Genomic DNA, 46,623 nt, shown 5'->3' with positions numbered 1-46,623 from the left:
CCCTAACTGAGATTTGATGTCTTCAGTATAGGGGGTTAGCCATATGATTAATAGACGTGTCGTTATTCACCGCTTACATCAAAAAAATTGGTACTGCTAGGATTTTACTCCTATCAGTACCAAATATTGTAGACCCCTTAATATTCATTTAATTCCAAAAAAGACCCTCTTAGGTCCGGCGCCTAAAGAGAGTCTTTTCGTTAATTGGGATTAGTTGTTGGTATTAACAACTTGTTCACCATCGTAGTAACCACATGATGGACAAACCATGTGTGACTTACGAAGTTCACCGCAGTTTGGACATGGTGCCAAACCAGGAACAGTCAACTTAATGTGACCCCGACGGTTGCGCTTCCGCGTCTTAGACGTCTTCCGTGCTGGTACAGCCATGTTTTACACCTCCTCAGTTTATTATATTTATCCACAATTGGTTTTTAACCGTTCGCTAATCTTCTTTGTCCTGATCAGGAAATAATTCTTTTAACTTAGCGAGCCGTGGATCAACAGAATTTGTCTCCTCCTGATCGGTGGACCCTTCTTCTTTTACGTCCCAATCTTTTCCATTAGGCATTGAGGCCCCAGCCTTTTCTTCAGGAGTTAATACCCGACTTGGAATTTGTTCAATGATGTTCTCCATCACTGCTTCGTCAAACTTGATTGGTGTTTGGCCATCTGCAAGAACAAAAACTAAATCGTTCTCAGTATCATACCGGTCAAGATGGGCTGGATCACTAGTGTATGATTCAGTGAACGAGAAATCTAATCCTAACTCAACCGGTAATAAGGATCGTGTTGAAGGAACCGTTACCGTTGCCTTTATTTGCATAGCAACTGTTGCATCTCCACGATCATAAGTTACGAACCCATCAACTTGAACTGGACTAATTGCCAGGATCTGTTGTGGAAATCGCTTTTTCATTGCATTCTTTAAATCAAGGGTTCGTTGAAGATGCATTGGTTCATCTTCAAAACGACGAAGTTCACTTAATGTCCATTCCATCTTTTTCCTCCTAATGCAACGCGTTTAATTATACCCGGCGTTGCAATCCATGTCAATGTTTTTTGCTTGACAGGTCAATTAGTGGAGCGTGTTTCACATCTTGTTCAACGGCGGTAAAATTTTGATATAATTTTCCAGCTCGGTAATCCAAGGCTAGCAAATGGTCTTTCATCTCGGCATCGACCTTTGTAATCAAAGGATATTGCAGTTGTTTTTTTACTTGATGAAGATATTCTCGGCCCCGATCATTAAAAGCTAAAACATGGTGATATGGTTGATTATTTGTCATTTGTTCCGTGGTAATTTCCAAAGTCGTGTACAGACATAGACGGAGTAAACGGGCAAAAGTATAGCGCTTCGTCTTCGCTGCATGTAAAAATGATTGAAAATCCAATTCACGTTGAGCAGCTTCCTTTAAACGATACTCTAATCCTTCTGTCATTTGATAAATATTTTGTAATTCACCTACTGGTGACTGAATTAAATGATTCCGCAAAATCGGATAAAGGACTTGCCAACTCGGGATGATCGTTAGCTTAGCAAGAGCTTGAGCTGTAACTTTAGGAACAACATTTTTAATCGACCGACCAGTTTTGATGGCCGTCCGAATTCCACTTGCACTGGCCAAATAAAGACCTAAGGTTTGATCATGGTATCCTTTTCCTTGTCGTTTGATGGGAATCAAATTAATCGCCCAGTCATGTTCCTGGCAGGCTTTAAAATACGAGTAGGCTAAAATATCGTTTGGATCCGTTAAACTGATTCCGGTTTTTTCAACTAATGCTTCGTTAAACTGGGTGGCAAACGTCTCCCGATAGTCAGTAAAATCATCATGACGAAATTTTTTTTCAAAGGATCCTAATTTTTTAAAATTCCATTCCGGATGTTCAGCCCCAAAAACAACCTGTTTAACTTTGAGATCATTAAGTAACCGTAGAGCTCCCGTTGCAAATCGTTGTCCAGGTTGAACGGCATCAAAGACTGGTAATTCAACGACTAAATCGACCCCGTTTTCTAAGGCTAACTTGGCGCGCGTCCACTTATCGAGGATTGCCGGTTCACCACGTTGCGTAAAATTTCCACTCATTACCGCAACCACTACTTGGGCATTTGTTAGTTGCTGAGCGATTCGCAAATGATATTGATGGCCATTATGAAATGGATTATATTCAGTAATTAAACCAACTGCATCCAAACTTTGCTCCTCCTAGTTAGTGACAAACCAAAACCATCGCGTTGTATTAGGCTGAACTTTTTTATGGCCAAAATCAGCCTTAACTTTAATTAAATCATCCTTAAATCCGGCATTTACCAAGGCCTGTTTTAGGGTTTCTAATTCATAGGTACGTTCAAAATGAGTTTCACCCACCCGATTATAAGTTTGATCCGCATTTTGAATAAAAAAAGCCAAATCATGAATTACTCCATGCGGAACTTCTTCATCTGCATAAGTAGTCCATAAAAAGGCCTTCGAATGATCTTCCGCTTCAAAATTATAGGTGTACCCAGGATAAATTTCGTCAGTTTGATATGGAGTGATTACATCAAAGAGAAATTTTCCGCCGGGCATAAGATGAGCCTTGACAGCACGAAAAGTAGCTTCAACTGCTTCTAAATTAGGTAGATAGCATAAAGAATCCGCAAAACAAGTTACCGCATCATACACCGGTAACCCCTCTAATTTACGCATGTCTGTTTCAATAAGCTTGATATCAACACCTGCTTCTTGGCGATGTTGATCAGCTAAAGTCAACATTTCAGGTGAAAAGTCAGCATCCGTTACTTGATAACCTTGTTGCGCAAGTAATACCGCAAGTCGCCCTGCTCCCCCAGCAAGATCAAGAATCTGGCTTCCTTCGGGGACTTCAGTTTCTACCAATCGCCGCCAATTATCATACATCTCAGGGTCAAATAACTCATCGTATAATTGAGCAAAAGTTTGATAAATCATTAGTCAGTTAACCAATCATTCAAATTAACTAGTGGCGCCTCTGACCATAGTTTTTCGAGATTGTAGAAGTGTCGGGTTTCTTCACGGAAAATGTGCACAACAACATCTCCCATATCAATCAAAATCCATTGGGCAGCATCTTTTCCTTCAACACTTCCAATTTCGATTTTATTTTCATGAGCCATTTCAATAATTGCATTTGAAATAGCTTGTACTTGACGATTAGAACCACCAGTCATCATAACAAAGTAATCCGCCATCGGGGTCAATTGGTCTACTTGCATAGCAACAATATCTTCTGCCCGCCGCCCATCAGCTGCTCTAACAACTTTTTCAAGTAATGCTTTGCTATCCATTATTTTTAAGTTCCTTTCTATATTTCGGTACCCAGGCATTATAGGTTTCTAGTGTTTTGGGATAAATTGGCTTGCCGTTTTCCGCCAAATAAGTTAACGTTGCTTGAGTTTGAAAAGCTACTCCTAATCCAAGGTTAGTTTCTGTAAACTGCCGTGCCTTTTCAAGACCGGGAAAATCCCGACCTGGTTCAATATAATCTGCCATATATAAGACTTGAGCTAATGGGGTCATATAAGCTGCCCCCGTGGTATGTTCGCGAATAGCATCCAAAATTTCTTCATTCTGAACGCCAAGCTCATCTTTTACTAACTCAGCTCCAACAACACCATGCCAAATTGCATTACCATAGTCTAAAAGTTCCTTCGATAACTTTTTAGCCTTAATTACCGCAATAAAATCTTCATCTGGTCGTTGTTTTGCATAATCATGACACAAGCCAGCCACACTTGCTGCTTCAAGATCAACGTCATACTTCTTAGCTAACTTGATGGCAGTTTGCTCAACTCGGAGAACATGATTAAACCGCGCTGGTTTAAGTGCTTCTTTTAACCGATTAATTAGTTCTATTCTGGTTAATGGTAAATAATGTTTTTGATACTTAATTTCTTTAGCCATGATATAAGTGATGCTCCTCAATATAATTTGCAACTGCGTCGGGAACCATATAACGAATTGAAGTTCCCATCTTTATCCGCTGGCGAATATCATTCGAAGAAAATTGAACCTCAGGAACATCAACCCAGATTACAGGATAATCACTCTCGTTTTTAGCCCCAGGACGGCGAACAGCAACAAAATTTACCATCTTGATTAGTTCGTTAATTCGGTGCCATTTAGGAAGATAATCAACCATGTCGCCACCAATAATAAAGTAGTAATCATTTTCTGGATGAGCTTCTTTTAGCTGCTTAATGGTATCATAGGTATAACTAACACCACCCCGTTGAATCTCCGCTAATTCGAGGCCAAATAATGAATTACCTTGAATCGCCAAACGGAGCATTGCCACTCGATCTTTAGCATCAATGGCTGCTTTTTTATCAACGTGCGGTGGAATGGCATCGGGCATAAAATCAACCCGATTTAACCGTAAGGCGTGGCCAACTTGATCAGCAACCATTAAATGGGCATTATGAACGGGATTGAAAGTACCACCATATAGACCAATTCTCCGGCGCGAGTGAGTTTGAATCGGTTCAACTTGAACCTTGGGAATTGTTTCAAGCGTTACCTGACTCATACTAAAGCCTCCTAAATCTTGGCAACTTGAACTGATATATCTTGAAATTCTGGTTTTTCTGCCGGTTTAAAGAGCACTAAAACTCGCCCAATCGTTTGTACAACTTGAATATCACTATGCTCTTCAATATATTCTTTAACATCAGCTACATCCACAGCCGTATTTTGTAACAAACTGACCTTAATTAATTCTCGCCGGTCCAAAGCACCATTTAGTTGTGCAACCCAAGTTGGAGTTAAACCATTTTTACCAACTGAGAACAGTGGTTGTAAATGATTTGCCTGTGCTCTTAGAAATCGTTTTTGCTTCCCACGTAATTCCATTTTCTTCCTCACTTTTTAAATCATTGCTTTCCGTAGTAAAACCGCAACTCCTTTGGGAGCCCATCCAGCGACCGTTACGTTTGCTGGAACGGTAATCCAACCAAGTCCTTCAAAGACCAGATCACTCTTTTGTCGCGTTTTAAATTCATACCGGACTAGTGGCGGAATTTGACTCTCATTTCCTGGATGCGGCGGCACTAAAAGATCACCTAAATGCCGTTGATAAAATTGATCAGCATTTTGATACTTGGTCCGGTGTAAGACCAAATTATTTTCAAAGTAAGCTACTACCCCGACTTTGGGTCCCTTTAAGTAATCAAACCGTCCAATTCCACCTAAGAAAATTGTTTGTTCATCACTTAGTTGATAAGTGTGGGGTTTAATTTCTTTTTGGGGTGCCACCAACCGTAAATCCTCAGGTGGTAATACATAGGCCATTTGTTCTTGGTGAATGATTCCGGGCGTATCAACCAATTGATGCCCATCGTCCAACGGAATTTCAATCTTATCTAACGTTGTTCCTGGGAAGCGCGAAGTTGTGATTAAATCTTGCACCCCAGTCCGTTGCTTTATAATTTGGTTAATTAACGTCGACTTTCCAACATTAGTAACTCCAACAACATAGACGTCCCGATCACCCCGAAGAGTTTCGATTTCATCTAACAGATTATCAATTTGATGATTTTTCTTTGCTGAAACTAAAATGGTCTTCAATGGTCGAATTCCGGCTTCATTAGCTTGTTGCCGTAACCAATCCGTTAACTTCCGTCGACGAAGTGACCTTGGTAATAAATCCTCTTTGTTACCAACCAATAAAACGGGATTATCTCCAACAAACCGATGCAAACCAGGAATCAAACTACCATTAAAATCAAAAATATCAACAACATAAACAATTAAGGCATTCGCATCCCGAATCTGGTTTAAAAGGGCAAGAAAATCATCATCAGTTAGTGAAACCGGCGCAATTTCGTTGTAGTGTCGTAAGCGAAAACAACGTTGACAATATAAGTCACCACTTTTTAGTCCCCGCTCTAGTGCTGATTTTGGTGTATATCCCAGACCGTTTTTATTTATCGTTTGAATTACACTACCACAGCCAATACAACGTAATTCTTCTTGGTCAGTCATCTAAATCCTCCTGCCAATCCATCGTTGGATATTTTTTCTTTAAGCTCCGTTTAACAAATGTTTCTAAAAAGCGGTTAAACTTAGTATTCCACTTATCACTACTGATTAATGGTTTCACCAAAATACACCTTACCCCTGCTTGATGCGAAGCTAAGACGTCGGTTAAGTATTGATCGCCAACCATTACTACATCATCCGGAGTTAAGTTCAACTGCTTGCAAGCCCGCTTAATCCCCGTTCCAAACGGTTTAAGTGCTCGTGAAACAAACGGCAATCCCAACGGAGCAACTGCCTTTTTAACCCGTTGGTAGCTATTGTTCGAAACTACCATCAGCGGAATCCCGGCTGCTTCAAGCTCTTCCATCCACTTTCTCAATTGTGGCGTTCCATTGGGATTATTCCAGGCAATCAAAGTGTTGTCTAAATCACTTAACACGGCCTTAATCCCAGCACGCTTCAACTCCGTTGGAGACACTTGATAAATTGTTTTTACCATCCAAGTCGGTTTGAATTTTTCTAACACAATTATTTCCTCACACAAAATTAACTAAACTTCATTATAACGGTCTACTTGTTCTGGTTCAAATTTTAACCTTGTAATTATCCTATTTAACTTTATTGTTAAAAAAAAGATTAGGGCAAGTTAGATAACCGTCCTAATCCAATTCATTTAATTTAAAGTTTAGTTTAAAGCCTTCTTAGCCTCTTCAACCAAAGCCTTAAAAGCATCGGCATCGTTAACTGCGAGATCGGCTAACATCTTCCGGTTGATATCAATGTTAGCTAACTTCAAACCATGCATCAACTTGGAGTAGCTAAGTCCGTTCATACGGGCACCAGCGTTAATCCGGGCAATCCATAATTCACGGAACTTACGCTTGTTAACCTTCCGGTCACGGAATGCGTAAGTGTACCCCTTCATAACTTGGTCCTTAGCAGTCTTAAAAAGACGGTGCTTTGAACCAGTGTAACCCTTAGCCAACTTCATAATGCGCTTCCGACGAGCGCGCGTAACTGTTCCACCCTTAACTCGCATAGTGGTAACCTCCTAAAATACTAGTTTTATTTTAATCGTGTAGGCTCGCTACTAATCTTACTTAGCAGGAAGCATCTTCTTGAAACGCTTTACGTTAGACTTATCCATCATGGATAAACCACGTAATTGACGACGTTGCTTCTTAGTCTTACCGTGGAAACGGTGGCTAGTAAATGAGTTACCACTCTTGAAACCACCCTTAGCAGTCCGCTTAAAACGCTTTGCAGCAGCGCGATTAGTCTTCATCTTTGGCATAATGAATTCCTACCTTCTTTGTTATTTTTTTGCCTTTTCGTTAAGGGGAGCAAGTGTTAAGAACATACTCCGCCCTTCCATCTTTGGCCGTTGCACAACCGTGGCGATGTCTTTAGTTTCATCAGCCATCTTCTCAATCATGTCACGACCGATATCCTTATGCGTAATTGCACGACCTCGGAAGCGAAGCGAGACCCGAACTTTGTCACCCTTTTCGATGAACTTCCGAACCCGCCCTAACTTCACGTTAAAATCATTCGTATCAATTGTGGGACTTAAGCGGATTTCCTTAACTGCAACAGTCTTTTGGTTCTTCCGCGCTTCCCGTTCTTTCTTTTGCATTTCAAAACGGTACTTCCCGTAGTCCATAATCCGAGCAACGGCTGGACGCGCTTTGGGAGCAACTAAAACTAAGTCAAGATCAGCAGCTTCTGCCATCCGCAAAGCTTCTTCTTTTGACTTAACTCCGAGTTGTTCACCATCTTGGTCAATTAACCGAACTTCCTTGGCCCGAATACCGTTATTGACAATCATTCCCTGAGCTATGGCAACACACCTCCGATATTTTTAGTGGAAAGAGCAAGCAAAAAAGCGGAGTGCATACCACCCCGCCGTAAAATGGTAATATTCCAACCATCATACTTCAACTCATCAGCCCGGCAACCTGTTTATTACCAAGGCGAGAAGCGGGTGCTTCTGCTTTTTTCTTTCAACACTCCATATATTATAAAAATTACCACTACAAGTCAAGAACTTTTTATATTTTTCCTAACTTCTGTCGTAAATTGTCACCACCAACCGTAACTTCCCGGGATAAAAAGCGAATTCGTTCCATAATCCGTTTTGCCTTTAGTGGTTCTTGATCCCCTTTTACATCAACTGCCAAGTGTTTCTCAAGCTCAACCATTGTAAAATTAGAAGAGAAAAAGGTTGGTAATTCCATCTGCATCCGATATTCCAATATCACACCCAAAACTTCATCCCGGACCCAAGCGGACATCGCATCTGCACCAATATCATCGATCATTAAGATTGGGGCCTGTTTAATCCGATCCCGTTCCAAGTCAGTTGTATTTTTTCCAATTGAGCTCTTCATGCTAACCGCAAAAGTAGGAAAGTGAATTAGAATTGATTGAATTCCGCGTTCCCTTGCGAGCCCATTGGCAATCGCACCAAGTAAAAAGGTTTTGCCGACCCCAAACTCACCGGTTAGATACATTCCTGGCATAAAGCTACTTGGTGAATAATCATGGACAAATCGCATGCCACGTTGAAAGGCAACGTTTCGATATTCAGAAGCATTTTCACCTTCTAGAAAAGCATTTTCAAAGGTCGCATTAGCAATAAACTTAGGCATGGCCAAAGTTTCAACTAAAGATCGTTGCTTTGCTGCTGCCCTTTGAGCGCGGAGTTGTTCAGTTGGAACATAAACAACATCAATTTGTCCAGCCGATATCGCTAACCGCGGAACATATCCCGGGGCGACGCTTGCCTTACCTTGTTTAACCAAGTCCCGATCATGAACAAATTCGTATAACTTAGAGCTCCCTCGGTTAATGCTTTCTTGGTCAAGTTCATCTTGATGATTCCGAAGGAAGGATTGGACTTCCGGATCGGCAAAGACCGCTTTCATAATTTTACGATATGCCTCATCCCCACCTTGAGGATTAATGATCCCATCCATCGTTTGATTAACTGATTCCATTTAAATCCCTCCCTTTAGTTGTTTTTATGATGTTTCTTCATATCAGCGAGCATTTTTTTCATTTCGGCAACCCGTTTAGGATCAACTTCGCCCCCTTTTTTTCCTTTGGTCGGATGGTCAGACTTTTTCGCCCATTCTGGTAGCTCTTCTTTGATCCGCGGTCGTTTATTACTGTAATTAGATGAATGGCGATTCTGTCGTTGCTCAAAACGTTCTCGTTGTTTTTTCTGATGACTTTGTGCTTGCCGTAAAGCCTGAGCAGCTGAATTAATTCCTTTGGATTGCCAAGACGAAGCAATTGAAATTGCTAGGTTAGCAACCAGATTATCCATTCCTTGATCAACTAACAAATACCAAGTTAAAACATTCAATACGCTTCCTGGTAAGTTACTATTACGCCCAATTTCCATTAAAACTCGTTGCTCAGCCGGGGTGACAAACCCCCCTTTTTGCTCTTTAATTTGCTTAAGGAATGGAACCGGAGCCAATCGATCAGCTAGTTGAACCAGTTCGCGCATTGGTTGAGAAAAACCGGTTACGTCCTCATTATCACTGACAACTTGGAGTTTGGTTTGAACTGGCTGACTAGCACGCTGGACCTCATTTTTAAAAGTTAATTGCCTAAAAGTATTAGTTGCAAGATCCGTTGCCCGGGCAGCCAAGTTAGCCAACTGAAGCTCATCAAAACCATATAACCGGTGCTCTGTCAAAATTAACTTTTGCGCTTCCCGTAATTGATCCTCTGGAACACCCAGACTGTCCGCTTGACGAAGGAAAAAATTAAAATCAAAATTCTCAGTTGGCACCGATAAAGAAGGCGTCTGATCAGTCGGCAATGATTGTCGCGCCTCAGTTATTGCCTGGTCATCTTTAGCTTGCGTACTTGGATCCGGTTTAAAAACAGTAAAGAAACTTTTCGTAACTTGTTTTAGTTGGCTAGGATCAAAAAAATTCTCCTTTGCCCGTTGAACCAAGTGATTAAATTCATTTGCCCCGACTTGTTGCAATAATAGAACAGATAACAAATCATCGTTAATTAATTCAACTGGGGTTAGTGGTGGTTGAACCTCAAAAACGAGAGTTACTCCTAATTCATCGCTTAATTGGTAAGTTTTTATCAACCCCAAACCTTCTAAGCGGTCAAGAGCCCGCGAAAAAGCAGGTAAACCAATATTTAAACGAACTAGCAAAGTACTAACCAGTTGTCGCTTTGCTAAGACCGGGTTTGGTTTAACTAAGTCACTTAAAGCTAAAAAAAGCCCTAATGCATCAGCACCAAGCAGGGGCTGATAGAAGGGCAAAAAAGATGTTTGAAAAAGCCCAACAAACTTCGAATTGGCACTAACTAAGTATCCCGTTTTAGGAGTTATCGGGGCACGCTCAATCATCATTGTTCTCCGTTTGATGATGTTGTTTATCCATGACCGATTTAAGTTCATTCATGAAGGTATCAACATCTTTAAATTGCCGATAAACGCTAGCAAAACGAATATAAGCGATCTGATCAACCTCTTGTAACTCATTCATCACAAATTCGCCAATCACTTGGCTTGAAACCTCATTTTCTCCAAGCCGCCGGACCCGGGATTCAACATTTGAAGCAATATCAGTTAACTTTTCCATACTAACGGGTCGCTTTTCTGCTGAACGTACTAAGCCATTCAAAACTTTTTGCCGGCTAAATTCTTGGCGGGTTCCATCCTTTTTAATTACCAAAAGTGGGGTCTCTTCATATCGTTCAAAGGTAGTAAAGCGAAAGCCGCAATTCATGCATTCGCGGCGCCGCCGGATAAAAGTCCCATCTTCGCTCGGACGACTGTCAACAACTCGCGAGCCGTTATGATGACAATGTGGACAAATCATCACTAACCTCCTAATTATTCCTTAACTCAATAGATTCATTTTATTATAGCATTATTAAAGCCACTTAAACAGCCAATTATCAACTTGCAAGTAGGTATTCATTATCGATCCTTCATTATCGATCACCACATTCGCTAGCTCTTGTTTCTGCTCGAGCGGCCATTGGGCATTAATCCGAGCTTGTGCCGTTGCCTTATTATAATGATTGCGCGCCATTAATCGTTTTAATTGAGTGGCCGGCTTAACAGCAACAACCATTACGGCATCACACATGGTCTCGTATCCCCCTTCGAATAAGAGTGGAATATCTAAAACCACTAATTTCACTTGATTGGCCCTGGCCTTTTTTAAATCCACACAAAACTCTTGGTGAATAATTGGCCCTAAAGCTTGATTTAACTTTGTTTCTGCTCGCACATCGCCAAAGACCATTTCCCCCAATTTGGCTCGTAGCAAAGTCCCATCCGAAGCTAAAATTTGGGAACCAAAAGCCGCTACCAACCGCTTTAGGCCCAGTTGATGGGGTTCCACTACCCGGCGGGCAATTAAGTCACCATCAATAATTACCGCTCCTTTTTGAGCAAGATATTTTGACACCGTTGATTTACCGGTTGCAATCCCCCCAGTTAAGCCTAAAACCTTAGTCATCGGCTTTTACCAATGGTTGACAACGGGGACAGAAAGTCGTTCCCCGTTGGGCAACCTTAATCTTAACGAGCTTAGTTCCACACCGATGGCATTTTTCACCGCCTCGGCCATAAACGTCCAATTCATTTTGGAATTTTCCAGCATCCCCAAAAGCATTCTTAAAAGAGTGGACTGTTGTTCCATGATGTTCGGTTGCCCGGGCTAATTCATGAATGATGTTTTCACGTAGCTTAGCAATTTTCGCCTCTGATACTTGGTTTGTGGGTTCTTCGGGATTGATCTGAGTTTCCCACAGGACTTCATCTGCATAAATATTTCCGAGACCGGCTACATGGGCTTGATTGAGTAAGAAAGGTTTAATCTTACTATGGGACTTTTTCATAATCTTTACTAAATAATCAAGTTTAAGATCTTCTTCAGTTGGTTCGGGACCAATCTTTGCCAAGCCGCCATACTGCATTTCTGTTCCGGTTTTAACCAAATGCATCCGTCCAAACTTACGGGTATCCCGATAGCCTAAATCAGTACCATCAGTAAAATGAAATAATACGTGAACATGCTTATCAATTGCAGTACCCGTTTTTTGGTTAAAATAACTTCCTTCCATCCGCAAGTGCGAGATCATTGTTAAGTCATTTGAAAAACGAAAAAGTAAGTACTTTCCGCGCCGATCAATTCGTTCAATTGTTTGTCCAATCAAAGCTTCTTTAAAATTTTCAACTGAATTTTCAATCATTTTTGGATAATATATATCAATCCCATTAATTTGCCGTCCCGCAGCGATCCGCATTAACCCCCGCCGAACAGTTTCAACTTCTGGTAATTCTGGCACAATCTCCGCCTACCTTTTGATTAATTTATATTTATTATAGTTAAAATTAGTCTTAGTTCTCAAGTATCTGGGCTGAAACTAAAAAGAAGATGGAAAAGTCCACCATACAAGGCTATAACTTCCCATCCTCTAAACTTTTATTCACTAATCTAACTTTTTAAGATCATACCAGGTATCGCCCACCTTTTTCTCAACTTTCAAAGGTACTGCGAGCTCCATTGCTGAATCCATTACCTTTGGAACCAATTCAGCCAAGACTGGAATTTCTTCTTCTGGGGCTTCAAAGACCAATTCGTCGTGAATTTGTAGCAACATCTTAGCTTTAAGATGTTGTTTTGCTAACTCTTTTGGCATCTTAATCATAGCGATTTTAATAATATCAGCAGCACTACCCTGAATCGGCGTATTCATCGCCGTCCTTTCAGCAAAAGAACGTATATTAAAGCTCTTGGCATTAATATCTGGTAAATAACGCCGCCGGTGAGTAATTGTTTCAACATAGCCTTGTTTACGCGCAACTTCAACAATTTCCTTAACATATTTTGCTACGCCCGGAAATTCTTCAAAGTAAGCTTCAATAAAATCATGGGCTTGCTTCCGAGAAACGTGGATGTTTTGGGCTAATCCAAAATCAGAGATTCCGTAGACAATTCCAAAATTAACCGCCTTAGCTTGGCGCCGCATATTTGGGTCAACTTTTTCTCCTGGCAATAGGTGGAAGATCCGTCGAGCCGTGGCCGCATGAATATCTTCCCCATTAATAAAATCTTGTTGTAGGTTATGATCACCTGTTACATGGGCTAAGACCCGTAATTCCACTTGCGAGTAATCGGCAGAGAAAATCTTCCATCCTGGTTGACTAGGAACAAAAGCTTTTCGAATGCGCTTACCTTCTTCAAGGCGTACTGGAATATTTTGGAGGTTTGGATCAACTGAAGAAAGTCGCCCAGTTGCCGTTAATGTTTGTAAATACCGGGTATGAATCTTACTGTCGGGATGAATAACCTTCAAAAGCCCAGCAATATAAGTTGACTGAAGTTTTGCGATTTGCCGATATTCCAGAATTTTTTCAATGATGGGGTGTTTACCTATTAATTTCTCTAAGACCGCTACCGAGGTCGAATAACCCGTCTTGGTTTTTTTGATTGGCCGGAGTTTTAATTCATCAAATAAAATTACTCCTAGTTGTTTCGTCGAATTAATATTGAATTCTTGGCCTGCATCTTGATAAATTTCACTTTCAAGTTCGTTAAGACGCTCAACAAGTTTACTTCCCATTTCCTCAAGGGTCTTTGCATTAACCTTAATTCCTTGCATTTCCATGGATGCCAAAACGCGACTTAACGGCCGTTCAATTTCTTCATATAGTGGCCATTGCTCATTTGCTTGAAGTTGATCAATTAACGGCTGACGAAGATTTTCAACTGCTTGAACTTTGGCGACTAAGTGCCGTAAGAATACTTGTTCATCTTCTGGAAGTTGCCGTTTTACCCCTTTACCATACAAGTCTTCATCAGTGAGAATTTCCTGATAATCATGAGTGTGGGCAAGCTCTCCAACGTCATTAGCATTTAAAGTTGGATTCAATAGATAAGAAGCAAGTAATAAGTCAAAATCAATCCCACTTAGCTCAATTTTTTGCCGATGTAACATTACAATTTGAGCTTTAGCATTAAACAGATCTTTTTTAACATGGTTATTTTCCAATAGGTGTTTAATTGGTCCCGTTGTTAATAAACTAGCATCCCGACTTGCGTACCATTGATCCCCATTACCAATCGCAAACCCTTTAATGGTTGCTAAATGATAGTTAGCTTCGGATTGTTCGATATGAATTGCCACCCGATCACCTAACTTAGCTAATGCCGATAGGTTTTCCTTCGTTAAAACTTGAAATTTAACCTCGTCTTCTCCAGTTTGGGTAGGTAATTCTTCATCCCCAGTCCCCATTTTAGCCAAAAAGGATTTGAAATTTAGTTCTTGATATAAAGCAACTAAGGCATCGGTTTGTGGACCTTGATAAATTACATCAGCTAGTGAAATTGCGATTGGCGCATCTCGGCGAATCCGAGCTAGATCTTGACATTGGTAAGCAATTGCTTTTTCATTAATCAGATTTTCTTTCCGCTTACTCTTCTTCATTTCATCTACATGTGCGTAAAGGTTATCTAACGAACCGTATTCTTTAATCAAATTAATAGCTGTTTTTTCACCAATTTTCGTTACCCCAGGATAATTATCTGAAGTATCCCCCATTAAGGCTTTGACATCGATGAACTGAGTCGGAGTAACTCCTAACTTTTTAAGCATATAAGCTGGGGTAAAGTGTTCAGTTTGAGTAACTCCCTTTTTCGTAACTGCAACCGTGGTATGATCAGTTGCCAATTGGGTTAAGTCCCGGTCCCCAGACACAATTAAAGTTTCGTACCCAGCTTCATCCCCTTGCTTGGCCAAAGTTCCAATAATATCATCAGCTTCATAGTCCTTTAATTCATAAGAATGCATCCCACAGGCTTCTACCAATTTCCGGACATAGGGGAATTGCTCACTCAATTCGCTAGGAGTCTTATCCCGGCCTCCCTTATAATCTTCAAACTTTTTCGTCCGAAAAGTTGTTTTCCCGGCATCAAAGGCCACTAAGGCCGCATCCGGTTCAAAATTTGCCAAGATATGGTCCAACATTAATTTGAAACCATAAATAGCTGCCGTATGCAGGCCTTCTTGGTTAGTAAAGCGTTCCATTTGCGTATGCATCGCAAAAAAGGCCCGAAAAACAACACTATTTCCGTCAATTAAGAGTAATTTCTTTGGCATGTTAATAATCCTTTCCCGTTTTACTACTGCTTATTATTTTAACAGACCTGGTTTTCAAAATAAAAAAAGTGGGAAAAATTTTTCTTTCCCACCCTCTTACAATTCTGAATTGTACACAGAAACTAAAACCGCAAATTAATCCCGGTTTGACATTCCAAAAATTTGAAGTAATTGAATAAAGAGGTTGATGAAATCAAGATAAAGTTGTAAAGCACCAACCACTGCTAAACCGCTCACTGAAGTTTGATTACCATATTGTAAGTACAAGTTCTTCATTTTTTGAGCATCCCATGCTGTAAGAACAACAAAGATAATCACGGCAATAAAGGAGAAGATATAAGTGATCGCTGGACTTTGTAAGAACATATTAATAATCCAAGCAATTATTAAAGCAATTAAAGCTGCACTTGCTTGACTCCCGGCTCTTGAAAGGTCACGTTTAGTAACCGTTCCATAGATTGCCAAGTAAACAAAGATTGCGGCACTAGATAGAAAGGCAGCTGCAATATTGGCTCCTGTATAAGCTCCAGCAATTAAGGAAAATACAAAACCATAAATTACCGCTGTTACCATTAACATGATAAAGCTACCGACTGGATTTCGTTGGGCACTTGCACTAATCCCAAAAGTTAAGGCAATTGGGAGTAATAGCATTAACCAAACCATCCCTGCATGCGCGGCAAAAAAGTTAACGACAACCACCTTAAAGGTTGTCATTGATAAATAAGCTGTAAGGGCCGATACTAACACTGCAAGGGCCATATTCCCGTACATCCGCGTTAAAAAACGGTTCAGCCCAACAGCATCAGCGTTTACTTCACGTCGTTGCGGTTCTTGCGAGAAAAGATTATTCAATTTTGTTCCTCCAATCAAGTTTGACTAACTTTGACGTTTACTATAGAAAATCTTAGCAAATCATTGATTCAAGTGCAAGAATCTTAAGCAATCCTTATCAAACTGAGGCTTTCCTCCCGCCACTAAAGTAACGGGTATCCAGCTTAATAATTATTAATGAATAATCTTGGTGTTTGGAAGTTCACCTATTTTTCTAGTAAAGCTTTAAATTGATCTTCATACTTTTCGATATCACCAGCTCCCATGAAAACAAAGACTGCATTTTCATGGTTAAGAAGCTTTGTCATTGAATTAAGGTCAATTCCTTCACTGTTTGGCACAAGCTTTTCAAGGTCAGCACTTGAAATGTTACCAGCGTTTTCTCGAATTGAGCCAAAGATTGGGGTAACGTAAAGCTTGTCAGCAAGCGTCAGACTCTTCCCGAAATCAGTCAAATAAGCTTGAAGGCGTGAATAAGTATGTGGTTGGAAAATTGCCACTACTTCCCGTTCGGGATACTTTTGTCGGGCCGCATCCAAAGTCGCCTTAATTTCAGATGGGTGGTGAGCATAATCATCGATGATAATTTGACCATTAACATTACTTTCACTAAAGCGCCGCTTAACACCCGTAAAAGTAGCCAATTCCCGTTGAATTTCTTGCAAGTCAACCTTTTCAAAGTAAGCAACCGCAATCACCGCTAAGGCATTCAGCACACTGTGTTCCCCATATAAGTGAATTGTAAAGTCGCCTAACTTTTGCCCCTTAAAGTAAGCGGTGAAGTTAGAGCCTTCTGGCGTCCGTTCGATATTCTTAGCTTGGAAATCGTCTTGGTCACTTGTCCCATAGTAGTAGACTGGCACATCAACCTTGAGTTCCCGCAAACTAGGATCATCTCCCCAAGCAAAAATTGCCCGCTTGACTTGCTTTCCATAAGTTTCAAAAGAATCCTTGACATCGGCTAAATTCTTGAAAAAGTCAGGGTGATCAAAGTCAACATTGGTCATAATCGCATAGTCAGGATGGTAGGCCAAGAAGTGATCCCGGTATTCATCAGCTTCAAAGACAAAGAAACGGGCATCGGCTTGTCCATTCCCTTCGCCATCCCCAATCAAAAAGTTGGTAGTATCAACTCCCGACAAGACGTGGGAGAGTAAGGCTGTCGTACTAGTCTTGCCGTGAGCCCCGGCGATCCCAATACTGGTATAACTAGCAACTAATTCTTCGACAGTTTCAGGATATGATTGAACAGTCAAACCTAGTTTCTTAGCCCGCACTACCTCTTCTTGATCGTCTGGGAAAGCATTTCCCTTAACAATCGTCATCCCTGGCTTAATGTTAGTAGGATCAAAAGAATGAATTTGAATCCCTTTTGCTAAGAGCGGTCCTTGGGTAAAAGTTTCCTTCTCAATGTCTGATCCTTCGACTTCATTTCCAAGATCAAAAAGCACCTCAGCTAAGGCCGCCATCCCAGTTCCTTTAATGCCGACAAAATAATAATGTTTCTTTTCCATTTATTAACCCTTCCTACTTAAAAAGTTGGTTACCCTTTGTAAAGTCAAAGGCTGCACCTACTTCACCAAAATCAGCTGGTAAAATCAGTGCCCCTGGCTTTTGTGGCGCATTTTTGAGTTTTAATTCTCGGCCAGAACAAATCATCCCGTCACTTTCAACTCCAAGTAAGGCCCCCGGCCAAATAATTGACCCACTTGGCATCATCGTCCCAACATTGGCAACAACCACCTTAATCCCTTCTGCCATGTTTGGTGACCCACTAACAATTTGTTGTTTATGGTCGCCGAGATCAACTGTCGTAATGTGCAAGTGATCAGACTTAGGATGATCAACCATCTTTTCAACAAAACCAATTTGAAAGTTAGGATACTGGTTTGCGCTCAATTCATCGCGAAAGCCTGCTTTCATAAGCGCTCTATTCAGTTTGGCAATTTGATCATTATTTAAGTCAACGTTTCCGTTTACCCCAGTTTTTAATTCCGGCAAAATCTCACTAGCAGTTAAGAAGTTGTATCCAAGGAGACTCCCATCCTTGGCACCCTTAATTTGTACAATTTGGTCTTTTTGTGAAACAACATGGTCACCTGAACCCTTTGCGGTCATGACCACTAAAATATCGCCCAATTCCGCTGGGTTGTATCCTGCAACTAACATGGAATTTATTCCCTCACATTCTATTTAAATAAACTAAATCTAAGTTTACCACACGAAACGGTTTCGGAATAAAAAAGGTGAAGAGAAAACTAATTTCTCCCCACCTTTTTCTTTAAAAAATAGAATTTAGGCGACTAAACCGTTTAAGAAAGTTTCAACTTGTTCCTTTGTCTTCCGATCTTTATTTACAAAACGACCAATTTCTTTTCCATCTTCATAAACCACAAAACTAGGAATTCCCATAATTCCAAGATCAGCCGCAAGATCAATATTTTCATCTCGGTCAACCTTAATAAAAGTGTAATCAGCAAAATCAGCCTCAATTGATGGCATTGCTGGCTTAATGAAGTTACAGTCTGGGCACCAATCTGCCGTAAAGAAGAGCACATACTTGCCCTTTGCAACTTTTTGACTGAGTTCTGCTTGAGTCATTTTAGGTAAAGTTTCCATTATTTTCCCTCCCAGTTTTCTTACTAATTGTAAGTAATTATACACAGATTTTCATAAAAGTAAACCCGTTTGCTCAATCTCTTGAGCGATTATTTGGGACTAAATCAATCTTATGATACAATAATAATACTTTAAAAGAGAGAAGTGAGGTAAGTAATGGAAAGTTCCAATTCGCCAGTTAATCCCTGGTTAATACCAGTTACCTTAGGACTATCCGGTTTTGCTGGCTTCGTCGCTGGCAAGATCTTTGGGGATCGGAAATTAAACCCCAACTCAATTTTAAAAGCCATTATGAGTGATTTTAAAAAGGAAGGCCCTATTAGTGGGAGTTGGATTAATCACCAAGCAAAGCCATTTCAACGTTTTGCAATTCGCACCTCGGCTTATGAAGGTGGAATTACCCGCCAAGAAGACGACCAACTCACCACCTACCAGTTCTGGGCTGATGCCTACACTGGTTCAATTCTAGAAATGAAACGGGTTGCTAAATGAGGTCAGGAGAAAACCTTGGCAACGGCCTGCAAAAAAATAAGTAGCACGAAGAGAATGGAAAAAAGCTCCGCTAAGCAATTGCCCTCTAGATAAGGGTGTGATTGCTGGTGGAGCTTTTTTTGCTTATGATAATTTAAAAGTTATGTCGGCTACGTTTCAACTTTTATTAGTAGCCTTCGTTGAGTTTTCTCATCCTCTTAATTTTTACTAGTTAGTCTTACTCTCGATCTGGAATATGAGCAGTTACCTTGTAAATTGGTTGCCCCAATTCACTGAATTTTTGTTCATATTCGGTTTCCACATTACCTTCATTTTCATCGGAATGGTGAAGATCCAACCAAACCCCATCAAATATCAAGCCATAGTTATTAAAACTGGTTAATGAGTATTCAAAAAAGCCTTGGTTATCGGTTTTAAGTTCGATCTTACCATTCGGTTTCAAAACGCGCTCATAGTTTGCTAAAAAGCTCTTGTAAGTAAGCCGTCGCTTTTCATGGCGCGTTTTTGGCCATGGATCAGAAAAATTGAGGTAAATTCGATCGATGGAGTGATCTTCAAAGAAGGTTTCTAACCCGGCACCGTTGGCCCGAATTAGTTGGAGGTTTGGTAACTCTTCAGGTAACGCCTTCTTTAAGGCAATGGCAGCGACCGTACTTTCAATTTCAAGACCAATAAAATTAATCTCTGGATGGGCTTTAGCCATCCCGATAATAAATTGGCCTTTTCCCATTCCAACTTCAAGTTGAATTGGTTGCGACTTTTCAAACCGACCTTGCCAATGGCCCTTGACGGTTTCACCATTCAAAACCATCTTTTCCGGGTGAGCTTCCATCAACGGTTCAGCCCATTTTTTGTGTTTAACCCGCATAAATTCGCTCCTTACTTATTTTATTCGTATCTTCAAATAATAACGGTTTAGTAGCCAAACTTCAACCATGGCTAAGATAAGATTTAACCCCTGGTGGCTAAGCGAAAAATGACCATGTCCAATTGAACTCGCCCCAATCACAATTAAAAAGCCAACACAAATCATTATTTTCAACAATAACTTTTCAAAAGCTTGGTGTTGTTCGCTTGCTGAAACCGGGAATAGATGGGTGAAGGCAATTTGATCATATTGGTGGTAAAAAGGCATCAATTGGGTTGCAACCAAGTAAATGAACAATAACATTAAAGCCGTATTTAACCACGGTACCGTAACAAAATAAGTTACGATCATTGCCACTAGCGTCAAACGCATGACTAGATTTCCAACATCAACATTGCGGACAAATCCATGACCATATAAATAACTCCATGGCCCTTCACCCTTAGCTAGCCAATTTATTAAGCCACTTAACCACTGCCGCCGTTTAACTTTTCCTTGGACGCTTGGGACGTCAGTAAATAGGTTGAAGAAGCGATAAACACTATCCATTCGTTGCATCTCAACTGCTGTTGCTAAGCGCCAATTAATCTCAGTTTGCTGGCGGACCCGAAGCAAAGTTATGCCTAAAAGGATCATAGCAACAATTAGGCCAACTAAGGGATACCAGATGGTAAGACCCCAAATCACCATGGGTTCAGTCCATTGCATAATTTTTGTAACCTGCGGCAATTTTTTTAGGCCAAAGCTAATTGTTTGCCGTGCTCGTAACAGCCATAAGGCCTTCGTCAATAATGCAACCAGAATGAAGTAAAATAAATCAACTTGATGATAAGCAACAACCCGCCAATAAAGTGGTAAGCAAATCGCTAAACCAGCTAAACTAATAATTCCAGCTCGCCAATAGCTATACCACCATGCTTGTTTAAAATATGAATTAAATTGACTTGTCTGAGGTAATAAAACGACTGGATCAGCTTTTTCTACTAAGGTAGCCAAACGCCCAATTTGACTCACCAAAACTAGCCAAATTACGATCAATGGCCGAACCCAAACTGCACCAGTGGTAACTTTAGGTAACCATTGCGCATAACTATAGGCCAAAGCACCAAACAAAAAGAAAAGGGCAATGACGAAATGATCATTAAAAACTAGTCGCCAATATTTTAGTAAGTGTGTCAAATGACTTTGCTTTCGGGTTTTAAACAAGGCGCTCATTACGCGTCCCCCCTTGCAATCGCTAGGTAAATATCATCTAAACTTGCGTTTGGGTCAGTTGCTTGCGCCTTCAATTCAGCAAGAGTTCCCTTCGATCGAACGTGACCATCATTTAATAAGACAAACCGATCACAGTATCGTTGCGCCGTATCCAAAACGTGAGTTGACATTAGGATTGCTGCTCCCGCTTCTTTACGCACTTGAATTAAGGCTAATAAATCCTTAACAGCTAGTGGATCCAACCCATAAAATGGTTCGTCAACGATGAAAAGCTTAGCATCCGTTAAGAAGGCCATGACAATCATAACCTTTTGCTTCATCCCCTTGGAAAAGTCTGCGGGAAACCAATCTAACTTATTAGCTAAACGGAAAGTTGTTAGTAGTTTCTTAGCCCGTTCCCAGGCAACTTTTTCATTAAGTTGATAAGCCTTAATCGTTAATTCTAAATGTTCACGGAGGGTTAATTCTGGGTATAAAATTGGGGTTTCTGGAACATAAGCAATTTGCTTTTTATATTTAATTGGTGATGTTGCCAGATCAACTCCATTTAAACTAATTTGACCACTAAACGGTTTTAGTAATCCAATTATATGGTTAATGGTCGTTGATTTACCAGCCCCATTTAAGCCAATTAAACCAACTAATTCACCAGCTGGGACATCAAAACTAACTTGATGAAGAACTGGTAATTGAGAGTAACCACCAGTTAGATTTTCAATTTTTAATGCCATATGAATTTCCTTCTAAAAAGTTCTAATATAAAATCAGTATACCACAATGAGTTGCGGTATACTGGTAGTATACTTATGTTAACTATAATAGAAACGAGGCGGAAATATGACTGATTGCATCTTTTGTAAGATTATTAATGGTGAAATTCCAAGTTACAAAATATATGAGGACGATGTCGTGTACGCATTTTTGGACATCTCCCAAGCCACTCCAGGTCACACGCTCGTAGTGCCAAAAAAACACGTTAAGGATATTTTTGAATATGATGAAGATCTTGCCGCAGCAGTTTTTGCCCGGATTCCAAAGATTGCGCGGGCGGTTAAAGCATCAAACTCCGAAATTATTGGAATGAACATTTTAAATAACAATGGTAAGGCTGCTTATCAATCAGTCTTCCATTCCCATATTCACTTACTCCCACGTTACGCTGACGATAAGTTTAGCATGACTTTCATTAACAACGAGGAAGAATATGATGAAGCTAAGTACAAAGCTGTTCAAGATGCCATTCGATCACAATTTAAAGACTAAATGGTATCAAGAAAAAGATGATCTCTTAAAATTAAGAACCGAATGGTGGACAGTTGTTCACGCTAAGGAGCAACTTACCCTTAATTTTAACCAACTTCGCCAAACTAGTTCAGATGCACTTTCAGAATTAGAACCACTGCTTAAAAAGGCCGAGGTTTTTGGGCACCAAGCTCGTGAAAAATTGAGAAAATAACAAAAGACTGAGGAGAAATCTGGTTTTTCCTCAGTCTTTATTTTATCTCCCCATATTTCACGGAAATACGGTCAAAAAATTTCCCCAACCGCTTCTTTGGGTCTCACATCACAAGTTCTATTAAAGTGGTACTACTTTGAAGAACTAGATGAAGTTGTGGAAGCCGTACTTGATGAAGTACTAAGATAATCGTCTAGGATGTTCGAAAGATCCTTATCCTTAATCGAAACATTTCCTTTCTTCAATACATTCGAGATAACCTTCTTCATGAATGAGGAGTCATTCATATTGTTTTCAACAATTTGGTTCTTCAAATCACTAATGTGGTTAGCCATCTTCCCCTTTGCAGGGTGCTTAATCATGTAGATTACTTGGTAACCATTATCCGTCTTAACTGGTTCAGAGGTGTACTCTCCGGTCTTTAAGTTAAAGGCAGCCTTCTTGTATGCCGAGTCAACACTAGAGCTAGCGTTATCAAAGGCAGCAACTACCCCACCAGAATTCTTTGTTGAAGTATCCGTGGAGTACTTCTTGGCTAACTTCTTGAAGTAAGTTAGCTTGTTTCCATCGTGATTGTTCAATTTATCAATCACCGATTGAGCCGTATCCTTGGAACTAACCAAAATTTCAGCTGTTTGAACCTTTGGTTGGTAATTCTTCCATTGCTTTTGTAAAGCTTTATTACTAAAGGTTGAATAATGGCGAACTGCAGCTTGTAAAAGTAATTGGGAACGAATTTGATCCTTGAAACTCTTGGTCGTTAAGCCTTGTTGAGCTAAAACTGTGGAGAAAGAAGAACCGTACTGCGACTTGTAACTATTGTATTCCTTATTAACGTCTGAGTCAGAAACTTGCTTTCCATATTGCTTTTGCAAAACCTTATCCAAGATCATTTGTTGCAAAACCGCTTTCCCTTGGGAAGTTTGCTTCATGCTACTGTAATATTCACTTTGGGTAATCTTACCACCACTTGTCGTAGCGACGGCCTTATTTCCACATGCGGCCAGTGGAAGCATCAAAGTAAGTCCAGCCACCACGGCTAATAATTTTTTCTTCTTCAAACTCTTTACACTCCTTTAAAAACTTTCTAATAAATGATACCACATTCTACTTAAACACTGATTATCGATCTGAATCTTAAGGTTTTTTTACTTTTCCGGCAGTTTCAACTTGTAAAATCGACGATTATCCATCGCAAATAGGCGCTCCGTAAATTCCCCAGGTTGAACCTTGGCTAAAGCTGATGTCATCATTAACAATGACGCGTCTAACTCATCAAGTTGGTGCAATAACTCCGCTTCCAAGATCTGAGGCCGAACTGGTGACCCATATTCTAACAAGCCATGATGAGCTAAAACTAAATGTCGCAAGGCTATCACTGCTTCAGATGAAGTTGAAATCTTTAATTCTTCACAAATTGCCGTAATTTCCCCATCAATAATTGAGATATGACCGAGTAATTTTCCTTCAACTGTATATTCTGTTGCAATCGGCCCGGATAATTCAATCGTCTTACCAAGATCATGTAAAATTGCGCCCGCATAAACTAATTGCTCATTAATTCCTGGATAAAGGGGGATAATCGCCTTTGCTAGCCTTAAAATTGATAAAGTATGGTAGGCTAAGCCACCGACAAAAGCGTGATGATTACTTTTAGCTGCCGGACTGGAAAAGAAATCAGTTCCATGTTTACTAATTAAGCCATTAATGATTTGATGCCAAGTTGACTCCGTAATCGCTGTAAAAAATGGGCGAAGTGCGGTCTTGATTTCACGATCACTTTCTGGAGCACGGGGAACAAAATCATTTGGTGATAATTCGGGAATAAGTTTAACCCCTTGGATTTCAACTTGGGGCTTCCCTTGATAAGAACTACGTCGCCCCGTTAAATTTACCACTTTACCTGCTTCTAGGTCAGCAACCTGTTGATCAGTTGCATCCCAGAGATTACCGTTTAAGTCACCACTCTGATCTTGAAAGGTAAGCGCTAAGTATTGGCCCCCATTTTTAGTTGTTTTAGCTTGGGCACTTTTGATTAAACAGTTGACCTTAATTGGGTCACCTTCATTAAATTCAGCTAATTGCATCCATCTTCTCCTTAAAAAAGCAACCCCATCCACAATGAGAAGGAGTTGCTAGCTTCAGTTTACTGTTGTGGCAAAATGTCCTTGTAAACTTCTTGAATTGGCTTAGTAATTACCTTATTTAATTCTTGCATCATGCTGTCAACCCGTCGTTCAACTTCCATTAAATCAATTACGGATTGCTTTGTGCTAACTTGCTTTGCAAGGTCTTGAACTTCTTTAATCTCGTCTTCAGAAAGCTCCTTTCCAGCCACTTGCTTTTGTTGGGCATTCATTTGGCTCTTTTGAAACTTCTTGAAGAGATCAAAAGTTGCTTGATCTTCCTTTAATTTATCAAAAGCAACAACCAAATCCTTGTATTCTTGCGTTTCCCGCATTTGGCGTTCAAGTTCATTTGCAGTATCGTAAATATTTACAACCATAATCGGCCTCCAAAAAATTTAATCATTAAACCTATTCTAACAGACCCTTACTGGAAAAGCGAACGAACATTATTCCAAGCTTGGTTCAATCGATCCTTAACGTTTTGGGCAAAATCACTCGCTTGTTGCAATAAATTCCCATTCGGGGTTTTTGTTCCACTAGTTGCCCGGGTTTGAGCATCCTTAACCTGGAATTTTGTTCCAGCTGTGTGTGGTAGTAAGTCACTCATTTCAGAACGATAAAGCGCGTAAATATCGCGATTTTCCACGTCAGAAAGTTGTTGTGTCGCTGTCGTATCATCATAACCTTCCCATGTAGCAACTACCACATCTGGTGTATAACCAATTATCCATTTATCACGATCACTATCATTCGCCTTAATTCCAGAATTGGTTGTACCCGTTTTCCCGGCCAACGTATAACCTGACGGAGCCGCACTCTTCCCGGTCCCAAGTTTAAAAACATCCATCATCATACTCGTCATCTCGTTGGCAACTGACTGCTTAATAACCCGTTTTTGCGTTAAATGACCCTTACGCTTTACCTGATGACCACTAGCATCCACAATCTTGGTAATAAAGTGCGTCGTTGGTAATTTCCCACCAGAAGCAAAGACAGAGTATGCTCGAGCCATTTGCAGTGGGGAAACTCCCTTGGTTAAGCCTCCAAGCGCAAGAGCAAGGTTCTTATCCCCACTCTCGACTGGCAAACCAAATTGTTCTGCCATTTTGTAGCCAGTATTGACCCCAATCTTATTTAAAAGCCAAACCGCTGGTGCATTCAAACTTTCGTACAAGGCTTTATACATTGGAACTTCGCCACTGTATTGATTGTCATAGTTCTTTGGTGTATAGCGATGTTTGCCAGTTCCATAAGTAGTTTTTTCGTCTTGTAAAGTTGAATCATAAAAGTACCCATGTATCAAGGCAGGTGTGTAGACGGCAATTGGTTTAATTGTTGACCCTGGTTGCCGTCGCATCTGCGTTGCCCGGTTGTATCCACGAAAGACGTGTTTTCCCCGCCCACCATATAAGGCAGTGACACCACCGGTCTTCGGATTAACAGCAACCGAAGCAGCTTGCACCATACTTCCATCAGCGAGGTTAGCTGGGAAATTTTCATCATCGTTAAAAACGGACTGCATTGCCCTTTGTTGCCCTTGGTTTAAGGTTGTATAGATCTTATAGCCATCATTCATGACCTCGGCTTCAGTAAGGCCATATTTATTAATTGCCTCCGCAATCACAGCGTCAAAATATGCCGGATAACGGTAAGTATTTGGCGATTGATAACCATTGTTCACCACTAAAGGAGTTGCTTGGTAGTGTTTAGTTTGTTGGTTCGTTAATTTATGGTTTTCGACCATTAACTCTAAAACCAAATTTCGCCGCGCTTTTGTGGCTTTCGGATGGTTCACCGGATCATATGTCCCCGGTGAAGTTAACATCCCCGCCAATGTTGCGGCTTCAGGAACCGTTAAGTCTTTGGCATCAGTATCAAAATACCGTTCCGCCGCATCCTGGATTCCCCAGACGCCGTGACCAAAATAGGCATTGTTAAGGTACATTGTTAGAATTTGATTCTTACTATATTGATTTTCAACTTCAACAGAAATAAAAATTTCTTTAGCTTTCCGGGAAAAAGTTTGTTCTTGGCTTAAGAAAGCATTCTTCACTAATTGTTGGGTTAAAGTACTTCCACCACCAGAAATATAATCTCGCCCTAATACCTTGTTTTTTACCAAAAGAAAAGCGGCCCGACCAAGCCCTTTAACTGAAAAACCATGTTCGTGGTAGAAATTGCGATCTTCAGTTGAAAGAACCGCTGCCGTAACGTTAGGTGAAATTTCATTTAATTTAACATAGGTCCCCTTTTGTGAGTAAAGGCTCCCAGCTGAATTTCCATTTTGATCATAAACCATGGTTGGGTGTTCAAGGCGCGACTGGAGACTCCTAACATTTGCTGTTTTAGCAACAATCGTTAAGTAGATACTCATCAGTAAAAAAGCACTTAAGAAAATTACAATTAGCCACCGGGTTAACTGAAAACGATGCCAGAAATGGCGAAAGTTTTCGCGTAATGCTCTCCATAATCGTCTGAGCCATACTTCAAATTGTTTTTTTCGCTCTTCAAATTTCATTTAAGTGTTAACTCCAAAAAAATATCTTCAACTTCGCATTCTATCATAAATTGAAGATATAAAAAAAGGAAGCCGAGAGAAAACTCAACTTCCTTAGCCAAATTTTAAGGTCTTTGAAATTACATTTCATCTGGTGCCTTAACTCCAAGTAAAGCTAATGCCGACTTCAAAACCTCGGCAACTGCTTGAACTAAGGCTAACCGCGCGAGCTTGCCCTCGTCATCAACCAAAATCCGCGTGTGAGCGTAGTATTGATTAAAGTCCTTTGCTAATGCAAGGGCGTACTTAGCAACAATTGATGGATCGTAGTTTTCCGCAGCCCGTTGGATTGTTTCACCAAACTTCCCTAATTGCTTAAGAACCGGCCAAGCTGCTACCCCAACTTGGGAAAGATCAACATCATCAAAGCTTGGATTATTTTCTTTCCGGAGAATACTCATTGCCCGTGCTCGTGCATATTGTACATAAGGACCAGTTTCCCCTTCAAACTTAACAACGTCTTCAAGCCGGAAATCAACACTGTTCCGCCGGTCGTTCTTCAAATCATGGAAGACAACCGCCCCAATTCCGACCATCTTAGCAACTTCTTCGGGGTTCTTAAGCGATGGATTCTTTTGGGTAATTTGTTCCCGTGCCAACTTTACCGAGTCGTTCAAAACGTCCTCGAGGGAGACCACGTTCCCCTTCCGGGTAGACATTTTCTTCCCACCGAAACTCATTAAACCGAAGGAAATGTGTTCCAATTGATCCCACCAACTAAAGCCCATTTCCTTTAAAACAGCCTTCAATTGCTTGTAGTAGTTTTCTTGTTCGGCCCCAACAACATACAAGGACTTAACGTGCCCATACATCCGTTTCCGGAAGAGAGCCGTTGCTAAGTCACGGGTAATGTAAGTTGTAGTCCCATTACTCTTAATGATCAGCGGTGGCACTAAGTTGTATTTATCAAGGTCAACAATTTGAGCCCCCCGGCTGAGCTTTAACAAGTTCTTGTCACGGAGTAATTGGATTGGTTCTTCCATCTTTTGTGCAGAGAAGGCTTCCCCATGGAAAGAATCAAAATGGACATCTAACATGTCGTAAACCCGTTGGAACCGTTCCAAAGAAATTTCTCGGAACCACTTCCAAAGACGCCATGCTTCTTTGTCCCCATGTTCAAGCTTAGCAAACCAGTCTCGACCAGCTTCCGTATATTCTGGGTGTTCATCGGCTTCCGTATTAATCCGTACATAGTAATTTAATAAGGTATTAATTGGATCCTTCTTAACATCTTCTTCGTTCCCCCACATCTTGTAAGCCGCCATCAGCTTTCCAAATTGGGTACCCCAGTCACCAAGGTAGTCAATCCGAACAACCCGGTAGTTTTCCTTTTCAAGGATCCGGCCAATGGATTCACCAATCATTGTTGACCGTAAGTGTCCCATTGACATTGGCTTAGCAATGTTAGGAGATGAATAGTCAATCGTTACGTTTCCGTAGTGGCCTAAATCCTTAGAACCATAGTTTTCGGGATCAGCTAAAATGGCCTTTAAAATTTCAGCCCCAACCTTAGCTTTATTTAAGTAGAAGTTAATGTATGGACCAGCAACAACAACTTTTTCGAAGTTTGCTTGGTCAATCTTTTCAACTAATTCTTGGGCAATTGCTTGGGGAGCCTTATGAAGGGTCTTTGCCAAGAAGAAAGTTGGGAATGCATAGTCCCCATTCTTATTATCTTTTGGCCGTTCAACCTTATCCGCCAAGTCATCCTCAGTCATCTCTGGTAAGGCTAACTTTAATGCGTCAACGACTTGTTGCTTTTCATCCATAAATAAATCCTCCTTTATAACAAAAAATCTCTAGTCAGTATGCCTACTGATTAGAGACGAGATTTCCCGTGGTACCACTCTATTTGAACTTTCATTCCACTCATTCAAATGAATATTAAACTTTCCTTCAACTCCGCTTCGAAAACTCTCTTTATTCAGCTCCCACCAACCTGAACTCGCTTACAAAGGAAGACCTTTCTACTGTTGTTAAAGGTTTATAACATCAGCAAATGTTATAAAAAAGAACACCGCAACGCGATGCTCGCAAAGCGGGTAACGAGAATCGAACTCGCGACTTAACCTTGGGAAGGTTATGTTTTACCACTGAACTATACCCGCAATCTAGGTGAACTAATCACCTTAATTATGATAACATATCTCAGTTATTTGTCACTCTTTTTTTCCGTTTTTTTTACAGTCTGCTTTTTCCGACTAGACTTAGCCACTTTACTCCCCTTTTCTTTTTCTTCCTTAGCAGCTAATTCTTTATCTTCAGCAGTTCGCTCTACGGCCTTAACCATCTTGGCTTCATCTTTGCGGACAACCGCCCGGCCATTTAATTCGTTGACACTTGTCTTGTCGGCAGGATTGAAATCCTTAATAGAAATCATAATTGAATTTTCATATACCTTTTCAACAATCCCACCGAAATCGTGTTCTAATGGGCCAAACTTTCCTGCCTTAACTTCATCGCCAATCTTATAAAACTTCATTCAGTTCACCTCAGCTTACACTTTCTACAATAAGAGTTAGTTTACACGTTTTTAATAATTTTTCAAGTCGCCCTCCCTATCCAACATGGTAAAATGAAAGAAAGTATTGAAGGGAGGGGAAACTATGATCTTAAGTACTGCTAGTTGGATCTTGGTAATTCTCATTATCCTGGTCTATCATCGAAGTCTCACCGCAAGTACTGAAAAAGAACTATCTTTTTTTGGGAGTTTCACCCGGCTTCTACTGGCTTTAATTTTGAGTTTGCGAATTGCCGTTACAATCGTTACCTTTCCAATTTTTTTGGGGCTTCACCTTACCCAAATCATCCTTTTACTACTTACCATCGCGATTACCGAACTAAGTTTTCGGCGTTTACGTCTCACCTTTGGGAATCCTCGACTAGCCCGGACCTGTTTAATCGCAAACTCAATTTTTCTCCTCGTAATGCCCTGGTAACGTCCAGTAACTTGACTTGATTGTTTCAATCAATTTTACCAACTGTTGCGTCTCTTCGACATCATGGACGCGGAGCACCCGCCCACCAGCTAAAAACATCGCCGTTTCTGCGATTAGGGTCACTCCTAGTCGCTTTTCTTTTGGCAAACCAAATAGTTTTTGCCCAAAGCCCTTCCGGGAAATTGCCACCATGATTGGACGGTGAAATTCATTTAACTCGGCAAGATTATTCATCATAGCAAAATCTTGATAACCATCCGCTACCTTGGCATAACCAATTCCTTGATCTAAACAAATCCGTTCGCGATCAATGCCTGCTGCGATCAATTCAGCAAGATTAGCCTTGAAGAATTTTTTCATCCCGTTGGTTAGATTTTCGTATTCATGGCCACGACTTGAATGCATAGTAACTAGACCGACCTTTGAATATTTGGCTAAGAGTTGCCGCTTTTCTGCGGTTTCAAAGCCGTTAACATCATTAATAATATCAACCCCAGCCGCTAACGCCCGCTCCATAACAGGTAACTTATAAGTATCGACAGCAATAGCGACCTGCGGATAACGATCCTGGATTAATTCAATTGCGGGAGCAATCCGTTGCCATTCTTCTTCTGGTGTAACCTCAACGAAGTGTCCTGGTTTTGTTGTTTGCCCCCCTGGTTCAATAATGTCAGCACCTGCTGCCACCATTTTTTCAATTTGCTTAACCATTGCAGAATGACTATTAAAGCGGCCCCCATCATAAAAGGAATCCGGAGTTATATTTAAAATCCCATAGATCAAGGGGTGCTTAGTAAGATTGAAGCGAAAGCGTCCCGCTTGCCAGTATACTGCAATAGTTACCTCTAGATTTGCCAAATCAGCCAAAATTTGCTGATCATCTGCAAATTGTTTTCGTACCCGTTGAGTAAAAGTTGGCCAAGCTGAAATTGGTAAAACAAAGCCGAACGCTCCTCCTGCTAATTCAACGATAGCTAAATCAAACTGACTAAGTAGCAACCTTACTTGCTTCTTTCTGTTACCCATTTCAGACCATAGCAAAGGAAGCCAACCTTGCTTGTTTACAAGATTTGCCAAAATTTGAGTAGTTGGTTCCGATGATTGATTAAAATTCCATTTTTTTAAGTACATTTTGTACTCCTTTCATTAACGCCGCAACGGCTTTACTTCGATGATCAAACTTGACGAATTCAGGTGTTGGTAAGCTCCCTAAGACTTGGTCTAACCCAGCTGGAATCAGGATTTGGTCAAGGCCATGTCCAACCGGAGAGATATGTTTGGCAATCCGTCCCACTAAAACTCCTTGATAAGTAGCGAGGGTGTAACCATTTCGAGCAAGTGCAATTACCGTTTGCATTTTAAAACCGCGACTCGGCTCGACCGCCCGGTTAATTAAGGCTTGATTGACAGCTTGAGTGCCGTACTTGGCTTTTAACTGCCGAGCCGTTTGTACCCCTAGTTCATCTGGGTGGCCTGCGAGTTCGATTCCCGAATCATCCGCAATCACTAAGCGATCCGGTAAGAATTGACTAATAAATTCAGCTTTTTTACTTGCATTTGCTTGATAACTGGTTGTTCCTTCCGGTGGAAAAGTTAACTGTTTTCCAAGAACTTCAACATAGGAAAGCCCCTGGGCACCGAAAAATTTTAGTTCTCGGGTTAGCTCACTAATTTTAAAGTCATTATTAGTTGCAATTACAAATTCGAGTTGCATTTGCTTAACCTCTTAAATTTTAAAATATCTTTAATTAAATAAAATGATCCCGTAACAACAATGATTGTTTGTTCGTCTGCTACTTGTTCAGCTGTTTTTAGAGCCACCCTAACATCTTGACATACAATTCCCCGTGGGAGAACTTGGCGGAGCGCATCAGCTTCTAACGCTCGCTTTGGATTATCAGGCGTAACTAAGTAAAAAGCCGTCCCACATTTTTGGTAATCTTTGACCATTTGACTAACATTTTTATCAGCTAAGAAGCCCAAAATAAAAGTAAACTTTCGGTTAGGAAATTGACTTCTTAAAGCTGTAATTAGATGTTTAGCACCATCCGGATTGTGTGCGCCATCAATAATTTCAATCGGTTGCTGGTTAATTAGCTGAAAACGACCTGGAAGGTTAACTTGACTCAAAAAATTTTCAATCTCAGTAGCAGTCCAGCTAATCGATAGTACTGTTAATGCTGCCAATGCCGTTTTTAGGTTAGCCAGTTGGTACTCTCCCAATAAGCCAAAATTGCTAATAACCGTTTGTCCTTTAAATTTAACCTTAACCCGATCTTTTGCAACCCACTCAGCTGGAAAGGTAGTTGCCGAAATTAGCGGTAGCTGAACTTCTCCTGCCCGTTGTTTCAAGACAGCTAAAGCTTCAGGAACTTGACCGGGAGCAATAATTGCAGCTTGACTACCGGTCTTAAAGATCCCCGCTTTGGCTTTGGCAATTGCCGTTAAGGTTGATCCTAAAATCCGAGTATGGTCTAAGGCGAGGTGGGTAATGACGGCCAGTTGAGGAGCAGAAATTGCATTAGTGGCATCATTTTCCCCTCCTAAGCCAACTTCAATCACTGCCCAATCAACCTTTTCGTCAGCAAAAACTTGTAAAGCAATGAGCGTCCACCATTCAAAGACGGTTAAATCAGTTGAAATGATCTCAGCTGGTAGTTTTTGACAAATAGTTTCATACGCTTTAACAAATGCTCTTTTGGTTACCCACCGATTATTAATTTGGACTTGTTCTCGATCATCAAGCATTGCAGGACTAGCAAAATGACCAACTTTATATCCCTTAGTCATTAAAGCCTGAGTAATAATCTGCCCAGTTGAACCTTTTCCATTAGTTCCCGCTATGTGGATGATTTTGTATTGCCGATCTGGGTTACCAAGAACGACTAAGATCCGCCGTAAAAGGCCAACCCGATCATTTTCACCAGCCTTCATTAATGGTGAAAATTGGTTAATGATTGCTTCATAATTTGCCATTTTGGCCTCGTGATTGATGTAAAAATTCTTGCCGTAAAGTAAGGTCAGTCTTAAAAACCCCAGTAAACCGATCCGTATACGTAAATTGCCCCGTCTTTTGGACACCCCGCATTTCCATACATAGGTGTCGAGCAGCAACCGTAACTGCTACTCCGGCTGGAGCTAGAATCCGTGTTAATTCAGCCACTAGCTCCGTTGTGACCCGTTCTTGCATCCCCGGTTTCTTAGTCACAAAATCAACTAATCGCGGAATCTTACTTAAACCGATTACCTTACCGTTTTTTGGAACATAAGCAACATTAACTGTCCCAAAGAAGGGGAGTAAGTGGTGCTCACACATTGAATAAAAAGGAATTGCTTGAACTAAAACCATTTCCGGTTGATCATTTACTGAAAAAGTCTTATATGTTGCCACCTCTTCGGGTTTCTTTCCTATAGAATTAAATACCTCAGCATACATCTTGGCCACCCGCTGGGGTGTTTCTTGTAAGCCTTCACGATTGGGATCTTCACCAATCGCAAGTAACAATTCATGTACTGCTTTCTCAATTCTCATCTGATCCATGGGTTAACATCCTCTTTTTCTCGAATTATCTTTAACCAATTGTGGTCCGGCGTTGTAGCTAACAAGTCAGTAAGTCTTTGGTGGAAATCATCTTCTGTAACAATTGTTAAAAGCGGTTCTATAACAAAGCGGCGATTCTTAATCTCGGGGTGGGGAATCTTTAAAGTCGCACTTCGATATTCTTCATTATTAAAATAGAGAATATCAAGGTCAATTGTCCGAGGGCCCCAGTGAATTAACCGTTGCCGCCGGAGCGATCGTTCAATTACATGTAAATACTTCAATAGATCAGCAGCATTCAAGGAGGTTGTTAACTTCAAAGCAATATTATAAAAAGAACGTTGCTGTACCCCACCGACCGGTTCCGTTTCAAAAACCGGCGATATTGCGAGCAGTTGATTTTCTGGCCGTAATTGTAACATCTCCACCGCTCGTTGAAGATGTTGCATCCGGTCACCAATATTGCTTCCCAGACTAAGGTAGACCTGATTAAGCATTTTGTTTTTCAACCTCGATTTCAACATGATCAAAGATTCCATTGATTGGTACCGCATATTTCCGTATCCGGACTTTGATAGTTTGAATTTGGGAATATTTTGCTAAAACAGTGTCTGCAACTCGGTTTGCTAAACTTTCAATTAAATTATAGTTGTGAGTTTGGATAAATGCTTCCACAGCTTGATAAACAGCCGCATAATTGACGGTTTCATTTAAATCATCATGCAAAACTTGCTTTTCAATTGGGAAATTTAATTCAACATCCACTTCTAAACGTTGCCCCAACTTTTTTTCTTCTGATAGTACTCCATTAAAGGTATGGAAAACCATATTCTTAATTCTAATCCAACCCATTCTTTCTTAATCCTCCACTTAAATTCCAAGATTTAACAGTATTGCACTCATTGCTAACAAATTATTCAACCCATGAATCATAACCGAGCAAGAAAGCCGCCGTGTTTTTTGGTAAACAAAGGCTAAAATTACCCCCATCGCAAAATAAATCAAAAAACTAAGGGGATTGGTACTTGCATGCTCAGCTGAGAAAATTAATCCTGAGATTAAAGTCGGCCACCAAAGCATCGATGAGTCAAAAAACATATCAATGAAAATTCGTCGAAAAATTAATTCTTCGGTAATTGGACTAAGCACGACGGCACCAAATGCCATCGCATACATAATTGCTGATTGATGGCTCATCAATTTAATAATAATCTGATTATTGGCTGTTTGGGTTTGATGATAAATCAACTGGTTTAGAGTACCAAAAAAGAATTGGGCACAAAAGACGGCTAACCAGCCACCCAAAACCCAATCAATTTTCATCTGCCTTGTCATCATCGGCTTTGAGCTCTTACCAAGTTGTTGGCTCACCCAGAGCGCCAAGCCCAAAAGAACTAAAAAGCTCACGAAATAGGCCCCAATCCAACTTAACTTATTTTCTTTACGAGCATAAATTAGGAAAATCGGTGGTAATTGAATAGCCAAGGCAAAAAAGATCATGATTACCACCCGTACCCAAAGGGGTTGCTGTTTTAAGTTTCTTTTGCTCATTTTAACCTTCAACCTGGGCAGTACTTGCCCGTTCAATCAAGTTAACCGGCATTTTGACTAATTGTTGGCTTAACTTACCTTCTTTATCACTTAAACGTTTAAAAATCAGCTTTGCCGCTTCATTCCCTAATTGTTGAATTGGCTGGTGGATCGTCGTTAAAGCTGGAGTAACGTATTCATCTAAGTCAATGTCATCAAAACCAATAATTGAAATCTGACGTGGTACTACAATATTACGTTCGGTTAGACCACGGTAAAGGCCGATGGCTAATTCATCGTTAGCACAAAAAACCGCCGTTGGTTGCTTTGCCAAGACGGCTACGGTATTTTTATAGCCCCCCTGCTTAGTAAATTCCGTTTTTACAATATTAGTTTCATCAAAAGCCACCCCCGCTGTATTTAAGGCATTCTTAAAGCCCGCTAACCGATTAAGTACGTTTTCAGTTGGCTGTTCCGGTAAGTACATCACTAGCTTCTTATGCCCCAATTTTAGGAGGTGTTCCGCTGCTAATTTTCCCCCTTGATAATCATCCACAGCAACTCGATCACCTTGACCATGGGCTTGGTTTTGATCAAACAAAAGGTAGGGGATCCCGTTTGGCTTTAGAATTTCATCGATCGTTTCGTTAGTAATAGTTGATGAAGCAATGATTAACCCATCAACCGACCGTTCTACTAACCGGCTTAGATAGTACCGTTCAAGTTCAACTTCGTGATTGGCACTGAACACCAGAGGCATGTACTCTTTTTCCCGACATACTTCTTGAATTCCCCGAGTAAAGGAAGAGAAGAAAGGATTACCAATATTGGGAACAAGAACCCCAATTGTCTTAGATGAATGTAAGATTAAATTTCGAGCATTAAAATCTGGAACATAATTTAATTCTGCTTTTAGCCGGTGAACCCGATCGCGAGTTTCTTCACTAAAACGGGCCCCCTTACCATTGAGAATTTGGGAAACCGTAGTAACTGAAACACCAGCTGCCTTGGCTAAATCTTTAATTGTCACTTTTTTTGCCATTGTCGCGTCCTCCTGGCTAATTTGGTAAACATTTTACCTTATTTTGCAATAAAAGGCTAGTTAGACAGTCTGATGGAAAACGTCCTGAAAAACCTTGGCTGTCGTGGCCGCTTGACTACCCCGCATCCGCAAATAATCAATCTTGGCTAAGAGAATTTCGTACTCCCACAAAGAAGAAAGGTCGTGCTCATTATAGTAATGCAAGTTAATCTTGATTCCCTCAAAATCTGCAATCACACCTTCAAAGTCATCCCGTCCCTTATACTTATTAGTTCCAATCACAACCGGTAAATGGTGATCATAGGCATCTTTAACTAACGTTAGTAAAATGGGGTGGTTTTGATAATCTTGGTTAGCTAGGTAAGCTTGGAGACCCCACAAATCAAAATAATCGTGTTCTTGGGCTACCTGACTCTTAAAGGAGACTGTCGTTAAATAATCAGTTTGACTGCGCACAGCATGAATACTACTCAAGCGGATGGCAGTGATTCCGTTTAATTTGGCATCCCAATCCAAAGTTAAAATCAAGGTGAAGGTTTGGTCAGTGGCTAAAACAAAGCCCACATTAAAAGTATCGTTGTCCGCAAAGTTATAGACCTCGACTAGTGTCCCTTGTTGTTGACTAATCAAAAGTGCTTCTCTGATCTCGGATTCATTCATTTTTAACATACAAAACCCTTTCTCATTCAAAAGTCAATCCTTTTGTCTATCTTTAGTTTGTAGTAAGATTATTAACGTTGCAAAAAAAATTAAAGAGGGGCAATTATGGTGATAATTACAGCTGGAATGATTGGTGTCGGTAAAACTACTTTAACAGGCAAAATTGCTAAACATTTAAACACTAAGGCCTTTTTTGAACCAGTGGGTGAAAACCCAGTGCTTCCATTGTACTATAAGAACCCAAAACAGTACGGTTTTCTGTTACAAATTTACTTCCTTAACAAACGTTTTTCAATGATCAAGCAAGCTTTGTCAAACGACAATAATGTTTTGGACCGTTCAATCTATGAGGATGCGTTGTTTACTAAGGAAAACAACGCGGAAGGCAATATTTCGGATACTGAACTCCAAGTTTACTTACAATTACTCGATAACATGATGCAAGAACTAACTCGGCTTCCCAAAAAGGCACCTGACTTAATGGTTTATTCTGAAACCACCTTTGAAACCATCCTGTACCGGATCAAAAAGCGAGGCCGTGACTATGAACAAATCGATAATAATCCTGAACTAAAGGATTACTACTATAAAATGTGGTCTGCTTACAAAGATTGGTACCAGGATTACGATGCTAGTCCAAAGATGAAGATTGATCTTGACCAATATAATTTAGATGATCCCAAGAATGTTGAGATCGTTTTGGGAATGATCGACGATAAGTTGAAGAAAATTCGGTAACCCAACTCATAAAGATAATCATAGTAGACCAAGATCACTGATTTTTAACTGATCTTGGTAAACCAATAGACGAGGCTAGGAAGAAACACTTTTTTCCCGACCTCGTCTATTATTTATTCTACATAAATTTTTAGAAGCTTCTTTCTAACTCTCTAACTACCGCCACATTCGTCGAATTAATTCAAGGATTCCGACCGAACCGGCACCGCTAACCATGGGAAGAGTCCAGTCAGTTTTAACCGGTCCAACAGCTGAGGTGCCTGGTTTGTTTGGGTGATATTTTGTACTAGGTTGATTAACCTGAGCTTTATTAGATTTGCTCCGGCCTGATTCACCAGTCCGTTTGCCATAGTCATACAAGCCCATAACCCTCAATAATCGCGTTTAACTTCCGGTTATAGTTGGGATCAGTCGCATACTTCCCCGTTAAGGCATAGGTTGCCTGGCGGTAAGTTGAAGCGAATTTACGGTGTACATTTACATAAAGTGGCTGGTTTAAGACGCTAGCGTAATCCTCTAAAGAAGCCATATCATTTGGATAATGACGGAAAGTCCCCATCACCTTTATATCTCGACCGTTTAAATGTTCTACCGTTGGTAAGCTCACCCCTTGACTTTGGAAAAAACCTTTAATCCCGAAATAATTATGATGTTGCCGAGCAAGGTCACTGGATCCAAAGTCACTTTCTAAAGCAGCCTGAGCAATCAAAACGGATGGATATAAATCATGCGCTGCCGCAATCTCCTGAGCAACCGGTGCTATTTTTTCAATAAAGGCTTGCCGGCTAGGCGTGGGAACCTGATTAGAATAATCCGTATTATCAGTTTGCACTTGAGCATCTTCTGTAACTGAAGGGGTTATTTCTGGAATGCTATCTCCAACTCCCTCTGGTTCGTCATTTACCGGAATTACGACTTTATCTTTTGAAGCTGGTTGACTCGGTTTAACATTGATTACCCGATCGGAAGCTGATTTATCTTTTTCTTGAAGGTTCTTTCCGAGATTAAAGCCTGCCTGGTATCCCGCTAAAGCAACTTCATCTTTATAATTAGGTTGCCACTGGTTTTTTAACCCGGCTTGAACTCCCTGCTTAAAGGCTTCTTGATAAATATTAGTTAGCAAAAAAAGTTTCTGGTCAAAATCAGCCTGTACATCAAGAGGCATTTCAGCCCGCTCTGCCGGTGTTAATGGTGCTCTTTGTTGTTGAACAATGGCTTTAGCTAGTTGTTCCATATCCTCACTTAAAGGTGCTGCCTGCGCTGATAATGGATTTGCTAAGGTTGCTACCATGGCCAAGATTAAAAACGTTGTTCTTATTTTCATTTTTCTCCCCCTTATACTATATATATACGAAAAAAAGGCCGCAAAATTAGCAAAGAAGGGTAAATTAATAAATTTTATTAATTAATTACAAAAAAGCAGCCAGTAACCAAAGAAGCGTTAACTAACTGCTTAAGATTATTAATCAGATTTGTTCAGTAAATAATAACTGGTTCCTTAACACTCAACGCCTTAAAAGCCGTTCCAGCGTCGGCTGGATGCATGTTGACACAACCATTTGAACCATCATTCAAGTAAGCACTTGAAGACCAGTTATGCCGCCAACTAGCATCATGGAATCCACATCCACTAAGGGTAAATGGTGACCAATAAGTAACTGGTGAAGCATATGGTTTCCCATTATCGCCAGTCCCCCGCAAAGTAGTATGCATCTGTTGATACATGATGTACCAAACTCCCTTTGGTGTATCATCCCCAGTACTATGCTTTCCAGTTACAACATCAGCCGAAGCAACTAATTTACCATCCCGGTAGAACCAAGCATGTTGATCGGCAATTGAAACCTCGGCATAGGTATTTCCTAAGCCATCATTTTGGGTAACCCCATAACCAATTCCTCGGGTATCGTAACCTTGTCCATAAATATCCGCTTTGGCGTCAACTGAAGCTTGCTTCTTAACAATCGCATTACCAATCGTATCCGCAGCCCGGCTAGTCATGATCTTCCAGCCATAATCACCATCTGCCGCAGTGGTGATCACTTTACCGTCATGGGTCTTAAACTTAAATTTCTTTCCCAGCGTAGCTTGTTCAGCATTAATTTTTTGGATCACAGTTGCCGCTTTAATTGGAGTAAATTGATACTTACCATTTTGGTAAGTAGCTTCTTTAATTACTTCCGTCGCCTTAACTTGATAATTATGACCAGCGACTTGGTACTTAACCGAACCATTGTTTAACTTTTTTAAGGCTTGCTTTTCTTTTTGGACCGTTGTACTTTGACTTGACAGCGGCTTTTTAACTTTAGCCGTTAGTCGAATCGTTGGCGCAAACTTTTCCTTAGCGAAATCCTTTAAGACTTGTTCTTGATCCAAAGCCGTTCCTTGTTTCGCCTCAATAACTGAAACTTTGTTATTATGCCAAACAGCTTTTGCATCCACTGGTAATTTTTTACCTTCATTCAACTGTCCAAGCCGAAATTCTAAGGTTGCCTTCATATCGGCTTCCACTAATTTATTAGTGTTTTGGGGTGCTAAAACAAAGTTATACTGCTTATCACTTGGCAAAACAGAAGCCTGCTTAGCTAACATTTGACTCAGTTTTTTCTTTGCATCTTTCCCGTAAACCGGTTGGCTATCCTTACCATCAAAAACTAGGTGATTATTTAGGTAAACCCGGTTGGTTACCTTTGTTGCTTTTATCTTTTGGTAGGCTTGTTCTACAGTTAAACCACTAACCTTAATCCCATTAATTTTAACGTTCTGGTTAAAATAGGTGTGGTGATAATAGCCACTTCCTAGACCAACCAGGACAACTACTACTAACCCGATTCCTAGCCACGTCCACGGTTGCTTTTTCTTCATTGCTCATCCCTCCAAGCCATCCGATAAAACTACTATTATTTTATCATGGACTTAGGAAATTGTAACCATTATGTAATATTTCACTTACTTAACTTTGACTTCAAAAAAACCCAAGTTCAGGAATTTCCTGATACTTGGGCCAATCTACCACAAAATCAAAATTATATTTCCGGATAAGTTACTTGCTTAAGATCAACTGGCTTGTTCTCCGCATTGGTCTTTACTACGATGACATCACATGGTGCCTGCCGCACAATATAAGCCGTCGTTGAACCGATAATCATCCGACCAATAGTGTTTAAACCAGTTGCCCCAACTAAGATTAAATCAATTTGATGGTCAACTGGGTAAGTTTCCGTTAAAGCAACCTTAGCATTACCAACCATAACAGAGGTAACAATCTTTTCGACTCCTGCTTCTTCCGCTTGCTTCTTCATTTTCGCTAACAAGGCCTTCATCTTGTCGATTACCTTGTCATAAATTCCCTTATCGGAAATTCCAAAGGTAATCGCATTTGGATATGGTTCCCCATTTACAACACTTAGTAAATGTAAACATGCGTGATCCCGCTTTGCGATCGCAACTGATTTTTGAAACGCTAACTGTGATTGTTTTGAACCATCAATTCCAACTAAAATATTTTGATAGTCTGTCATGGCTTCCACCTCCGGAATATGTTTGTAATTTTATTTTACCACAAAAATATTAATCGGTAACTAAATCATTAATTGCTTGCATATAAATTGCCATCGACTTCAATAAATCATTAACAGGTTGATACTCATTAGCTTGATGCATCGTATTTGGCGTAGTAGGCATCAAGGCCCCAAAAGCAACCCCGCGTTTCATCAAGCGACCATAAGTTCCACCACCAACGACTTCTGGTCTAGCATTTTCATCCCCAGTTTGGTCAATATAAGCCTTCATCAAGGTCTTTACCAGTGGGTCATTTGCATCTACATAGTGTGGTACTTCAAACTTCTCATAGTGGACCGTCATCCCATGTTCCTTGGCAACTGGGAGTACTTTAGCTTGCAGGCCATCAGGGGTCACACCCTTTGGATAACGGAAGTTCATGTCAATTTGGCCACCCTTAGTATCATCAAAGCTCAAAAGTCCAACATTCATCGTAAGGTCACCCATTACGTCATCCCGGTAAGCCCCCATGAAGTTGTTAAAACGAGTATCAAGATGTAAGAAATCGGCCACAAAGTCAACGAATTGCTTGGCTTGGCCACCAAGACTTAAGCTTTGCAAGAACTTAGCTAAGTATGTGGCAGCGTTGATCCCTTTTTCTGGTTCCATCCCATGGGCAGCTTTCCCAATTACTTGGAAATGAAGCCCATCAGTAGAAAGTTCACATTCTCCTTCAATCGGATTAGCATCCAAAAAGGCAGTGAACTTAGCAACGGCTTGTTCGTTATCAGCCGTTTCGACCACGGCATCAGCTTCCCGCGGAACCATGTTAAAACGCAAGCCAGCCTTAAAAGACCGTAATAAGTCATCCCCGTCATTACCACCTGGGTAATCTAGGAGTAAGGAAACTTGTCCTTTTTCCCCGTTAATCACTGGAAATTCAGCATCTGGTGAGAAGCCGTAAGTTGGTTCTGGTTCGACTTCAAAGTAGCGCTTCATCCCGGTCCAATTACTTTCTTCATCAGTTCCAACAATAAAACGAACCTTCTTGTTTGGTTCCACGCCCATATCCTTCAAAGTTTTCATGGCATAGTAAGCTGCCATCCCAGGACCTTTATCATCAGAAACTCCCCGGCCTATTAAATTGTCATCCTTGATAATTGGATTAAACGGATCCGAATTCCATCCATTCCCCGCTGGCATCACATCAAGATGGGCAAGGATAGCTAAGGTTTCATCTCCTTGACCCCATTCAGCGTACCCAACCAGGTTATCGATATTCTTCGTCTTAAAACCATCTTGTTCTGCCATCTCCAAAAAGGCACTTAAAGCTTGTGCTGGCGCCGGGCCAAGAGGATATTCATCCGTCGCTTTACTATCATCCCGGACACTTGGAATTTTAACTAAGGAAATTAAATCATTTAAATAATTTTCCTTTTGTTCATTTGCTTTTGCTTGCCAGTCCGTCATTTTTTAGCCTCCCATTATTGTTTTTCATATTTAATGATACCATAATGATAACGGTAGTGGGACTTTAGTCGCTAGTCCCATTATTAAAGATTAATTTCACCGCTAACTTTAACTTAGCAGAAAGGAATACCTATGCCATTACCATTTAAAGCCGTCGCCTTTGATATGGACGGGACCTTTTTACGGGATGATAAAAGTTTTGATAAGGATCTTTTTAACCACCTATTTTCTGAATTAACTGCTAAAGACGTCCACGTGATCGTTGCAAGCGGAGACCCGGCCCAAGTATTGCTACCCTATTTTGATCAACCAAATGATTTAACCGTGGTTGCAGAAAACGGTGCTCAAATAATTGATCACGGCCAAGAAATAATTACTTCAACCCTCGATTACCAACTAGCAACGGAAGTGGTTGCTTTCTTAACCAACCAATTAGACATTTGGCCAACCTTAGCTGGAAAAGAAATCGGCTACTTTCCACCGCACCAATCAGTTAAGTACTTAGAACACATGGCTTTTTATTATCCCAAACACCAGGTCTTATCCAAAATGCTTCCCCTTCCAGATGATGAATACTTCCAAATTTCTTTCTTAGTTGCGGATAATGAAGTTGCGGGAATTAAAGCCCAAATTGACGCTCATTTTGAAAAACAATTAGTCGTCACCCCAAGCGGTAATGGTTCAATGGATCTCACTAAACCAGGTATTAATAAAGGTTGGGCACTCAATAAATTACTTAATCAATGGGGCTTAACTGGTAATGACCTGATTGCTTTTGGCGATGGTGGTAACGATATTAGTATGCTCAAACTCGCTAAATTTGCCTATGCGATGCCAAACGGAAGTGCCGCTGTGAAAGCAGTTGCAAACCATCATGTCCCAGTTGATAATAATCATGATGGGGTTCTTAAGATCCTCGCCCAATACTTAGAAAATTAGAAAGAAGTTTTTTCATGCAATCATTAAACGAAGAAATTCTCCAAACTGTTATTAAACCTCGCCCTCAAGAAAGTTTTAAGGGTACCTTTGGTAAAATCCTGTTAGTCGGCGGAAACCACCAATTTGGTGGAGCCATTATCATGGCTGCTACTGCCGCAGTCTATGCAGGAACTGGCCTAGTTACGGTAGCCTGCGACCCTCTTAACGCTACCGCCTTACACACCCAGCTTCCCGAAGCAATGGTGATTGATTTTAAAAACCAAGAAAAACTCGCCCAAATGGCAAGCCAAGTTAATACCGTTGTAATTGGCCCCGGATTAGGCGAAGAAGCTGAGAGCCTAGCAGTTTTAAAAACCGTCTTTGCCAATACCATAGATGATCAAGTTGTCGTGATTGATGGTTCCGCCATTACCTTACTTGCTAAAGAAAAATTATCGCTACCAGCCGGAAAACTAGTCTTTACTCCGCACCAAATGGAGTGGCAACGATTAAGCGGAATTAAAATTGCGGACCAAACTCCTGAAGCTAACAAGTCAGCGCAAGAAAAGCTAAACGGAATTGTCCTCGTGAAAAAACACCATACCGAAATTTATACACCAGATGGTGATTGGAAATTACCAATCGGTTCGGCTGCCCAAGCTGTTGGCGGCATGGGTGATACCCTTGCTGGAATGATTGGCGGCTTTACCGCCCAATTCCGGAAAAATACCATTCAAGCTACCTTAGCGGCGACCTACGCTCACAGTGCCATCGCTGATGAGATTGCGATTAATCAATACGTCGTTTTACCTCATCAAATCAGCCATGCCCTACCAGGCTTTATGAAAAAAGTTGCTAATAGCAACAAAGATCATCAGATTGGGTTTATGAATTAACGAAGAGGTTGGAAAAAAAGCTCCTTGACGGCCTGGTTGGGATAAGAAGGACGAAGGTTGATTCGTAGAATCGACCTTTCGTTCGCACTTATCCACTAAGGCCGTGCTTTTTGACCTTAGTTACTGAGTAACATTCGGAGATGACAAAGAGGGTGGGAAGAAACTTGAGTTTCTTCCCACCCTCTCTCGGCTTTTGATTACATAATTTAAGAAAAGCTGTTGCCAACCTCTTCTGTTCTTTCTAACAACTATTTTGGATCCACAATTTGGTGAATCAAGGTTGGTGCCTGAGCGGTTTCTTCAACCATTAGACTAGCCCGTAAAAGAGCTTTGACTTCAGTTAGATCGTCTTGGTCGGTATGAATGGTAAAGACTGGTTCACCTTTGGTAACGATTTCACCAATCTTTTTGTGGACTTCAATTCCGACCCCATAGTTTAATTGGTCATCGGACTTCTGCCGTCCACCACCAAGAAGCATAGCCGCCACGCCAATTTCATCCGCCGTTAGTTGACTAATTACCCCACTCCGCGGAGCTAGAAAATCAACCTTTTGTTTAGCATGTGGCATTAAGGAATAGTCATCAACCACCCGGGGATCGCCTCCTTGGGCTTCAATCATCGCTTTAAACTTTGCTAAGGCTGAACCATCTTCAATCGTTTGTTCAAGCATCTTCCGTCCCACCGCGATGTCTGACGCTTTTTTGCCCATCACCACCATTTGACTCCCAAGAGTGAGCACCAGTTCAAGTAAGTCCGCTGGTCCCTTTCCCTTTAGAAGATCTAAGGTTTCTTCAATTTCAAGGGTGTTCCCGACTTTATGTCCAAGCGGTTGGTTCATATCGGAAATGATAGCCTTGCAATCAAGTCCCGCTTGGCGGCCAATTCGCACTAAGGCTTCGGCTAGCTTTACCGCATCGTCTTCAGCCTTCATAAAGGCCCCAGCGCCAGTTTTCACGTCAATAATCAAAGCATCCGTTCCAGAAGCAATCTTCTTGCTCATAATGGAACTAGCAATCAGAGGAATTGAATCTACCGTGTCGGTTACGTCCCGTAAAGCATAGATATACTTATCCGCAGGTGCAATTTCACCAGTAGCTCCAACAATTGCTAAGCCGATTTGTTTAACCTGATCCTTAAACTCTTCTTCACTTAGGTCCACTTTAAAGCCTGGAATAGCTTCAAGCTTGTCTAAGGTTCCCCCAGTATGACCAAGCCCTCGACCCGAAATCATTGGTACCGGGATTCCCAGAGCGGCTACCATCGCTGCTAAGGGAAGACTTGTCTTATCGCCAACCCCACCAGTTGAGTGTTTATCAACCTTGATTCCAGGAATTGAACTTAAATCCAGATGGTCACCAGATTCCATCATTTTCATGGTCAAAGTTGTTTGTTCGCTGGTTGTCATTGACTGGAAATATATCGCCATTAGCAAAGCTGAAATCTGATAATCCGGAATCGTTTGATTGACAACTCCGTCCACAAAATATTGGATTTCCTCATCCGTAAGTTCTTGCCCTTGCCGCTTGTGATCAATAATGTCTACCATTCGCATCTTTGATCTCCTCCTTCAATCATGTATCCGCTTACATTATTAAAATGGTACCACAAAAGTTTGGTTTGCAAAAGGTAAAACGAAACACTTTAACTAAGATAAAATCCTCTCAACGGCTTGATTGGGAAAATGAGGGTTGATTCATTAGAATCGACCTTTCGTTCGCACTTATCCACTAAGGCCGTGATTTGGAGCGAACCAGCCAACTGGTTTGGCGTTTGTGAGCCCATGCAAGGCTGAATCGGTTGGTGCGACCGCCAGGGAAGCAACTGCCATTCAGCTACTGCTTTGACCTTAGTTACTGAGTAACATTCGGAGATGACAAACAACCTAAGATTAGTTCAGGATGAATTTTACCATCCTGGACTTTTTTATTACCCTAAAGATAGAGCTAAGGTCGTCCATAGCCTCAGGGACTGCGAGTCCGTATCACAAAATGACCTCCGCTATCTTTGCTTTGATATTTTGATTTTCAGGTTGTGGGACTACGAGTTCGAGTATAGGAAATGA

53 protein-coding genes, 1 tRNA gene and 1 other annotated feature are annotated in these 46,623 nt (G+C 40.8%); of the genes, 7 read left to right on the top strand and 47 right to left on the bottom strand.

Annotated elements, in window-relative coordinates:
* Positions 1-210: 210 nt before the first annotated feature.
* The 23 genes from rpmF to H5993_RS04045 all read right to left on the bottom strand — a co-directional run bounded on the left by rpmF (position 211) and on the right by H5993_RS04045 (position 18,608).
* Positions 211-390, bottom strand: coding sequence for a 50S ribosomal protein L32 (gene rpmF, locus H5993_RS04155; RefSeq protein WP_180871811.1), 180 nt, complete (start codon positions 388-390; stop codon positions 211-213).
* Positions 391-445: 55 nt separating this feature from the next.
* On the bottom strand, positions 446-1,000 hold the full coding sequence (locus H5993_RS04150; protein ID WP_204776339.1) for a YceD family protein: 555 nt from the start codon (positions 998-1,000) through the stop codon (positions 446-448).
* Positions 1,001-1,052: 52 nt separating this feature from the next.
* Entirely contained in the window at positions 1,053-2,195 is a 1,143-nt protein-coding gene (locus tag H5993_RS04145; RefSeq protein WP_204776338.1) for a nucleotidyltransferase, read from the bottom strand.
* Positions 2,196-2,207: 12 nt separating this feature from the next.
* Entirely contained in the window at positions 2,208-2,951 is a 744-nt protein-coding gene (locus H5993_RS04140) for a class I SAM-dependent DNA methyltransferase (RefSeq protein ID WP_204776337.1), read from the bottom strand.
* Complete coding sequence (rsfS, locus tag H5993_RS04135) at positions 2,951-3,307, bottom strand: ribosome silencing factor (protein ID WP_204776336.1); 357 nt, start codon at positions 3,305-3,307, stop codon at positions 2,951-2,953. The genes H5993_RS04140 and rsfS overlap by 1 nt, the downstream gene beginning before the upstream one ends.
* Positions 3,300-3,923, bottom strand: a complete 624-nt coding sequence (yqeK, locus tag H5993_RS04130) for a bis(5'-nucleosyl)-tetraphosphatase (symmetrical) YqeK (RefSeq protein WP_180871806.1) — start codon at positions 3,921-3,923, stop codon at positions 3,300-3,302. Before yqeK ends, rsfS begins: the two co-directional genes overlap by 8 nt.
* Complete coding sequence (locus H5993_RS04125) at positions 3,916-4,548, bottom strand: nicotinate-nucleotide adenylyltransferase (protein WP_204776335.1); 633 nt, start codon at positions 4,546-4,548, stop codon at positions 3,916-3,918. The genes yqeK and H5993_RS04125 overlap by 8 nt, the downstream gene beginning before the upstream one ends.
* An 11-nt stretch (positions 4,549-4,559) precedes the next feature.
* On the bottom strand, positions 4,560-4,871 hold the full coding sequence (gene yhbY / locus H5993_RS04120; RefSeq protein ID WP_204776334.1) for a ribosome assembly RNA-binding protein YhbY: 312 nt from the start codon (positions 4,869-4,871) through the stop codon (positions 4,560-4,562).
* Positions 4,872-4,886: 15 nt separating this feature from the next.
* Complete coding sequence (gene yqeH, locus H5993_RS04115; RefSeq protein ID WP_204776333.1) at positions 4,887-6,002, bottom strand: ribosome biogenesis GTPase YqeH; 1,116 nt, start codon at positions 6,000-6,002, stop codon at positions 4,887-4,889.
* Positions 5,995-6,525 (bottom strand): YqeG family HAD IIIA-type phosphatase, encoded by a 531-nt coding sequence (locus H5993_RS04110; protein WP_180871802.1) that lies wholly within the window; start codon positions 6,523-6,525, stop codon positions 5,995-5,997. Before H5993_RS04110 ends, yqeH begins: the two co-directional genes overlap by 8 nt.
* Before the next feature lie 159 nt (positions 6,526-6,684).
* Complete coding sequence (gene rplT / locus H5993_RS04105; RefSeq protein ID WP_180871801.1) at positions 6,685-7,038, bottom strand: 50S ribosomal protein L20; 354 nt, start codon at positions 7,036-7,038, stop codon at positions 6,685-6,687.
* A gap of 57 nt (positions 7,039-7,095) precedes the next feature.
* Complete coding sequence (gene rpmI, locus H5993_RS04100) at positions 7,096-7,293, bottom strand: 50S ribosomal protein L35 (RefSeq protein ID WP_180871800.1); 198 nt, start codon at positions 7,291-7,293, stop codon at positions 7,096-7,098.
* A gap of 21 nt (positions 7,294-7,314) precedes the next feature.
* The gene (gene infC, locus H5993_RS04095) at positions 7,315-7,827 is read right to left on the bottom strand and encodes a translation initiation factor IF-3 (RefSeq protein WP_204776332.1); all 513 of its coding nucleotides are present in this window, start codon (positions 7,825-7,827) and stop codon (positions 7,315-7,317) included.
* Between the two features lie 44 nt (positions 7,828-7,871).
* Positions 7,872-8,001, bottom strand: a sequence feature (ribosomal protein L20 leader region).
* Between the two features lie 49 nt (positions 8,002-8,050).
* The gene (gene dnaI / locus H5993_RS04090) at positions 8,051-8,998 is read right to left on the bottom strand and encodes a primosomal protein DnaI (RefSeq protein ID WP_204776331.1); all 948 of its coding nucleotides are present in this window, start codon (positions 8,996-8,998) and stop codon (positions 8,051-8,053) included.
* Positions 8,999-9,012: 14 nt separating this feature from the next.
* Positions 9,013-10,389: a DnaD domain protein gene (locus H5993_RS04085; RefSeq protein WP_204776330.1), complete on the bottom strand. Its 1,377-nt coding sequence runs from the start codon at positions 10,387-10,389 to the stop codon at positions 9,013-9,015.
* Positions 10,379-10,861, bottom strand: coding sequence for a transcriptional regulator NrdR (gene nrdR, locus H5993_RS04080; protein WP_204776329.1), 483 nt, complete (start codon positions 10,859-10,861; stop codon positions 10,379-10,381). The genes H5993_RS04085 and nrdR overlap by 11 nt, the downstream gene beginning before the upstream one ends.
* Before the next feature lie 54 nt (positions 10,862-10,915).
* A complete protein-coding gene (gene coaE, locus H5993_RS04075) occupies positions 10,916-11,509 on the bottom strand; it encodes a dephospho-CoA kinase (protein ID WP_204776328.1) in 594 nt (197 codons plus the stop codon).
* Complete coding sequence (gene mutM / locus H5993_RS04070) at positions 11,502-12,341, bottom strand: bifunctional DNA-formamidopyrimidine glycosylase/DNA-(apurinic or apyrimidinic site) lyase (RefSeq protein ID WP_204776327.1); 840 nt, start codon at positions 12,339-12,341, stop codon at positions 11,502-11,504. Before mutM ends, coaE begins: the two co-directional genes overlap by 8 nt.
* 144 nt (positions 12,342-12,485) lie before the next feature.
* Positions 12,486-15,155, bottom strand: a complete 2,670-nt coding sequence (polA, locus tag H5993_RS04065; protein ID WP_204776326.1) for a DNA polymerase I — start codon at positions 15,153-15,155, stop codon at positions 12,486-12,488.
* A 135-nt stretch (positions 15,156-15,290) separates the two neighbouring features.
* On the bottom strand, positions 15,291-16,010 hold the full coding sequence (locus H5993_RS04060; protein ID WP_204776325.1) for a Bax inhibitor-1/YccA family protein: 720 nt from the start codon (positions 16,008-16,010) through the stop codon (positions 15,291-15,293).
* A gap of 185 nt (positions 16,011-16,195) precedes the next feature.
* Positions 16,196-17,503: a UDP-N-acetylmuramate--L-alanine ligase gene (gene murC, locus H5993_RS04055; protein ID WP_204776324.1), complete on the bottom strand. Its 1,308-nt coding sequence runs from the start codon at positions 17,501-17,503 to the stop codon at positions 16,196-16,198.
* A gap of 13 nt (positions 17,504-17,516) precedes the next feature.
* On the bottom strand, positions 17,517-18,158 hold the full coding sequence (gene ytpR / locus H5993_RS04050; protein ID WP_204776323.1) for a YtpR family tRNA-binding protein: 642 nt from the start codon (positions 18,156-18,158) through the stop codon (positions 17,517-17,519).
* A 126-nt stretch (positions 18,159-18,284) separates the two neighbouring features.
* A complete protein-coding gene (locus tag H5993_RS04045; RefSeq protein WP_204776322.1) occupies positions 18,285-18,608 on the bottom strand; it encodes a thioredoxin family protein in 324 nt (107 codons plus the stop codon).
* Positions 18,609-18,764: 156 nt separating this feature from the next.
* Between H5993_RS04045 and H5993_RS04040 the strand changes: the two genes are divergently transcribed.
* Positions 18,765-19,100 (top strand): hypothetical protein, encoded by a 336-nt coding sequence (locus H5993_RS04040; RefSeq protein WP_180871788.1) that lies wholly within the window; start codon positions 18,765-18,767, stop codon positions 19,098-19,100.
* 217 nt (positions 19,101-19,317) lie between these two features.
* Here H5993_RS04040 and trmB read toward each other — a convergent pair whose 3' ends face one another.
* From trmB to H5993_RS04025, 3 genes are read right to left on the bottom strand one after another with little or no spacing between them, the layout of a single operon-like run.
* Entirely contained in the window at positions 19,318-19,968 is a 651-nt protein-coding gene (gene trmB, locus H5993_RS04035; protein ID WP_204776321.1) for a tRNA (guanosine(46)-N7)-methyltransferase TrmB, read from the bottom strand.
* 15 nt (positions 19,969-19,983) lie between these two features.
* Positions 19,984-21,183, bottom strand: a complete 1,200-nt coding sequence (locus H5993_RS04030) for an ABC transporter permease (protein ID WP_204776320.1) — start codon at positions 21,181-21,183, stop codon at positions 19,984-19,986.
* On the bottom strand, positions 21,183-21,914 hold the full coding sequence (locus tag H5993_RS04025) for an ABC transporter ATP-binding protein (RefSeq protein ID WP_204776319.1): 732 nt from the start codon (positions 21,912-21,914) through the stop codon (positions 21,183-21,185). Before H5993_RS04025 ends, H5993_RS04030 begins: the two co-directional genes overlap by 1 nt.
* A gap of 106 nt (positions 21,915-22,020) precedes the next feature.
* Between H5993_RS04025 and H5993_RS04020 the strand changes: the two genes are divergently transcribed.
* Both H5993_RS04020 and H5993_RS04015 read left to right on the top strand, forming a co-directional pair.
* On the top strand, positions 22,021-22,446 hold the full coding sequence (locus H5993_RS04020; protein ID WP_204776318.1) for an HIT family protein: 426 nt from the start codon (positions 22,021-22,023) through the stop codon (positions 22,444-22,446).
* A complete protein-coding gene (locus H5993_RS04015) occupies positions 22,388-22,639 on the top strand; it encodes a hypothetical protein (RefSeq protein WP_204776341.1) in 252 nt (83 codons plus the stop codon). The genes H5993_RS04020 and H5993_RS04015 overlap by 59 nt, the downstream gene beginning before the upstream one ends.
* Before the next feature lie 131 nt (positions 22,640-22,770).
* Here the strand turns inward: H5993_RS04015 and H5993_RS04010 are convergent, their stop codons facing one another.
* The 7 genes from H5993_RS04010 to H5993_RS03980 form a co-directional block, all read right to left on the bottom strand.
* Positions 22,771-23,700, bottom strand: a complete 930-nt coding sequence (locus tag H5993_RS04010) for a peptidylprolyl isomerase (RefSeq protein ID WP_204776317.1) — start codon at positions 23,698-23,700, stop codon at positions 22,771-22,773.
* Positions 23,701-23,787: 87 nt separating this feature from the next.
* Positions 23,788-24,726, bottom strand: a complete 939-nt coding sequence (locus H5993_RS04005; protein ID WP_180871781.1) for a 3'-5' exoribonuclease YhaM family protein — start codon at positions 24,724-24,726, stop codon at positions 23,788-23,790.
* A 59-nt stretch (positions 24,727-24,785) separates the two neighbouring features.
* Complete coding sequence (locus H5993_RS04000; protein WP_180871780.1) at positions 24,786-25,145, bottom strand: YlbF family regulator; 360 nt, start codon at positions 25,143-25,145, stop codon at positions 24,786-24,788.
* Between the two features lie 47 nt (positions 25,146-25,192).
* Positions 25,193-27,286, bottom strand: a complete 2,094-nt coding sequence (locus H5993_RS03995; RefSeq protein ID WP_204776316.1) for a PBP1A family penicillin-binding protein — start codon at positions 27,284-27,286, stop codon at positions 25,193-25,195.
* A gap of 119 nt (positions 27,287-27,405) precedes the next feature.
* Positions 27,406-29,094, bottom strand: coding sequence for an arginine--tRNA ligase (gene argS, locus H5993_RS03990; RefSeq protein ID WP_204776315.1), 1,689 nt, complete (start codon positions 29,092-29,094; stop codon positions 27,406-27,408).
* Between the two features lie 268 nt (positions 29,095-29,362).
* A tRNA-Gly gene (locus tag H5993_RS03985) sits at positions 29,363-29,433 on the bottom strand.
* A 44-nt stretch (positions 29,434-29,477) separates the two neighbouring features.
* Entirely contained in the window at positions 29,478-29,807 is a 330-nt protein-coding gene (locus H5993_RS03980) for a hypothetical protein (protein WP_204776314.1), read from the bottom strand.
* 124 nt (positions 29,808-29,931) lie between these two features.
* Here H5993_RS03980 and H5993_RS03975 point away from each other — a divergent pair, with 124 nt between their 5' ends.
* Positions 29,932-30,264, top strand: coding sequence for a hypothetical protein (locus H5993_RS03975; protein WP_204776313.1), 333 nt, complete (start codon positions 29,932-29,934; stop codon positions 30,262-30,264).
* On the opposite strand, the gene folP is transcribed toward H5993_RS03975, so the two are convergent.
* Genes folP through H5993_RS03930 form a run of 9 tightly spaced genes read right to left on the bottom strand, consistent with a single transcriptional unit; the run spans position 30,235 to position 37,046 of the window.
* Complete coding sequence (gene folP, locus H5993_RS03970) at positions 30,235-31,395, bottom strand: dihydropteroate synthase (RefSeq protein WP_204776312.1); 1,161 nt, start codon at positions 31,393-31,395, stop codon at positions 30,235-30,237. The two genes, H5993_RS03975 and folP, sit on opposite strands and share 30 nt — an antisense overlap.
* A complete protein-coding gene (locus H5993_RS03965) occupies positions 31,370-31,978 on the bottom strand; it encodes a non-canonical purine NTP pyrophosphatase (RefSeq protein WP_204776311.1) in 609 nt (202 codons plus the stop codon). Before H5993_RS03965 ends, folP begins: the two co-directional genes overlap by 26 nt.
* Complete coding sequence (locus tag H5993_RS03960; RefSeq protein WP_239457972.1) at positions 31,960-33,240, bottom strand: bifunctional folylpolyglutamate synthase/dihydrofolate synthase; 1,281 nt, start codon at positions 33,238-33,240, stop codon at positions 31,960-31,962. The genes H5993_RS03965 and H5993_RS03960 overlap by 19 nt, the downstream gene beginning before the upstream one ends.
* A complete protein-coding gene (folE, locus tag H5993_RS03955) occupies positions 33,227-33,805 on the bottom strand; it encodes a GTP cyclohydrolase I FolE (RefSeq protein WP_204776310.1) in 579 nt (192 codons plus the stop codon). Before folE ends, H5993_RS03960 begins: the two co-directional genes overlap by 14 nt.
* Entirely contained in the window at positions 33,793-34,302 is a 510-nt protein-coding gene (gene folK, locus H5993_RS03950) for a 2-amino-4-hydroxy-6-hydroxymethyldihydropteridine diphosphokinase (RefSeq protein WP_204776309.1), read from the bottom strand. The genes folE and folK overlap by 13 nt, the downstream gene beginning before the upstream one ends.
* The gene (gene folB, locus H5993_RS03945; protein WP_204776308.1) at positions 34,295-34,657 is read right to left on the bottom strand and encodes a dihydroneopterin aldolase; all 363 of its coding nucleotides are present in this window, start codon (positions 34,655-34,657) and stop codon (positions 34,295-34,297) included. Before folB ends, folK begins: the two co-directional genes overlap by 8 nt.
* A gap of 18 nt (positions 34,658-34,675) precedes the next feature.
* Entirely contained in the window at positions 34,676-35,356 is a 681-nt protein-coding gene (locus tag H5993_RS03940; RefSeq protein ID WP_204776307.1) for a CPBP family intramembrane glutamic endopeptidase, read from the bottom strand.
* A gap of 1 nt (position 35,357) precedes the next feature.
* The gene (gene rbsR, locus H5993_RS03935) at positions 35,358-36,377 is read right to left on the bottom strand and encodes a ribose utilization transcriptional repressor RbsR (RefSeq protein WP_204776306.1); all 1,020 of its coding nucleotides are present in this window, start codon (positions 36,375-36,377) and stop codon (positions 35,358-35,360) included.
* A 60-nt stretch (positions 36,378-36,437) separates the two neighbouring features.
* On the bottom strand, positions 36,438-37,046 hold the full coding sequence (locus H5993_RS03930) for a hypothetical protein (protein ID WP_204776305.1): 609 nt from the start codon (positions 37,044-37,046) through the stop codon (positions 36,438-36,440).
* Positions 37,047-37,142: 96 nt separating this feature from the next.
* On the opposite strand from H5993_RS03930, the gene H5993_RS03925 reads away from it, so the two are divergent.
* Positions 37,143-37,775 carry a deoxynucleoside kinase gene (locus tag H5993_RS03925; protein WP_180871767.1) on the top strand — a complete coding sequence of 211 codons (633 nt, stop codon included), beginning with the start codon at positions 37,143-37,145 and terminating at the stop codon, positions 37,773-37,775.
* A gap of 352 nt (positions 37,776-38,127) precedes the next feature.
* Here the strand turns inward: H5993_RS03925 and H5993_RS03920 are convergent, their stop codons facing one another.
* The 4 genes from H5993_RS03920 to pepV form a co-directional block, all read right to left on the bottom strand.
* Positions 38,128-39,099 (bottom strand): glycoside hydrolase family 73 protein, encoded by a 972-nt coding sequence (locus H5993_RS03920; protein ID WP_204776304.1) that lies wholly within the window; start codon positions 39,097-39,099, stop codon positions 38,128-38,130.
* Between the two features lie 152 nt (positions 39,100-39,251).
* Positions 39,252-40,640, bottom strand: a complete 1,389-nt coding sequence (locus H5993_RS03915; RefSeq protein WP_204776303.1) for a L,D-transpeptidase — start codon at positions 40,638-40,640, stop codon at positions 39,252-39,254.
* Positions 40,641-40,801: 161 nt separating this feature from the next.
* Positions 40,802-41,296: a universal stress protein gene (locus H5993_RS03910; RefSeq protein ID WP_204776302.1), complete on the bottom strand. Its 495-nt coding sequence runs from the start codon at positions 41,294-41,296 to the stop codon at positions 40,802-40,804.
* A gap of 49 nt (positions 41,297-41,345) precedes the next feature.
* Complete coding sequence (pepV, locus tag H5993_RS03905; protein ID WP_204776301.1) at positions 41,346-42,746, bottom strand: dipeptidase PepV; 1,401 nt, start codon at positions 42,744-42,746, stop codon at positions 41,346-41,348.
* Positions 42,747-42,878: 132 nt separating this feature from the next.
* Here pepV and H5993_RS03900 point away from each other — a divergent pair, with 132 nt between their 5' ends.
* Positions 42,879-43,685 (top strand): Cof-type HAD-IIB family hydrolase, encoded by an 807-nt coding sequence (locus H5993_RS03900; protein ID WP_204776300.1) that lies wholly within the window; start codon positions 42,879-42,881, stop codon positions 43,683-43,685.
* Positions 43,686-43,699: 14 nt separating this feature from the next.
* On the top strand, positions 43,700-44,560 hold the full coding sequence (locus tag H5993_RS03895; protein ID WP_204776299.1) for an NAD(P)H-hydrate dehydratase: 861 nt from the start codon (positions 43,700-43,702) through the stop codon (positions 44,558-44,560).
* 248 nt (positions 44,561-44,808) lie between these two features.
* Here the strand turns inward: H5993_RS03895 and H5993_RS03890 are convergent, their stop codons facing one another.
* Positions 44,809-46,113 carry a pyrimidine-nucleoside phosphorylase gene (locus H5993_RS03890; RefSeq protein WP_204776298.1) on the bottom strand — a complete coding sequence of 435 codons (1,305 nt, stop codon included), beginning with the start codon at positions 46,111-46,113 and terminating at the stop codon, positions 44,809-44,811.
* Between the last annotated feature and the right edge of the window lie 510 nt (positions 46,114-46,623).

It is taken from the genome of Limosilactobacillus alvi (assembly GCF_016900115.1).
Lineage (GTDB): Bacteria > Bacillota > Bacilli > Lactobacillales > Lactobacillaceae > Limosilactobacillus > Limosilactobacillus alvi.
The sequence above is the reverse complement of the archived record's forward strand: the minus strand, read 5'-3'. Positions and strand labels throughout refer to the sequence as shown.

Coding starts and splice junctions, on each gene's coding strand:
- rpmF (WP_180871811.1), bottom strand. CDS start 390: ATGGCTGTACCAGCACGGAAGACGTCTAAGACGCGGAAGCGCAACCGT.
- H5993_RS04150 (WP_204776339.1), bottom strand. CDS start 1,000: ATGGAATGGACATTAAGTGAACTTCGTCGTTTTGAAGATGAACCAATG.
- H5993_RS04140 (WP_204776337.1), bottom strand. CDS start 2,951: ATGATTTATCAAACTTTTGCTCAATTATACGATGAGTTATTTGACCCT.
- rsfS (WP_204776336.1), bottom strand. CDS start 3,307: ATGGATAGCAAAGCATTACTTGAAAAAGTTGTTAGAGCAGCTGATGGG.
- yqeK (WP_180871806.1), bottom strand. CDS start 3,923: ATGGCTAAAGAAATTAAGTATCAAAAACATTATTTACCATTAACCAGA.
- H5993_RS04125 (WP_204776335.1), bottom strand. CDS start 4,548: ATGAGTCAGGTAACGCTTGAAACAATTCCCAAGGTTCAAGTTGAACCG.
- yhbY (WP_204776334.1), bottom strand. CDS start 4,871: ATGGAATTACGTGGGAAGCAAAAACGATTTCTAAGAGCACAGGCAAAT.
- yqeH (WP_204776333.1), bottom strand. CDS start 6,002: ATGACTGACCAAGAAGAATTACGTTGTATTGGCTGTGGTAGTGTAATT.
- rplT (WP_180871801.1), bottom strand. CDS start 7,038: ATGCGAGTTAAGGGTGGAACAGTTACGCGCGCTCGTCGGAAGCGCATT.
- rpmI (WP_180871800.1), bottom strand. CDS start 7,293: ATGCCAAAGATGAAGACTAATCGCGCTGCTGCAAAGCGTTTTAAGCGG.
- infC (WP_204776332.1), bottom strand. CDS start 7,827: ATGATTGTCAATAACGGTATTCGGGCCAAGGAAGTTCGGTTAATTGAC.
- dnaI (WP_204776331.1), bottom strand. CDS start 8,998: ATGGAATCAGTTAATCAAACGATGGATGGGATCATTAATCCTCAAGGT.
- H5993_RS04085 (WP_204776330.1), bottom strand. CDS start 10,389: ATGATGATTGAGCGTGCCCCGATAACTCCTAAAACGGGATACTTAGTT.
- nrdR (WP_204776329.1), bottom strand. CDS start 10,861: ATGATTTGTCCACATTGTCATCATAACGGCTCGCGAGTTGTTGACAGT.
- coaE (WP_204776328.1), bottom strand. CDS start 11,509: ATGACTAAGGTTTTAGGCTTAACTGGGGGGATTGCAACCGGTAAATCA.
- polA (WP_204776326.1), bottom strand. CDS start 15,155: ATGCCAAAGAAATTACTCTTAATTGACGGAAATAGTGTTGTTTTTCGG.
- murC (WP_204776324.1), bottom strand. CDS start 17,503: ATGGAAAAGAAACATTATTATTTTGTCGGCATTAAAGGAACTGGGATG.
- ytpR (WP_204776323.1), bottom strand. CDS start 18,158: ATGTTAGTTGCAGGATACAACCCAGCGGAATTGGGCGATATTTTAGTG.
- H5993_RS04045 (WP_204776322.1), bottom strand. CDS start 18,608: ATGGAAACTTTACCTAAAATGACTCAAGCAGAACTCAGTCAAAAAGTT.
- H5993_RS04040 (WP_180871788.1), top strand. CDS start 18,765: ATGGAAAGTTCCAATTCGCCAGTTAATCCCTGGTTAATACCAGTTACC.
- trmB (WP_204776321.1), bottom strand. CDS start 19,968: ATGCGGGTTAAACACAAAAAATGGGCTGAACCGTTGATGGAAGCTCAC.
- H5993_RS04030 (WP_204776320.1), bottom strand. CDS start 21,183: ATGAGCGCCTTGTTTAAAACCCGAAAGCAAAGTCATTTGACACACTTA.
- H5993_RS04025 (WP_204776319.1), bottom strand. CDS start 21,914: ATGGCATTAAAAATTGAAAATCTAACTGGTGGTTACTCTCAATTACCA.
- H5993_RS04020 (WP_204776318.1), top strand. CDS start 22,021: ATGACTGATTGCATCTTTTGTAAGATTATTAATGGTGAAATTCCAAGT.
- H5993_RS04015 (WP_204776341.1), top strand. CDS start 22,388: ATGATGAAGCTAAGTACAAAGCTGTTCAAGATGCCATTCGATCACAAT.
- H5993_RS04005 (WP_180871781.1), bottom strand. CDS start 24,726: ATGCAATTAGCTGAATTTAATGAAGGTGACCCAATTAAGGTCAACTGT.
- H5993_RS04000 (WP_180871780.1), bottom strand. CDS start 25,145: ATGGTTGTAAATATTTACGATACTGCAAATGAACTTGAACGCCAAATG.
- H5993_RS03995 (WP_204776316.1), bottom strand. CDS start 27,286: ATGAAATTTGAAGAGCGAAAAAAACAATTTGAAGTATGGCTCAGACGA.
- argS (WP_204776315.1), bottom strand. CDS start 29,094: ATGGATGAAAAGCAACAAGTCGTTGACGCATTAAAGTTAGCCTTACCA.
- H5993_RS03980 (WP_204776314.1), bottom strand. CDS start 29,807: ATGAAGTTTTATAAGATTGGCGATGAAGTTAAGGCAGGAAAGTTTGGC.
- H5993_RS03975 (WP_204776313.1), top strand. CDS start 29,932: ATGATCTTAAGTACTGCTAGTTGGATCTTGGTAATTCTCATTATCCTG.
- folP (WP_204776312.1), bottom strand. CDS start 31,395: ATGTACTTAAAAAAATGGAATTTTAATCAATCATCGGAACCAACTACT.
- H5993_RS03965 (WP_204776311.1), bottom strand. CDS start 31,978: ATGCAACTCGAATTTGTAATTGCAACTAATAATGACTTTAAAATTAGT.
- H5993_RS03960 (WP_239457972.1), bottom strand. CDS start 33,240: ATGGCAAATTATGAAGCAATCATTAACCAATTTTCACCATTAATGAAG.
- folE (WP_204776310.1), bottom strand. CDS start 33,805: ATGGATCAGATGAGAATTGAGAAAGCAGTACATGAATTGTTACTTGCG.
- folK (WP_204776309.1), bottom strand. CDS start 34,302: ATGCTTAATCAGGTCTACCTTAGTCTGGGAAGCAATATTGGTGACCGG.
- folB (WP_204776308.1), bottom strand. CDS start 34,657: ATGGGTTGGATTAGAATTAAGAATATGGTTTTCCATACCTTTAATGGA.
- H5993_RS03940 (WP_204776307.1), bottom strand. CDS start 35,356: ATGAGCAAAAGAAACTTAAAACAGCAACCCCTTTGGGTACGGGTGGTA.
- rbsR (WP_204776306.1), bottom strand. CDS start 36,377: ATGGCAAAAAAAGTGACAATTAAAGATTTAGCCAAGGCAGCTGGTGTT.
- H5993_RS03930 (WP_204776305.1), bottom strand. CDS start 37,046: ATGTTAAAAATGAATGAATCCGAGATCAGAGAAGCACTTTTGATTAGT.
- H5993_RS03925 (WP_180871767.1), top strand. CDS start 37,143: ATGGTGATAATTACAGCTGGAATGATTGGTGTCGGTAAAACTACTTTA.
- H5993_RS03920 (WP_204776304.1), bottom strand. CDS start 39,099: ATGAAAATAAGAACAACGTTTTTAATCTTGGCCATGGTAGCAACCTTA.
- H5993_RS03915 (WP_204776303.1), bottom strand. CDS start 40,640: ATGAAGAAAAAGCAACCGTGGACGTGGCTAGGAATCGGGTTAGTAGTA.
- H5993_RS03910 (WP_204776302.1), bottom strand. CDS start 41,296: ATGACAGACTATCAAAATATTTTAGTTGGAATTGATGGTTCAAAACAA.
- pepV (WP_204776301.1), bottom strand. CDS start 42,746: ATGACGGACTGGCAAGCAAAAGCAAATGAACAAAAGGAAAATTATTTA.
- H5993_RS03900 (WP_204776300.1), top strand. CDS start 42,879: ATGCCATTACCATTTAAAGCCGTCGCCTTTGATATGGACGGGACCTTT.
- H5993_RS03895 (WP_204776299.1), top strand. CDS start 43,700: ATGCAATCATTAAACGAAGAAATTCTCCAAACTGTTATTAAACCTCGC.
- H5993_RS03890 (WP_204776298.1), bottom strand. CDS start 46,113: ATGCGAATGGTAGACATTATTGATCACAAGCGGCAAGGGCAAGAACTT.